This is a genomic window from Marinobacter zhanjiangensis (assembly GCF_014651935.1).
Classification (GTDB): Bacteria; Pseudomonadota; Gammaproteobacteria; order Pseudomonadales; family Oleiphilaceae; genus Marinobacter; species Marinobacter zhanjiangensis.
In genome coordinates, this window is sequence record NZ_BMXV01000002.1 from 461,373 (window position 1) to 519,043 (window position 57,671).

Sequence of the window (57,671 nt, forward strand, 5' to 3'; positions counted from 1 at the left end):
GGCGATTTCGATTCTGATCGGAGCGGTTGTGTACTTGTTGATGAGGCGCTCAAAGTAACCAGTCGAAAAAAAGCTTTACCACCGTGGAAACATGACGCCGGGACGGATAAATAGGTCTGTCCCGGTTTTCCGATAACTGATTCCTTTCACGCTGGCTTCGGTGTAAATACACTATAGCCAATCATCCTGCTATGGGTAAGACCGCTTTGACGACAGGACGGTTCCATTCGCGGCGCCTGTCCCTCTTTCAGATCATGTCTATAGCTTTTTATGGCTTTTTCTTAGGTCAGTGGCGAACCTCAACAACGAGGCGCGGCGGACTACTCAGCTCACGGACCCGATAGCGGTTCGGCGACTCGACACCGAGGACCCATGTCACGACAGCCTCGAAGTCGCACGTCAGCTCCAGCTCAGAGAGGACCAGCAGGCCCGTCATACGCTCACGATCGGTGACCGTTGGCTGGCCCTCCCGGGTGTGCGCATTCGCAGGGTAGATCCGTACCTCGAGCCAGCCATCGCCGGCCACCGGTGTTACCTTGCCAGACCCGCACTTCCGCACGGGTTGATCAATGTACTCGGTGTGATAGCCCGGCACCCGTTCATCGAACTCGAAGACGATCCGGTCGAAGCCGTCGTGGGTGCCAGTGCGCACGGCGAGGAGGGTTGCCGGGCGCGCATCTGGCTGCGGCCGGTCGAGGATTCCGGCAGTCCATTCAGACGTATAGGTGGCCTCCGGGCCAGCGTGGGTCTGTGCTGAGCCATCCCGTTCGCCCAAAACGCCGCTGCATCCGGCCAGGGCGATGAAGACGGTTGCAGCAACTGCTGTGGTGTACTGTCGGATCCTCACTGTCCTTCCTCCTCGTTCGACTTCGGGCGAATGCTGTCATCCGGGTTCGAGTTTTTAGGTCGATGTCCAGTTTGTTCTATAGCCCATTGATTGATATAGCTTTTGCGAGTGCCTGTCCACGTTTCGATCTATGTCCTGGATATCTGCCCCTCATTATATGGGGTAACATCGGTTGGCGAAGTACCAGCCCCCTCAACCTTTGCAGGAGAAAAAAGTGTCAGATAACAACATCGAACTTACTTCCACCATTAGTGAAGATAACAAACTGGAACTTGCCCTGCGCGAGATCGAGATCCCGCAGCCGGGCGAAAACCAGGTGGTCATCCGCGTCGAAGCCGCCCCTATCAACCCGTCTGACCTGGGAGTGATGTTCAGCGCGGCTGATATGACGACGGCCAGTCAATCCGGTAGCGCCGATCGCCCGGTCATCAGTGCCGATGTTCCGGCCAAATTCATGGGCGCCGTTAAAAAGCGTGTTGGCAAGCCCATACCCGTGGGCAATGAAGGCGCCGGTACCGTTGTCGCTGCAGGCTCATCCGCCGCAGCGCAAAGCCTGGTGGGCAAAACCGTTGCGTTCATTGGCGGCGGTAGCTACCGCAAATACCTCTGTGCCAATGTTCAAAGCTGTCTGGAACTGGAATCGGGTACGACGGCAGACGAAGCCGCTTCAAGCTTTGTGAATCCGCTAACGTCATTGGCCATGGTAGAAACCATGCGCGCCGAAGGTCACAAGGCTATCGTTCACGCTGCTGCCGCCTCTAACCTCGGGCAAATGCTCAACCGCATCTGCATCGCCGACGGCATCGACCTGGTCAACATCGTCCGCAAGCCGGAACAGGAAGCACTGCTGCGTGACCAGGGTGCCAAATACGTGGTCAACTCCAGTAGCGACAGCTTTATGGCAGACCTGACCCAGGCACTGATCGACACCGGCGCTACTATTGCTTTCGACCCAATCGGTGGCGGTCGCCTGGCCAGTGATATTCTCACCTGCATGGAAGCCGCCGTCTCTCGCGACATGACTGAATACAGCGTGTATGGATCTGACATCTACAAACAGGTTTATATCTATGGCGGTCTTGATCGCGGCCCCATCACACTGAACCGCAACTTTGGTTTTGCCTGGGGTGTGAACGGCTTTCTGTTGTTCAATGCGTTAGGAAAACTGGGTACAGAAACCAACATCGCCATGCGCAAACGCGTAGCCGCGGAAATCAAAACCACGTTCGCCAGTCACTACACTCATGAAGTGTCACTGGCCGGTGCGTTACAACTGGATGCAATCTCGGCTTACGGCAAAATGGCGACCGGACAGAAATTCCTGATCAAACCACAGAGCTAACGTTTAGCGCCTGGCCGCAAGGCGATCCTGGTACGCGGACGTCAGATTGACTCCAGCGCCTGGGTGAACGGTAAGCCTGCGGACCAATGTCTCTGAACTAGCCCCAGTTTTACGGACACCCGGATCAGCGGTTCAGGGACGTTGGTTTTACGTTTTCTTTTTCGAGAACGCCTGTCCCAGATACGCGATCACGCCGCCTCATCCGGCCAGGGCGAGGCAGGCGGTGATCACAACTGCAGTTGCATCCTGGGATGCTTGTCCACGCAAGTTTTCGACTGGCACCCTTGATCCCGGGGAGGCGTCCAATTATGTCCAGGGGGGTGCCGTTTCTGCGCTTTAAGCGCCCACCAACGCTTTTAAAGCTTCGATCATCCGCTCAGAAAACAATCCGCATACTACCCCAACTAGCAGCGCACCTTGCCAGTTAACACCTATTTTAATACTTCTACTAAGAGAGGTGTGTTCGAAAATGTTGAACATCAGCAAAGCCAAAATACCGGATGAAATACCGGGGCCGGTTGCTAGTTGGGTACCAAGTGCGCTAAAGAATTCGCTCAAACTAGCCGACGCATTTTGTTCCACGGAATATTTTAGCGAAACTCCTAATAATGCAGATAATACGGCTATTATTGAAAGAACATAGGGCCTTGGCGAAACGGACACCGTCGTTGAAACTGAATCAAAACGACTTTCAGTTTTTTCCTTTTCCCGAAATTGACCTTCTACTGTAAAGTTGAATTTTTTGGCGGAGAACATGCTACGTTCAAACTTCAAAACGTATGTTGTGGCATAAAATGAATCTGGCTCTATGTTCGCTATTGCGACTTCTCTTGAGTCTTTTCCTATAGTGCTTTCTATCTCTTTAACCTGCTCCAGCTTCGATAAAAAAAGCGTTTCCAGTGCGCCTTTTCCATTCTGTACCAAAAACCATTTATCTATCGCAATAGCCGCATCTTCTGACGAGCTAATAACGAATGCCATAGACGACCTTTCTTTTCTAACTCTTTCAACGCTCTTTTCGATAAAGCCAGTAAACAATTTAAAGTAGGCGCGCCAATAGAAAGGATTTATGTCTTGGATTATTCGATGAATATGATTTTTTTCTATATCTAGAATTCTATTTTGAACTTCTTCATTTTCAGCGAACAAATAATCTTTCAATATTTGCGTCAGGTCTTCACATAGTTTTGCGTGGCGCTCTTTGGCCGCGACAGTTGAGGAATCTTTAACTTCAACTAGCTCGACGCCATCAGGTATCTGCGGGTTTAGGTTTACCAAATCCAAAACAGCAGAGCCTAGATTCTCGATCCTAACTCTATAAGCAGCTTCATTTGACCTGGAATCAGAAAGCTGTTCCTCTAGGTCCATTTTAATCCTTGACATTTAATATAACCATTTTTAGAAGCTAACAAAGCTGTAGAAAATCCGGTTCCGGGCGATTCTCACCACCTGAATGCTAAACGTTTTAACCCGCCCTTCAACGGAACGGTTCTCCAGATTCTAATGTATGGGAAGCAGTTTTGGCTCCAGGAGGCTGCGAAGGCCCGTACTGCCTACTTCCAGACGGCCTATGCTCGGCACTTTTGTCTCCGGCATCATGCCGCCAACCTCCCGATATTATGCACCAGGCAGTATAGCTGCCACTGCCACGTACTTTTCTCTTGCCCCGCAGGCTGAAGGTTTTTTGCGGGTGACTGTCCATGTCTTTACCCGCGTGAAAAAATGGCCTAATTAATGGGATTGACACCACAGTCACTTGTTATGCGGGGCCAGTATTGTTCTGCCCCATAGACCCTAAAGTCATGTTTATAGCTTTAGACGCTTCCTCGAGCTTTCTTTGCCTTGCCCGCTCTTCAATTTTCTGGTCTAAAATCAGTTCGATGCCAAGCCTCACAACTGAGAAATGCTTCAAACATTCATCTTCGCTTAGTTCGTGAATGTAGTGGTCAACTAATCCCGGACAGTGTTTTAAGGTTTTCCTCAGCAGCAACAGGCGGAATGCCACCGTTGAATGCGTGAGGTCGCTGCCGGTTGTAGTAGTCCATCAAGTAGCTCCCAACATCTTTCTGGGCCTCGGGCAGGTTTCGGTAACCCAGCGCCGGTATCCACTCCGATTTCAGACTCCTGAACAGTCTCTCCATCGGTGCGTTATCCCAGCAGTTGCCACGCCGGCTCATGCTTTGTGTCATTCGATAGCGCCAGAGCCTCTGACGGAACTTACGGCTGGCATACTGGCTTCCCTGATCCGAATGGAACATGGCTTTCTCCGGTTGACCACGTTGCTCCCAGGCGTGATCCAGAGCTTTTACAACCAGATCCGCATCCGGACTGGATGACATCGCCCAACCAACAACGCGCCGGGCATATAGGTCCAGCACAACGGCCAGATAACTCCACCTCTGGCCACTCCAGATGTAGGTGATGTCACCACACCAGACTTTGTTAGGCTGTTCTACTGCAAACTCCCGGTCCAGATGGTTTGGGATATCCGGTCGTTCAACGGTGGCCTGCTTGTAAGCGTGAGGGCCTGGCTGCTTACAGATCAGCCCCAGCTCACTCATCAACCGTCGAACCTTGAAGCGGCCAATAACCACGCCGTCATCGTTGAGCATGCCTTTGATCGTCCTGCTCCCAGCAGAGCTGCGGCTCTTGGTAAACAGGCGGTTTACCTGGGCCTTCAGAGCCAGACGCTCAACGTCTATATGGTTCCGCCGTTGGCGGTTCTCATAATAGCTGGACCGGCTGATATCGAACGCATTGCAGACCATTTCAACAGGCATTCGCTCACTCAACTGGTCTATCAGCGCGTACGATTCATGTCGTCCGACATCAAGAGAGCGGTAGCCTTTTTTAGTATGTCTTTCTCCATTTCAAGCCGCTTGCAGCGGGCTTCCAACTCCTGAATCCGGCGCTGTTCCGGGGTTAGCGCCTTACCCTTTGGTGTAACGCCGTCACGCTCCTCGGTCAGCTGGTTAACCCAACGTCGGATAGCACTTTCACCGACCCCCAGGGACACACTCGCCTGCGGAATCGTGTAGCCCTGATCCAGCACCAGGCTGGCTGCTTCCTGTTTGAACTCAGGAGAAAAAGAACGTCGCTTTCTGGTCATCAGACACCTCGTTTATGGTGGTGATATTACCACCTACGTTGGTGTCCGGAATCATTGAACCACTACAGAAGGCCTTTACTCAATAAACTATACAGCCCTGCATGGGATACCAAAAACTGTGGCAGATGAGATTTTAGTGCTGTGATCTTTTCTGACATTCTCATCTGCTTATATAAATCCTCATCCCATCCCGATTCATGCTTGGCGACAATATGCGCATCTTCAACGAGTCGCTCGAATACTCGACGCAAATAAACGTAGGACCCGATACCGACATCATGTGCAGCCAAGCCTATTCCTTTCGCTAGGTCTGAATAGACTTCATATGGTAGTACAGCTCGATACTTTTTGATTTCAGGAAGATTTAGAGCTGCGATTGAAGGGTACTGACCGATTTTTTCCAAAAACTGTGTTACCGACGGGCTACCATCATCGTTGGTATGTGAGCCGCTTTGAACCTTGTATAAAAACTGCAGTTTGTGTGTGTGATTTCTGCCACAAGAGAATGCACTCAAGTAGATATCGGGCTGGATTAGAGGAGGTTCCGGTTTTTTTAAAGGGCTAGAAGTCGTGACAGCCGATATCGCTGAGTATCTTTCAACCTCTTTTTTATAGGTATCTTCCTTCAATTCTAGAGGCAGCCCATTTCGGTCATTTCGAAATGTCGAATCTTTGCCACAATCCAGACAAAAACAATCAATGGTGCCGACATAAAAAAGCAATTTTGCAATATGGAAAACCTGATCTCTTTCCCACTGAATCCTAGAATATAGAGGCAACTCCAAGTAAAAGTCTTCTGCGGTCATCGATTCTGCCATAGTAACTTCCAGTGTATGAATTTGATCGTATAACAGCAGCTAGATAGGCCATCTTTATGATAGCGAGAATCTGACCGCTTCGTTATTACGCTTCATGATTCCACCATCCTTTACCGGTCTTGGTAATGGTTTCAGAAAAATCAGCAACTTGTGCAATCGGAGAGCGGGGCTGCACACCATTATTGGGTAATAACGAAGCAGTCAAACAATGACACCCACAAACAAAAAGGCCCGGCCAATCACCGTTCGCCAGGCCTCCTCATCAGAAACTACCTGCTACCTCAACCACACTTAGAGTCGCCACAGGACAGGCACGTCGCACACCCATCCATAATAACAACAGCCTTGGTGCTGCATTTAGGACACAAAGTAGCATTAGCCGGATAATCCCCAACACTCTCATCGTTGGAAGGCGTCTTCTGAGCAGTCTCAAACTCAGCCCGCTTCTCCGCCAGAATCCGCTTGGTCACATCACTCAGCTCTTCACTCTCAATAAGACCAATAGCCTTCAGGTGTCTTTCGATCACGCCACCAATCTCAGCCACCAGGGACGGCATAAACACGCCCCCTTTCTTGAAGTAGCCACCGTTGGGGTCATACACCGAGCGCAGCTCTTCCACCAGGAAGGTTACGTCGCCGCCCTTGCGGAATACGGCGGAGATAACCCGGGTGAGGGCGATGACCCACTGGAAGTGCTCCATGGACTTGGAGTTGATGAACACTTCGTAGGGCTGCCGGCTTTCGTGGTCGGTGCCTTCGTTGAGCAGGATGTCGTTGATGGTGATGTACATCGCGTGCTCGGCCACCGGCGGCTTGATCTTGTAGGTGGTACCCAGCAGGAAGTCCGGCCGCTCGATGGTCTCGTTCATCTGGATGGGCTGAGGCTTTGCCTGTTCGGCGGCCTGAGCCTGGGCCTCCGGGTCCGCTTTCTTGACCCGGTAGCCGACGATCTGGTTGGTAATTTTCGCTGTCATGGTCATGTTTCCTGTCAGTTGCCGGATCAGTATTTGCCGTAGGTGCCTTCTTTGAGGGCGTCGAAGAGGTTGGCGGCGGTGTGGATTTCGCCGTCGTACTCGACTTTCTCATTGCCCTTGAAGGTAACCTTGCTGCCATCGTCCAGGGTGAATTCGTAGAGAGTGTTCTCCAGATCGGACTCTTTCACCAGTACGCCCTGGAAGGCTTCCGGGTTGAAGCGGAAGGTAGTGCAGCCCTTCAGGCCCTGCTCGTAGGCGTACATGTAGATGTTCTTGAAGTCCGGGTACGCGAAGTCTGTGGGCACGTTGGCGGTCTTGGAGATGGACGAGTCCACCCACTTCTGGGCCGCGGCCTGGATGTCCACGTGCTGGGTCGGGCTGACGTCGTCGGAGGTAGTGAAGTAAGACGGCAGCTTCTTGTCTTCGTCTTCGGAGAAGGGCATGGCACCGGCGTTAATCAGGTGCCGGTAGGCCAGCAGTTCGAAGCTGAAGACGTCGACTTTTTCCTTGGTCTTGCGACCCTCCCGGATGATGTTACGGGCGTAGTGGTGCGAGAAGCTCGGCTCGATGCCGTTGCTGGCGTTGTTGGCCAGTGAAAGGCTGATGGTGCCGGTGGGCGCGATGGAGGTGTGGTGGGTAAAGCGGCCACCTTTTTCCGCCAGCTTTTCCACCAGTTCCGGCTCTACCTCGGCAATGCGCTTCATGTAGTTGCTGTACCGGGCGTGGAGGATGCGGCCCTTCACCTTGTCACCCAGCTTGTAGCCATCCTCGGCCAGCTGCGGGCGCCAGGCCAGCATCTTCGGGGTGATCTCGAACTCCTCGTCCATGATCGGGGCGGCGCCTTTCTCTTCGGCCAGGGCCAGGGACTGGCGCCAGCCTTCCACCGCCATTTCGCGGACCACGTCTTCGGTGAACTGTACGGACTCGTCAGAGCCGTAGGGCATGCGCAGCATGGCCAGGGTGGAACCCAGGCCGAGGATGCCCATGCCGTGGCGGCGCTTGTTCATGATTTCGTGGCGCTGTTCTTTCAGGGGCAGGCCATTGATCTCCACCACGTTGTCCAGCATGCGGGTGAACACGGCCACCACCTCGCGGTACTTTTCATAGTTGAAGCTGGCCTTGTCGGTGAAGGGGTTCTCCACGAACTTGGTCAGGTTCACCGAGCCCAGCAGGCAGCTGCCATAAGGAGGCAGGGGCTGCTCGCCACAGGGGTTGGTGGCGCGGATTTCCTCGCAGAACCAGTTGTTGTTCATCTGGTTCACCTTGTCGATGAGGATGAAACCCGGCTCCGCGTAGTCGTAGGTAGACGTCATGATGGTGTCCCAGATGAACTGGGCCTTCAGGGTCCGGTAGATGCGGCAGGCGACCTTGCCTTCGTCGTTGGTGACATAGCCTTCCGTCTTGGGGAAGTCACGGTAGACGAACTGGCTGCTATCGTTCAGGTCCAGGCCTTCGTGCTCGGCTTCTTTCGCGGTAACCGGGAAGGACAGGTGCCAGTCGTCGCCGTTGCGCACGGCTTCGATGAAGTCTTCGGTGATCAGCAGCGACAGGTTGAACTGGCGCAGGCGGGCGTCTTCACGCTTGGCCTGGATGAATTCGATCACGTCCGGATGGTGCACGTCGAAGGTGGCCATCTGGGCACCACGGCGGCCACCGGCGGAGGACACGGTGAAGCACATGCGGTCGAAGATATCCATGAACGACAGCGGGCCGGAGGTGGTGGCGCCGGCGCCGGCCACGTAGGCACCGCGGGGGCGCAGGGTGGAGAACTCGTAGCCGATACCGCAGCCAGCCTTGAGGGTCAGGCCTGCTTCGTGGTTCTTCTCCAGGATGTCGTTCATGGAGTCGCTGATGGTGCCGGACACAGTGCAGTTGATGGTGGAGGTGGCCGGCTTGTGGGCCTCGGCGCCTGCGTTGGAGGTAATCCGGCCGGCCGGAATGGCGCCGTTCTGCAGGGCCCAGATGAACTCCTTCATGTACTGGCCGCGCTTGGCCTTGGGCTCCACCTCGGACAGGGCGCGGGCAACCCGCTGGTAGGTGTCATCGATGGTGGTGTCTACCGGCTCGCCAGTCTTGGTTTTCAGCTGGTATTTGCTGTTCCAGATGTCCAGTGAGGCATCCTGCATCGGAATATCTGTGGTTACTACCTGTAATTTTGCGCTCATCTCCACCCTCGATTTATCGGATTTTTTTGGTCCGAACGCCGTCAGACCGGCGCTCACTACGGGTTTGGCCGCCCTGTCGGGGATGTGGGCCAAACACTATATCTAGTTAGAATGAACGAGAGTATAGACACTATATAGTGTTGTGTGAAGAAAAGAGGGGCTATTGAAAGAGGGGGTATGTTGCAAAAAAATTATCAGCAAAACGGTTGCAACGCCGGTAAGCCAGACAGGACAAGGCTTTGTGACACCTCACCAGTTAAGTGACAGGTTGCGGAAATGTGAGCGAGGCCCGGTTCCGGGTCAGGCCTTGCCCACATCGGGGATTTTCCTCGCGGTGGTGTCAGCCCAGCAGCAGGCTGTCGTCTTCCACCTGCAGGCCGCGCTGTTGTTCGAACAGATCCAGCAGGTCCTTTACTTCCAGACCTTTGCGCTCCGGGCCGGCGATGTCGAACACCACCTGGCCCTGGTGCAGCATCACCGTACGGTCACCCACCTCCAGGGCCTGCTTCATGCTGTGGGTGACCATCAGGGCGGTGAGCTTCTGCTCGGTGATGATATCCTGGGTCAGCTCCAGCACGAAGCGGGCGGTTTTCGGGTCCAGCGCGGCAGTGTGCTCGTCCAGCAGCAGGATGGAGGAGGGCGTCAGGCTGGCCATCAGCAGGCTCACGGCCTGGCGCTGGCCGCCGGAGAGCAGCCCCATCTTGTCCGTCAGGCGGTTCTCCAGGCCCAGGTTGAGCTTGGCCAGGGCCGCGCGGAACCGGTCCAGATAGCTGCGTTTGACGGCGCTGGTCAGCCACCGGCGCTGGCCCCGTTTGATGGCCAGAGCCAGATTTTCCTCGATGGTCAGGCCTTCACAGGTGCCGGCCAGTGGATCCTGGAACACCCGGGCCACACGGTGCGCGCGCTTGTGGGTGGGCAGCCTGGTCACATCCTGGCCGTCCACCTCGATGCGGCCACTGTCGACGATGACTTCACCGGCCAGCGCGTTCAGGAAGGTGGACTTGCCGGCGCCGTTGCTGCCGATCACGGTCACGAATTCGCCCTGGTTGACGGTCAGGCTCATGCCCCGCAGGGCCGGGTTCTCCAGGGGTGTGCCCTGGCCGAAGGTAAGCTCGAGATTCTCTGCACTGATCATGTCGCGCTCCTTCAGGCCTTGTTGCGGGTCATTCGAGCTTGCAGCTTGGTGCGGAAGCCGGGCAGCACGATGGCCAGGGTCACCAGTACGGCGGTGATCAGGTTCAGGTCCTGGGCCTGCAGACCCAGCATGTCGGCGTTAAGGGCAAAGGCGATGGCCAGGCGGTAGACGATGGCTCCCACCACGCAGGCAATCAGTGCCCGCAGCACACTCGTGGGTGTGACCAGGGCTTCACCGCCGATCAGTGACGCCAGGCCGATCACAATCACCCCCACGCCCATGGTGACATCGGCAGCGCCCTGGCTCTGGGCAAAAAGGGCACCGGCCATGCCCACCAGGCCGTTGGACAGGGCCACACCCAGGATGATCATGCCGCCGGTGGCAATGCCCTGGGCCCGGGCCATGCGTGGGTTGGCGCCGGTGGCCCGCATGGACAGGCCAACCTCGGACTTCATGAAGCGCCACAGCAATACCAGAACCACCACGGCGACCACCAGGAACAGGGCCACGGGGGCCATGTAGTAGTTTTCCGGGGAGAACTGGTTTTCCCACCAGGTGACCACGGTTCCTTCATACAGCAGCGCCAGGTTGGGGCTGCCCATGATGCGCAGGTTCACGGAGTAGAGCGCAATCATGGTGAGGATGGAGGCCAGCAGGTTGAGAATATTCAGCTTGACGTTCAGTAGCGCGGTCACAGCACCGGCGGCCATGCCGGCGAATACGGCCATCAGGGTGGCCAGCCAGGGGTTCCAGCCGCCGAGGATCAGTACGGCGGCGACGGCGGCACCCAGGGGGAAGCTGCCGTCCACGGTCAGGTCCGGAAAGTCCAGCACCCGGAAGGAGATGTAGATACCGAAGGCCACCAGACCATAGATAAGGCCGGTCTCCAGGGCACCGAAAAAGGCGATTTGACTAAGCATGAGCAGGGTTCGCTGAGGCCTGGTGCAGGCCCGGCAGTGAAAGCCGGGCCCCGGGGATTTACTCGCTGCCGATAACTTTGGCGGCTTCGGAGATCAGGTCGTCGTCCAGGGTGATGCCCATTTTTTCGGCGGCACCCGGGTTCACGAACAGTTCCAGCTGGTCAACGGTTTCCACCGCAATATCGGCCGGGGCGGTGCCTTCCAGGATGCGCGCAACCATGCTACCGGTCTGGCGACCCAGGTCGTAGTAGTCAAAGCCCATGGCAGCGACGGCGCCGCGCTCGACGGTGGCGGTATCAGCGGCAAATACGGGGATTTTGGCGCGCTCGCCAACAGAGATCACGGCCTCGGCGGCACTGATCACGGTGTTGTCGGTGGTCAGGTAGATGGCATCGACCTTGCCGGACAGGGAGCGTGCGGCGCCGAGCACTTCGGAGGTCTTGGTGGCGGCGGCTTTCTCAAGGGTCAGCCCGCGCTTTTCCAGGGTCTCTTCCAGCATCTCGACCAGGGCCACGGCATTGGCTTCGCCGGGGTTGTATACGGTGCCGATGGTTTTGGCCTCCGGTACCACCCGCAGCAGCATGTCCATGTGGCGCTCCAGCGGCAGCATGTCGCTGACACCGGTTATGTTGCGGCCGGGGGCTTCGAGGCTTTCCACCAGTTTGGCGCCCACCGGGTCGGTAACGGCGGAGAACACTACCGGCAGGTTGCGGGTGGCGGCGGCCATGGTCTGGGCGGACGGGGTGGCAATGGCCACGATCACGTCGGGCTGTTCGCCGGCAAACTTGCGGGCGATCTGGGCGGCGATGGCGGAGTTGCCCTGGGCGCTTTCGTGCATCAGGGTCAGGTTGGTGCCTTCTTCATATCCCTGTGCGGCCAGTTCATCCTTGACGCCCTGATGGACGGCATCCAGCGCGGGATGCTCTACAATCTGGGTGATGGCAACGGTCTTGCCTTGCTCTGCCTGGGCCAGACCGAACCCGGTCAGCAGCAGGGCGGTTGCCAGAATTCGCAGAAAAATCTTGGCCATGAGCCATTTCTCCAGAACATATGTGGGGGATTATGAGGCACGGCGTTGCCGGGCCGGCTGAAAAAGAAGGCGGGAGTTTATCACAGGGCCATCGGTTTTGCGCAGCTTCGGGTACCCCGGTGTTATCCCCTGCATGGGCCCGGAGCGTGCAGAAACGGATGCCAACGGATTGTGGATATGTAAACGTTATCTGCAACACGCTTTGACGGCCATGGCCAAGATGCAATAGTCTTCTGTTAATCCGGTGACCAGTTTCGGAAATTTCAACGATAACAACAAACAGGCGCGGCCCATGATGGCGAGGGCGCCTCTCAGCCAGAGGTCTTAGGGAAGACGCATGAGTACACAACAAAAATTACCGCTAGACATGATTTATCACTGGGAGACGGCCCGCGCGGAGCAGGTCTACATGACCCAGCCCCTCAGCAACGGCGACGTTACCGAGTACACCTGGCGCAGGGCAGTGGGGGAAGCCCGTCGCATGGCCACCTACCTGAAATCCCTCGATCTGCCGGAGAAGAGCCGTATTGGCATCGTCTCCAAGAACTGCGCCCACTGGCTCATGTCTGACTGGGCCATCTGGATGGCGGGCCATGTGTCGGTACCGCTGTACCCGACCCTGAATGCGGATACCGTCAGTTATATCATCGAACACGCCGAGATCCCGGTACTGTTCGTGGGCAAACTGGACGACTGGGAGTCCATGAAGCCGGGGGTGCCGGATTCCGTGCACTGCATTACCTATCCTCTGAGCCCGTCCACCAACTTCAAGACCTGGGATGACATCGTGGCGGAGCACCCGCCCATGTCCGAAAATACCCGGCGCGATCCCGATGAACTGGCCACCATTGTTTACACCTCCGGCAGTACCGGCCGGCCCAAGGGCGTGATGCTCAGCTTTGCCAACCTGGCCTACGCTGCCACCGGTGCCGCCGACCGGCTGGAAGTCACCAGCGAGGACCGTTACCTGTCCTATCTGCCCCTGGCTCACGTTTTCGAGCGCTATGTGGGTGAGCTGACGTCCATGAACAAGGGCTTCCATCTGTATTTTGCCAACAACCTGGACACCTTTGTCGAGGACCTGCAGCGTTGCGAGCCCACCCTGTTCATCGCCGTGCCCCGTATCTGGACCAAGTTTCAGCATGGTGTGTTCGAGAAGATGCCCAGGGAGAAGCTGGAGAAGCTGCTGAAGATCCCGCTGCTCAACCGCATCATCAAGAAGAAGATTCTCACCAACCTGGGCCTGCAGCACGTGCGCTACGCCGGCTCCGGCTCGGCGCCCCTGTCGCACGATATCCTGGAATGGTATCGCAATCTGGGGCTGGAACTGCTGGAAGGTTATGGCATGTCCGAGAACATTGCCTACTCCCACACCACCCAGCCGGGCCGGGCACGTACCGGCTACGTGGGTGAGGCGCTGCCCGGGGTGGAGTGCAAGATCGGCGACCATGGCGAGGTGCTGGTGAAGAGCCCGGCCACGATGATGGGCTACTACAAGGATGAGGAGCGCACTAAAGAGGCCTTCACCGAGGACGGCTTCCTGCGTACCGGTGATGTGGGCGAGATTGACGAGCTGGGCCGGCTGCGGCTGACTGGCCGCCTGAAGGAAATCTTCAAGACCAGCAAGGGTAAGTACGTGGCACCGGCCCCCATCGAAAACAAGCTGATGCGGGATGACCATATCGAGGCGGTGTGCGTGTCTGGCGAAAACCAGGTGTCACCGTTCTGTCTGGTCATGCTGTCGGAGGCAGCCCAGGAGAAACGGGACGACCCGGAATTCCGCAAGGAGCTGGAAAAGAACTTTACGGAACTGCTCAAGGACGTCAACCAGACTCTGGACCCTCACGAGCACCTGCGTTTCATGGTGGTGGTGGACGAGCCCTGGACCATCGAGAATGACTTCCTGACCCCGACCATGAAGCTCAAGCGCAACGTGGTGGAGGATGCCTACCGCAAGAAGGTGGACGACTGGTATGCTCAGGAAAAGACCATAATCTGGGAGTAGCCCGGCTGCACCGGTCGCCGTGTCTCGCTGGCCGGCGATCGAATCAATTCCCGGAAACCGATCCCCCGGGGGGTCGGTTTTTGTGTTTCTGAGGGATACCTGTCATGAGTCGCCTGGACGATTTTCAGCAACGCATTCACGACGTCATTCCGTTGACCCATGCCATGGGCACGGAATTGCTGCACTACGATGGTCGGCAGTTGCTGGTGGGGGCACCACTGGCGCCCAACAGCAACCACCAGGGCACCGGCTTTGGTGGTGCGGTCTACTCGGTCGCGGTACTGGCCGCGTGGGTTCTGATCGAGCTGGCCGTGGAAGACGCGGCAGTGGACGGCACGGTGGTGATCCAGAGCGGCAGCATGGACTACGGCCAGCCGGTGGACAGCGATTTTTTCGCCATCTGCCAGTTGCCGGAGCCGGCCGAATGGGAGCGCTTCCTGACCATGCTCAAGCGGCGCGGGCGCGCCAGGGTTGCCCTCAAATCCGGGCTTTATTGTGGCACCCCCGGGCTGGAACCGGAGGGGCCGGCAGCCGCCTTCTTCGAGGGGCGGTTTGTGGTCAGGGCCCGGTAGGGCGGAGCGTTTTACTGCTGACTGTAGGCCCGGGCCGAGCCGATGGAACGGCTCATCAGGATGATCGGCACAATGCCTGCCAGCACAATGATCAGCGCGGGCAGGGCGCTGATGCCCAGCAGTTCGTCGGAGGCGTACTGGTACACATGGGTAGCCAGGGTGTCGAAGTTGAACGGCCGCAGGATCAGGGTAGCCGGCAGTTCCTTCATGCAATCGACGAATACCACCAGCGCTGCCGTCAGCATGGTGCCCCGCAGCATCGGCAGGTGAACCTGCAGCAGTGTGGCGGTGGTGCTTTTGCCCAGTGAGCGGGCGGCCATGTCCATGCTGGGGGTGATTTTCTGCAGCCCGCTTTCCAGACTGCCGGCGGATACCGCCAGGAACCTCACCGTGTAGGCGAACACCAGGGCGAAGGCCGTGCCGCTGAGCAGCAGGCCGGTACTGACTCCGAACCAGTCCCGCATCCAGGCATCGATCTGGTTGTCGAACGCTGCCATGGGCACGATCACGCCCACCGCCAGCACCGCGCCGGGCATGGCATAGCCCAGGCTCGACAGGCGCATCATCACCTGCATGGGTCTGGTGTCGTGAAGCCGGCGGCTGTAGGCCAGGGTCAGGCCGATGATCAGCGTGGCGAAGGCGGCGGCGGTAGACAGGAACAGACTGTTAAGGGTGATCTCCACAAACCCCGTGGACCAGCTCTGGTCAAAATAGATGACCGCATAGCGCGCCAGTACCAGGGCCGGCACCACAAAACCGAGCACGATGGGCGTGGCGCAGGTAAGCACGCAGATCCACTGGCGCGGGCGGCTCATGGTGAAGCGATGGATGGGCGCGCGGTTGTCGCGGGCGGCGTACTGTTGCTGGCGCCGGCGTGAATAACGCTCCAGGGTCACCAGAATCACCACGAAGGTGAGCATCACCATGGCGATCTGTGCCGCCCCGCCCAGGTTGCCCAGGTTCATCCAGGTGTCGAACAGGCCGGCGGTCAGCGTTTGCACGGCAAAGAAATCCACGGTGCCGAAATCGTTGAGGGTTTCCATCAGCACCAGTGACAGGCCCACGGCAATGGCAGGGCGGGCAATGGGCAGTACCACCCGGAAAAAAGTGCTCAGGGCGGAATGGCCGAGGCTGCGGCTGACCGAGAACAGCGACGGCGACTGCTCCAGGAACGCCGCCCGGGCCAGCAGGTAAACATAGGGATACAGCACCAGCCCCAGCATCAGGGTGGCGCCCCAGAGACTGCGGATCTCCGGGAACCAGTAGTCCTGGGCGTTCTGCCAGCCAAACCAGTCACGCATCGCGCCCTGCACCGGGCCGGCGTATTGCAGGATGTCGGTGTACACGTAGGCGATGACGTAGGCAGGCACGGCAAAGGGCAGCAGCAGCGCCCACTGAAACATCTTGCGCCCGGGAAATTCGCACATGGTGACGGCCCAGGCAGTGGACAGGCCGATCGCCAGGGTCAGGGCCGACACACCCACCATCAGGATCAGCGTGGTGCCTATATAGCGGGGCAGGGTGGTATTGATCAGGTGTGGCCAGATGTTTTCATCCGGAAACAGGGCCAGCCAGGCCACGGATAAAACCGGCAGCGCCACAATGGCGGTAATGGCGATGGCGGCGAACAGCCAGCGGCTGGAGGTACGGCGCGGCGTCAGGGGGGATGGAGTGGCCGGTTGCTCAATGACGTCCGCCTGGTTCATGGCAATCCTGTTCGGTGGCAAAGGGCGGGAGTGTAACCAGCGGTTGTACCCGCTTCAATACGCGACTGAATTCCAATGGCCGGAACGAACGATGCCGGAGCTCCGTCAGGAGGCTCCGGCACTGGATATTGGCCCTGTGGATCAGTTGTCGTAATCGACCCGGTCAACCATGCGAACGGCCTTGTCGGCATTGTCCGCGATTTCCTGCAGCGACAGGGTATCGGCGTTCAGCTCGCCCCACTCGGCCACGATACCGGTGGGTGAAACCTCCGGGTTGGCCGGGAATTCGGAGTTGGCCTCGGCGTAGATCTGCTGGGCTTCGTCACTGGACAGGAATTCCATCAGCTCAATGGCATTTTCCCGGTTCGGCGCACTGTTGGTCAGCGCGATGCCGCTGATGTTGACGTGTGTGCCCCGGCCTTCGTCATTGGGGAACACGATGCGAACCTGCTCGGCAATCGGGCGTTGCTCTTCGTCCTGCAGCATTACGCCGTAGTAGTAGCTGTTGCCGATGGCCACGTCGCACACACCCTCGGTGACAGCGCGGATCTGGTCACGGTCGCCGCCCTGGGGCTTGCGGGCCAGGTTGTTCTTCAGGCCCTGCAGCCATTCTTCCGCCTGCTCCTCGCCGTGGTGGGCGATCATGGAGGAGAACAGGGCAATGTTGTAGGGGTGCTTGCCGCTACGGGTGCAGATGCGACCTTCCCATTCCGGATCGGCCAGTTCCTCGTAGGTGGTGATCTCGCCCTCCTCGACGCGGTCCCGGGAGGTAAAGATCATCCGGCCCCGGGTGGTCAGAGCGAACCACTTGCCGTCCGGGTGGCGCAGGTTCTCCGGAATGTTCTCTTCCAGGGTCTCGTTGTCTACCGGTGCGGTCAGGTCCCGCTCGACCAGTTCAGAGATGCGGGAGATGTCTACGGTCATGACCACGTCGGCCGGGCTGTTACGGCCTTCCCGGTCCAGTCGCTCCGCCAGACCTTTTTTGGCGAAGACGACATTGGTCTCAATACCGGTTTCGTCGGTAAACGCGTCAAGCAGCGGCTTGAGCAGGAATTCCTGGCGGTAGGAATAGATGTTGACTTCGCCGCTGGCGGCAGCGGCGAACGGGGTGAGGGCAACGGTGCAGGCAGTGGCGAGTGCGGCCAGACGTAATTTCATGCTTACTGTCCTTATGTCAAAAGTGAGAAACGAATGTATTCTCGTTCGCAGACGGGAAAGTGTCAATGTCTGTGAAAAAGATTGTCCGATCGCCGGTTTTCAGACATGGGACCCTGTTTTTCAGGCTATTTTCCGGTTAGCTTGCAGACATTACAGAACAAACCGGGTCTGATGGCTGATCCATATCAAACGGGAAGCGCGATGCAGACGAACAGACGTGAACACATGCGTACCGCCCTGAATGCCAGGGTCAGGGTGGTGCATGATTCTCTCGGCGAGGGAGTTTTCTCCACCAGGGACATTTCCGATGGCGGTATTTTCGTGGTCGTGGAAGACGGCGGTTTTGCCCCGGACATCGGGGATGTGGTGACGGTTCAGGTGCAGGGATTGCCGGTACCGGCGCCGGAGCTGACCATGGTGGTCGTGCGCAAGAGTCCGGACGGGTTCGGTCTGCAGTTTGCGGATGAATGATCCTGATATAGCAGGGTTTTTGCGCGGCCTGACTAAATACTGGACAGTTTGTGATGTTTGTCACAGTATTACGATGTGTTGCAGAAGGACAATATACGTAACCAAATGTGGTATTCCGGTTACTCTTCTACATATATTTGTAATGGAATAACGACACGGAGGCGACGACAATGGATGTTGTCAAAGAACGTTCAGGGCAGAGGTGGAAAGTGGGAGTATCCCGGAACAAGGTTTACACGCAGGACCTCGAGGTGGGCATGTTCGTGTCTGACCTCGACAAGCCGTGGCACCTGACGCCCTTCCCCATCCAGGGTTTCCATATCCGCTCTCAGGAAGACATCCGGGCACTGATCTCTCATTGCCGCTGGGTCATGGTGGATGTGGCCGAGGGCCGCGACAGCCTGGAATATGATCAGACGGGGGCTCCCAGCTTCGCCCGCCGCACCAGCCGCAAGGCCAGCCCCGGGGAAGTGGTTCAGCTTCCGCCCATCCAGATCAAGCGTCCGGTCAATCACGATACCCGGCGCTCGCTGAAGCGGGAACTTCGTGCCAGTGGCTCGTTGCTGGTATCGGCAGAGGACGCGGTGCGCAAGGTGGCGGGCAGCCTGCGCAATGACATGGTGCCGGAGCTGCGCCCGGTCACCAAGGTGGCGCGGCAGATGACCGCCAGTGTAATCCGCAACCCGGATGCTCTGTTATGGCTGGCACGGGTTCGCCGTCATGACGACTATACCTATCAGCATTCCCTCAAGTCGGCGGTCTGGTCTCTGGTGCTGGGCCGGCACCTGGGTCTGGACGAACAACTGCTGACTACCCTGGCCACCGGGTGCCTGCTGGCCCATGTGGGCAAGGCGGAGCTGCCCCGGGAACTGCTGGCCAACGAATTACAGCTGGACCCCGGGCAGTATCGTGAGTTCCGTACCTATGTGGAACGGGGTGCGCGCCGGCTGGAAGAGGCCGGTGTGCCCCGGGGCGTGGTTGCGGTGGTGCGCGGACACCGTGAGCGACACAATGGCTCGGGCTTTCCGGCCGGTGTCCGGGGCGACCGTATTCCCTTGCTGGCCAAGATCGCCGGTCTGGTGGATTACTACGAGTCGTTGATTGCACCCCGGGCAAACTACCAGCCACTGTCGCCGGCCCAGGCGGTCAGCCAGCTGTTCGAGCTGCGCAATGTGGAATTTCAGGAAGACCTGGTGGAGCAATTCATCCAGTCTGTAGGCATCTATCCCATTGGTACCCTGGTGCAACTCAGCAACGGCCAGCGGGGTGTGGTGGTTTCCCATTCACCCAGGCGCCGGCTGATGCCGAAGGTCATGCTGATGACCGATACCCGTCAGCAACCCCTGAAAGCGGCGAAAATGGTCAACCTGGCCACCTGCAATGAAGGTCGTCGGCTGGACGAATCTCTGCGTGTGCAAGGTTGCCTGCCTAACGATACCGACGGCCTGGATCCGTCCCGGTATGACGTTACGGGTGCGGAATCCCGCTGGAACCTGCGCCGGCTCGTGGGTGCCTGAAACCGCTCGGTAAACCAGCTGATATCACCAGCTGTCAGCCTTATACCATCCGCTGCCTGTCGCCCTGGCCGGGCACACCCTTGATTTTTCCCCGTGTTGTCGCAAGATATAGCGCTTTCGCGCGCTACATTCCCCATTCGGACAACGCCATGACCAGCCAGACCAGCGAGCAAGATCCTCCCGTGTGGGCCCTGGAGATCGAGGGGCTCAGAAAACGTTACGGCAGCGGATTTGAAGCCCTCAAGGGTATCGATCTGCACGTGCGGGAAGGGGACTTTTTCGCTCTGCTGGGCCCCAACGGGGCCGGTAAATCCACCACCCTGGGGATTGTCTGCTCGCTGGTGAACAAGTCCTCCGGTAGCGTCCGGGTGTTCGGTCACGACATTGATACCGACCTGGCCGCGGCCAAGTTGAATCTCGGCGTGGTGCCCCAGGAGTTCAATTTCAGCCAGTTCGAGAAGGTGTTCGACATTGTCACCACCCAGGCTGGCTATTACGGTATTCCACTGCGCAAGGCAAAGGAGTCGGCGGAGTATTACCTGAAAAAGCTGGGGCTGTGGGACAAGCAGGACGTTCCGGCGCGCATGCTGTCCGGCGGCATGAAGCGTCGTCTGATGATTGCCCGGGCGCTGGTCCACAACCCCAGGCTGCTGATTCTGGATGAGCCTACGGCGGGGGTGGACATCGAACTGCGCCGTTCCATGTGGACCTTTCTGGAAGAGATGAACCGCAACGGCACCACCATTATTCTCACCACGCACTACCTGGAGGAAGCGGAAGCCCTGTGCCGGAATATCGCCATCATCGACCAGGGCCGGATTCTCCGCCATACCAGCAAGAAGGACCTGCTGTCCCAGTTGCACGTGGAAACCTTTGTGATGGACACCGACCAGACGCTGACCACGGCGCCGGAACTGGATGGCTTCGCCACCCGCCTGGATAGCGAGGGTGCGCTGGAAGTGGAGGTGGTGAAAAGCCAGGGCCTGAACGGCGTCTTCGCCCAGCTCGATAGCCTGGGTATCCGGGTGCTGAGCATGAGAACCAAATCCAACCGGCTGGAGGAGCTATTCCTGCACATGGTGGAAGAAAATGCCCGCCAGACGGAGGTGAGCCAATGAACCCGGCAGCCATCTTCACGGCGTTTCTGACCATTGTGATCCGCGAGGTACGCCGGTTCACCCGGATCTGGCCGCAGACCATGCTGCCTCCGGCAGTCACCATGACCCTGTATTTCGTCATTTTCGGTAACCTCATCGGCTCCCGCATCGGCTCCATGGGCGGTTTCGACTATATGGCTTTTATCGTGCCCGGGCTGATCATGATGTCGGTCATTACAAGCTCCTACGCCAACGTGGTGTCGTCTTTCTTTAGCATGAAGTTCCAGCACAGCATCGAGGAGCTGCTGGTGTCACCCACGCCAAACTGGACCATTCTGGCCGGTTATGTAGCGGGCGGCATGGTGCGTGGGCTTGGCGTCGGGCTGATCGTGACGCTGCTGTCGCTGGCCTTCACCCGCCTGCAGATCCACTATCTGCCGATGGTGATATTGACCGTTTTCCTGACCTCGGCACTGTTTGCCCTGGGCGGCTTTATCAACGCCATGCTGGCCACCAAGTTCGATGATATTTCCATCGTGCCGACCTTCATCCTGACACCGCTCACCTATCTGGGCGGGGTGTTCTATTCCATCGACATGCTGCCGGGGTTCTGGCAGGGCGTATCCATGATCAACCCGATCCTGTATATGGTAAACGCCTTCCGTTATGGCATCCTCGGGGTCTCGGATGTGAATCCCTATATCGCGCTGGGCATGATCCTGGTGTTTATCGTTATCCTGTCCGTGGTGTCCCTGCGCATGCTGCAACGGGGCAAGGGCATCCGCCACTGAGGAACTGTCATGGCACTCGATCACGCTCCGCTGGGCAAGTCCAGCGACTACCCCGAGCATTATGCGCCGGAGCTGCTGTTTCCGGTGCCGCGGGATGACAACCGTCGCCGGATTGCCCTGGAGGATGGCCGCTGGCCCTGGTTCGGGGAAGATCTGTGGCAGGCCTGGGAGTTGTCCTGGCTGCGCCCGTCCGGCGTGCCCGAGGTGGCGTGGGGCGAGTTCCGGCTGCCGGCGGCATCGCCCAGCCTGATCGAGTCCAAGTCCCTGAAGCTGTACCTGAACTCCTTTAACCAGGAAGTTTTCTCGTCCCACGATCAGGTGCAGGACACCATCCAGCGGGATCTGTCCAGCGCCTGCGGCGCCCACGTTGGGGTGATGCTGTTCAGCGTCGACCGGGGCATGATGGCCGCTGGTCGCCCGGAGGGTGCGATACTGATTGATGACGAGCCGGTGGAGGATGTGGGCTATGTTTATTGCCCGGAAGTGCTGGCGGCGGACGGCGACACGGTGAGCGAAAGCCTGTGCTCACACCTGCTGAAGAGCAATTGCCCGGTGACCGGTCAGCCGGACTGGGGAACCCTGCAGGTGGATTACACCGGGCCGGCCATTAACCGGGCTTCGCTGTTGCGCTACGTGGTGGGCTTCCGCCAGAAGCAGGATTTCCACGAGCATTGCGTGGAAACGGTATTCACCGACCTGATGAAGGCCTGTCAGCCCGACCATTTGACGGTGAGCGCCCGGTATACCCGCCGTGGCGGGCTGGATATCAATCCCTGGCGCAGTACCGACCCGGGCGAAGCTCCGAGACTGCGGCTGGTCCGGCAGTAATCGACCAGGACGGGGCTCGCGGCCTATACCCCGTGGCGCAGTTCTGCCGGGCATGGCCCTAGCGGTCAGCCTCCTCGTCCCTCAGCCGGTCGGCGGCCTCTTCCAGGGCTTCCAGAATGGACCGGCGGTCACGGTCGCAGATATTCCCGGAATCCAGGTACATGGCGAAGCCGGCGTGCTCATGCTCCACAAAGCTGCGGTTGGGGCCCAGGTCGCGGCGGAAATCGATTACCTCATAGATGGAGACCGGACGGCCAAAGCCCTTGACGGTGATCTCCCCCTTGTCCCGGCACATGATTCGCTCCTTGATCAGCGAGAAGGTCTCGTAGGAGACCAGGATCTGCCCGGGCTCGGCAAGCTGCTCCAGGCGGCTGGCCAGGTTTACTTCCTTGCCGATGATGGTGTAATCCATGCGGTTTTCCGCGCCGAAGTTGCCCACCGTGACGAAGCCGGAGCTGATGCCCATGCGGATTTCCAGAGGGGTGCGGATGCCCTGACTGCGCCAGCGCTGGCGCATGATCTTCATGTGGTTACGCATGTCCACCGCCATGGAGACACAGGCCAGGGCGTCTTCCTTCTGGCCCCTTGAGGAGGGATCACCGAAGAAGATCATGATGGAATCGCCCACAAACTTGTCGATGGTGCCGCCGTACTTCAGGGCCACTTCCGACATCTCGTTGAAATAGTGGTTGAGTAGCTCGGTCAGCGCCTCCGGTTCCATTTCCTCCGACAGGTCGGTAAAACCCTTGATGTCGGAGAAGAAAACACTCAGCTTCTTGCGTCGTGTTTCCAGCCGCACGTCCCGCTCACCGGTAAAGATGGACTGCCAGACCTGGGGTGACAGGTACTTGGAAAGCTTGTCAGACAGGGCGATGGACTGCTCCCGCTGCTTCTGGATCTGGGTCTTGGCGGACAGCAGGATGCGGGCCTGCTGGTGGGTGTAATAGGCGGTCACGCAGATATAGATACCCACCCCCACCAGCGATACTACACTGGTCAGCAGCGGCGTACTGAAGTCGGTGGTCAGCCCCAGCAGGCCCACCATCAGTCCCGCCGCGGCCCCCAGCAACAGCGTGCCGTAGAACCACAGATACAGCCCGCCAACAATCAGGCAACTGAACATCAGCTGCAGCCCCATGGCCAGTGAGGGCACCGGTGTCAGGCCGGTCAGGCCAATGACGGAACCAATAACAATACATTCCACCAGCAGCATGTATTGACGGATTCGGGGCTCCCGGCCGGCGCCGATAGAGCGGCTGACAAACATCACGGTATGGGGCCAGACAGCGCCGGCGGCCAGCAGCCACAACAGGTTCTGGTCGAAGATGCCATCGATGACGCCGGCAATGAGTATGCCGCAGACAGCCGCGCTGCCAAGCACACGGCCGTTGAAATCGGGCAGGGGAGGAATGGCCTGTGGCGTGTCCTGTAGCGATGTATCCGTAGTGGACTTGTGGTCGGAATCCGACGTGCTCGCGTAGCCTGACATGCTCCTTCCTTATGGGAGGATGAGGGAGATGATTCAGTGTTGTCATTTTCGGTGGCGGCGGTTAGGGTTCCTGCGATAAACCGCGCTGAATCCAGCGTTCGAGATTACCAGCAAAGCTACGGGCGGACAACGCGCTGCTGCGCCCCTGACACGGAGATGGCGTTTGACCATGAACACAGTAACCAGGGCAATTCTTGACCGCAGTTCCGAACCGCGGCTGCGGGCGCCAGCTCCCCCGAAAGCGGTGCTGGACCTTGCCCTTGCCTGTGCAGCGAGGGCACCGGACCATGCTCTGCTGCGGCCCTGGCGATACCTGGTGGTTGAAGGCGATGGCCTGCAGCATCTGGGGGATCTGTTCGCGGCAAGCGCATCGGCAGACGCCACCGAAGCCCAGCGGGACAAGCTGCGCAAGTCACCGTTGCGGGCACCGATGGTGCTGGTGGCCGTGGCCTCGCCGGTCAGTCACCCGAAGGTGCCGGCCCATGAACAGGCGTATTCCTGTGCCGCCGCGACCGCCTACCTGGAGCTGGCGCTGCAGGCCGAGGGATTCGGGGCCATGTGGCGTACCGGTGCTGTGGCCGAGAGCACGGTTGTACGCGAAGGCCTGGGGCTGTCCGCGAACGAGTCCATCGTCGGCTTTATCTACACGGGCACGGTGGACACTCGCAAACCGGCGGTACCGCGGCCGGAAGTGGCCGAATTCACCTCGAACTGGCCCGGCTGATCCGGCGCTTCCGGAACGACGGCAAGCCAAGGGAAAAGGCTTGCCGCACAGACCTTTCTCTCCTGCTGCAATGTCTGTCTCTGTTTCTGACAGATCAACCTATCTATCTGAAAACCCGCCAATAAAATAATTATTACAAGCCTGGCATCCTGATTGCTTTGTTACTTGCAAACGTTCCCTGACCGGCAAAAGCGGCAGGGAGATGCAGTTACTGGAGGCAACATGGCGATCAGCTTCGACAACGCACTGGGTATTCACGAACAGGCACTGGTTGCCCGCAGTCAACGGGCGGAAGTGCTGGCAAATAACCTGGCCAACGCGGATACCCCCGGCTTCAAGGCCCGGGATGTGGATTTCCAGGCCATGCTCGACAAGGCCACTGAAGCCTCGCAAGGGATGTCCATGGAGCGCACACACCAGTCGCACATGGATGTGTCGGCGGGTGCCGGGTCTTCCAACGAGCTGTTATATCGCCTTCCACACCAGCCGTCCATTGACGGTAATACCGTGGATGCCCAGCAGGAACAGACCCGGTTCATGCGTAATGCCATGGATTTCCAGGCCAGTTTCCAGTTTCTGAACAGCAAGTTTTCCGGCCTGAGCAAGGCCATCACGGGCCAGTGAGCCGGCCCCTGGTCTAGAGGAGAATAGATATGTCCCTGGGAAGCATTTTTGATATCGCCGGCTCTGGCATGACGGCACAGCAGCTACGGCTGAATACCACCGCATCGAACATTGCCAATGCGGAAACCGCCAGTTCCAGTACCGACCAGACCTACCGGGCACGAAAGCCAGTATTTTCGGCCATGCAGCAGCAGATGCTGAACCCGGACCAGGCCAGTGGCCATTTCGCCTTTGGCGAGGGTAATGGCGCGGGCGTCAGCGTGGACGGGGTTGTGGAGAGTCAGGAAGAGCTGCAGATGCGCTACGAGCCTCACCATCCCGCCGCCAATGAAGAGGGTTATGTTTACTACCCCAATGTGAACGTGGTGGAAGAAATGGCGGACATGATGTCGTCTTCACGCAGCTTCCAGATGAATGTGGACGTGATGAACGCTGCCAAATCCATGATGCAGCGGGTGCTGACGCTGGGACAGCAGTAAGCGGCCAGTGATTCTTGTTCGGGGATTTGACCAATGAGCATAGTAAATACCACCAACGCAACCACGGACGTGCTGGCGGAGTTCCGCGCGAAGCAGGACTCCAAGGCGACCGGCAGCGACGATCTGGGAAAGAACGAGTTCATGGAGCTGATGATTGCCCAGCTCAAGAACCAGAATCCGCTGGAGCCCAAGGGCAACGGCGAGTTCATTGCCGACCTGGCCCAGTTCAGCTCGCTGGAAGAGATGCAGAGCCTGAATTCTTCGGTGGACAGTGTGGTGGGCGAGTTCCGCTCCACCCAGGCCCTGCAGGCATCGGCCATGGTGGGCAAGAGCGTTTTGGCACCGGCCAACTTCGGCATTCTCGACCAGAGCGGCCAGATGCAGGGTGCGGTTAATGTGCCCTCCAGCACCGGCGGGCTGCGGATCAATATCGAGAACGCCTCCGGGGAGATGGTCCGGCAACTGGATCTGGGGCAGGCTGCCGCAGGCCAGCAGGAATTCACCTGGGACGGCAAGGACGGTAACGGCAACGCCTTGCCGCCCGGGAAATATTACGTCGCCGCCCAGGGCAGTTATCCGGATGGCAACGAACAGCTGCAGACCATGATGAGCGCCAATGTGGACAGTGTGTCCCTGGGGCAGGGCGGCAGTATCACCCTGAACCTGGCCGGCATGGGCTCACTGCCCCTGTCTGAAGTTCAGCAAATCAACTGAGTGAGGTAAACCATGGCATTTAATATCGGACTCAGCGGCCTGCGCGCCTCACAAGTGGATCTCGATGTCACCGGCAACAACATCTCCAACGCCAGTACTGTGGGCTTCAAGGGCAGTCAGGCCCAGTTCGGCGACCTGTATTCCAGCGGCTTCCTGAGCTCAGGCGATATGTCGGTGGGTAGCGGCGTCAAGGTACAGGACGTCAAGCAGAGCTTCGGACAGGGCAGCATCAGCGGCACCCAGAATGGCCTGGACATGGCCATCGACGGGGACGGCTTCTTCGTGCTGAACAACAACGGCCAGGTGCAGTATTCCCGGGCCGGACAGTTCAGTATCGATAAGGAGGGGTTTGTTACCAACAACCAGTCCATGCGGGTACAGGGTTACCAGGCGGACGACGATGGCAACCTGAGCGGGGTCCGGGGGGATCTGCAGATTGATTCCGATAACCTGGCGCCCCAGCGTACCACCCGTTTCGATTCGGAACTGAACCTGGATTCCCGGGAGTCGGTGTTGGAGGTGGTCAAGCAGACCTTTGCCAACCCTTTTACCGATCCCAGCGATCCTCCGGCAGGTCTTGGTGCCGACGAGACCCTGAGCTTCAGCTACCCGGACGGTCGTAAGGTTGATGCGGAGTTCCTGGCCGGTGACCGTGCCCGTAAAATTGCTGAACAACTGAACGAGTTGAGTGATGTCAGCGCCTCCGCTCGCACCCAGCTTGACATTCCCAGCGGCTCAGGGGCAATCAACCCGGACAAAAACTATCAGATCATGGGGGAAACTTTTTCAATCCCGGGAGCTGCTGACGGAATAAACACTGACGCCGAGGCCCGGGACTGGCTCCAGGATGCCATTAACGATTCGCCGCTGAATACCTTGAATGCGACATCCCAGGGCGACTCCGGCATGCGCCTGATCGATAGCCGTGGCAATGAATTACTGATGGCCGAAGTGGATGATGCCGGAGTCGAAGTCACTGGCGGCTTCAAGGAATATGGCGAAGAATCCATCACTCAGATCAGCCTGGGTCAGGGTATCGACGTCGCTTCCGATGCTGCGGGTACTTCCCCGATACTGGGCGCCGATACTCCGGTCACTACCCGGACCAATACCTTCAGCCCGGATGACCAGCGGACTTACAACCACGCTACGTCTTCCACGATTTATGACAGTCTTGGCAACCCCCATACCATGACCCAGTACTTCGTGAAGGAGCCGGTTACCGGTGGCGACAGTGTCTGGGCCATGTACGTCCAGATCGACGACGAGGACGTGGGTGATCCGCCCTTTACGACCGGTGAGCCTACCCGAGCCCGTTATGAAATGGAGTTCAACAGTGATGGCTCTATCGCGTCGGTGGATGGCGATCCTGACGGGCAGATTCTGATTTCCAACTGGACGCCGAAGGATGACTCTGGTCAGCCCAATGGTGCTGATGGTCCGTTGCCGATCGCAGATGGCGGCCAACTACCTATTTCCGATCCGCCTGTGTCCTCGAACTTCATGCTTGATGTTAACGAAACCACACAGTATGGCTCATCTTTCGGGGTGGTCGACCAGCAGCAGAACGGCTACACCACCGGTCGGCTCTCGGGTCTGGACGTTTCCGGGGAGGGGGTGATCTTCGCCCGCTACTCCAACGGCCAGTCCCAGAACCTGGGGCAGGTGGCTTTGGCAAGCTTTGCCAACACCGATGGACTGTCTCCGGTAGGCGACACCAACTGGGTGGAAACCTTCGAGTCCGGTCAGCCGATCTATGGTCAACCGGGCACCGGCACACTGGGGGGCATTGCCTCCAGCTCGGTGGAGGAATCCAACGTGGACCTGTCCCAGGAGCTGGTCAACCTGATCATCGCCCAGCGCAACTACCAGGCAAACGCCAAGACCATTGAGACCTCGGATGCGGTGACGCAGACTATTATCAATCTGCGTTAAACGCGTTTTATGGCTGGCTTTCGATTGCCTCAGGCTACCTTCGAGGCTTGAGGAGCCGGAGTGTGGGGGACCTCTTTCGTAACAGCGCCAGGGATGGCGCGGAGCAAGGCGGGTTGCCATGGATGGTCCCTGAATTGCGGTGGAGAAAGAGGTCCCCCATGTTCAGGCTCCCGCCCGCCAAGTTTTCGATCCCCACAATAACCCAAAAGTAATTGTTCTGGCACGACTCCTGCAAGAACCATGGAAACGACGTAAAAACGTCAGATTTCCGGCAGGAGTTTTCCCCATGGACAAGTCCCTCTACATCGGCATGTCAGGCGCCAAGCAAAACATGATGGCGCAGCAGTCGCATGCCAACAACCTTGCCAACGTCAACACCACCGGCTTCAAGAAAGATTTCGCCCAGGCCCGCAGCATGCCCGTGTTCGGTGAACACCACCCGACCCGCGCCTACGCCATGACCGAAAGACCCGGCACCGACTTCAGCCCCGGGGCACTGCAGCAGACCGGTCGCAAACTGGATGTGGCAGTAGACGGCGAGGGCTGGCTGGCCGTCCAGAACGACCAGGGTGAAGAAGTATTCAGCCGTTCCGGCAGCATGCAGGTAGATGTCAACGGCATCCTGCGCCTCAGTTCCGGCGAACCGGTGCTGGGCAACGGAGGACCGGTCGCCCTGCCACCCTACGAGAACCTGCAGGTGGGTGCCGATGGCACCATCTCCATTCAGCCCGTGGGCGGTCCGCCGGACCAGCTGGTGGAAATTGACCGCCTCAAACTGGTTACCCCGGATCCCGATGACCTGATGAAAGGCGAAGACGGCTTTATCCGCCGCAAGCCCGACGCCGCCATCGACGGCCAGGAAGAACCCGATGCCAACGCCCGCGTAGCCTCCGGCTTCCTGGAAAGTTCTAACGTCAACGCCGTCGAGGAAATGATCGCCAACCTGGAACTGTCCCGCCAGTTCGAAATGCAGGTGAAGGTCATGCAGAGCGCCGACGAGAATTCCGAGGCAACGGCACGGCTGTTGCAGAACCTCTGATAACAACACGATTACCGGCCTGAGCACCCCCGGGCGGCAAACCTTCGCCGCCGGGTGACAGCCCAAGAGGAGTCCAGACATGCATCCAGCACTTTGGGTCAGTAAAACCGGCCTCAGCGCCCAGGACACGAAGATGACCACCATCTCCAACAACCTGGCGAACGTGAATACTACCGGTTTCAAACGCGACAGAGCCGTCTTCCAGGACCTGCTGTACCAGATCGACCGTCAGCCCGGTGGCATGAACACCCAGAATGCCGAGCTTCCTTCCGGTCTTCAGTTGGGTACCGGTGTGCGGGTCGTAGGCACCACCAAACAGTTCACCCAGGGCAACCTGCAGGTGACCGAGCAGCCGCTGGACCTGGCGGTCAACGGGCGGGGTTTCTTCCAGATTCAGATGCCCGATGGCGAGGTCTCCTACACCCGTGACGGCCAGTTCCAGATCAACTCAGATGGTGACATGGTGACACCGGATGGCTACCTGGTGGAGCCGAACATCAACATTCCCGAGAACGCCACCACTGTGACCATCGGTAAAGATGGCACCGTTTCGGCGATGGTCGGCAACCAGGCCGATCCGGTCAATCTGGGGCAGATTCCCCTGGTTGACTTCATTAACCCGCAGGGCCTGCAGGCCATGGGTAACAACCTGTTCCGGGAAACCGCCGCCAGTGGTGATCCCCAGGAAGGCGAAGCCGGCATCGGCGGGCTGGGCGCCATCGAGCAGGGCATGACCGAGGCCTCCAACGTTGAGGTGGTGGAAGAACTGGTCAACATGATCACCACCCAGCGGGCCTACGAAATGAACTCCAAGGTGGTATCTGCAGCCGATCAGATGCTGCAGTTCATCACCAACAATATCGGTTAACGGTTAACGGGTCGCAGATCATGACAGTCCTCATCACCAAACCCGCATTCAGCACATTCAGGGGGGGGCCCGGGATCTCCCTGGTCATGGTGCTGGCCCTGTTGCAGGGCTGTCAGTCCATGACCCGTGAACGCCCGGAGCCCAATGACCCGGCGTACGCCCCGGTGCGCGCCGAGGCCATGGAACAGCAGGGAAGCCATACCGGTGCCATCTACCAGAACTCCCGTAACTACAGTCTCTATGGTGACAGCACCGCGCTCAACGTCGGGGACATTCTTACCGTTACCCTGCAGGAGTCCACCAGCGCCAGCAAGAACGCCGAAAGCAGCATCACCAAGGACAATGAAATCGGTATGGGTACGCCGTCGTTCTTCGGAAGGAATTTCGAGCGCCTCGGCGGCAGTGTCAACAGTGAGCGGGATTTTGAAGGTCAGGCCGAGGCGGACCAGAGCAACAGCCTGGCCGGCAACATCACCGTGACTGTCACCGAGGTGCTGCCCAACGGTGTTCTGCGAATCCGTGGTGAGAAGTGGCTGTCGCTGACCAATGGTGATGAGTATCTCCGTGTCAGCGGGCTGGTTCGTCCCGAAGACATTTCCCCGGATAACACCGTGTCATCCCAGCGTATTGCGGATGCCCGGCTGGCCTACGGCGGTACCGGTGACTTTGACCAGGCCAATCAGCCCGGCTGGCTGACCCGATTCTTCAACAGTGAGTGGTGGCCCCTGTGAGTGCATTCCGAATTCTCGCTATCAGTCTGATGCTGGCCGTGGTCTCCGCTCCCGTGCTGGCGGATCGCCTGAAAGATCTGACCCGGGTAAAAGGTGTACGGGACAACCAGCTGGTGGGTTATGGCCTGGTGGTGGGGCTGGATGGCACCGGCGATTCCGGCCCGGCCACCAACCAGACCTACCGCAACATGATGAACCGGTTTGGCATCACTATTCCGGACGGGGTCAATCCCAACACAGACAATGTGGCCGCCGTCAGCGTGCACGCCACCCTGCCGCCTTTCGCCAAGAACGGCCAGAAGCTGGATATCACCGTATCGTCACTGGGCAACGCCGACAGCCTGCGCGGTGGTACCTTGCTGATGACACCTCTCAAGGGCGCGGACGACCAGGTGTACGCCATGGCCCAGGGCAGTCTGGTCGTGGGTGGCTTCGGCGCCCAGGGTCAGGACGGTTCCCGCATTACCGTCAACGTACCCAGCGTAGGCCGCATTCCCAACGGCGCCACCATTGAGCGTGAGGTGACCAGCCCCTTTACCGAGGGCGACACCATTACCCTCAACCTGCTGCGCTCCGACTTCACCACTGCCCGCCGGGTGGTGGAGACCATTAACGATTATCTCGGTGAGGGCATGGCCTACGCCCACGATGGTACGGCCATCTCCGTGAAAGCACCGCGGGATCCGTCCCAGCGGGTCAGCTTCCTGTCGCTTCTGGAGAACCTGGAAGTGGACCCGGCGGAAGGAGCCGCCAAGGTGGTGATCAATAGCCGCACCGGCACCATCGTGGTGGGGCAGAATGTGCAGGTCAGCCCCGCCGCCGTCACCCACGGCAACCTGACGGTCACCATCCAGGAAAACCCGGAAGTGGATCAGCCCAATCCGTTCGCCGGTGGCGAGACCGTGGTCACGCCGAACACCCAGATTGCCGTCACCGAAGAGCCGGCACGGATGTTCCAGTTCGGCCCGGCCACCACCCTGAACGAGATCGTTCAGGCCGTGAACCAGGTTGGCGCGGCCCCGGGTGATGTCATGGCCGTGCTGGAAGCCCTCAAACAGGCCGGTGCCCTCCGGGCCGAACTGATTGTCATATAGGTGACGCCATGCAGACCTCCGGAACCGAGCAGGCACAGTACTACACCGAGTTCGCCGGGCTTAACGCTCTCAAGACCCAGGCGACGACTGATCGCAAGGCAGCCCTTGAGGAAGTGGCGCGCCAGTTCGAGGGGCTGTTCCTGTCACAGATGCTCAAGAGCATGCGGTCCGCCAACGAGGTGCTGTCCGAAGGCAATTACCTGAACAGTCAGGAATCCGGGTTCTACCAGGACATGTTCGACAGCCAGCTCAGCCTGTCCATGACCCGGGGCGAGGGGCTGGGGCTGAGTCAGGCTCTGGTCAGTCAGCTCAGTCGCCAGATTCCGGGCATGGATGAAGAGGGGAATGCCCTCGCGGGCGCCAATCGTACGCTGGCGGACTATGATCGCAGCATACCGGCGCTGTCGCCCGGTCTGCCGGAGAAGGTGGATGAGGTAAAGGCGCTGGCGGAGCCGGACCGTGCGGCCCCGGAGCGGGCACAGACAAACCGGCCGGCATCCACGCCGGCTGCGCAGGCGCCGATGCCGGAGCGTTTTGACAGCCCGGAAGACTTTGTCCGCACCCTGTTGCCCATGGCCCGGGATGCCGCCGAGGAGTCAGGTATAGACCCGCGCCTGATGGTGGCCCAGGCGGCGCTGGAAACCGGTTGGGGCAAGCATATGATTCGCGGTAACAACGGCGATCACAGCTACAACCTGTTCGGTATCAAGGCCGACAGCCGCTGGCAGGGCGAATCGGTAAATATCGCCACCACGGAATTCCGTGAAGGGGTGAAAATGCAGGAACGCGCCGATTTCCGCCGTTACCCGGACTACCAGGAGAGTTTCCGGGACTATGTAAGCTTCCTGCAGGACAACCCCCGTTACCGGGATGTGTGGGAAGTGGCGGATCAGCCGGAAGCCTTTGCCGAGCGGCTGCAACAGGCCGGTTACGCCACCGACCCGGCCTACGGGCGCAAGATTCGCAGCATCATGGAGGGGGAGCCGTTCGAGGCTGCCCTGGACCGTTTCCAGACCCTGTCCCGGGTTTCTGAGGAGTAATCGCCATGGCAGGTCTGATCAACATTGGCCTGAGCGGGGTGCTGGGTCACCAGAATGCCCTCAACACCACCGGCAACAACATATCCAACGCCAACACCCCCGGCTACAGCCGGCAGGAAGTGCAGTTCGAATCCAGCAACAGCCAGTTTACCAGTAACGGCTATGTTGGAACCGGCGTCGACATTGCCAACATCCGGCGTTTGGCGGACCAGTTTCTGGTGGATCAGGTGCGTTCGGACACGTCCCTGTACAACGAACAGGAAACCCTGCGCAGCGAAATGTCCCGGCTGGATAACCTGCTGGGGGGCGAAGATACCGGCCTTTCGAAATCCCTCAACAACTTCTTCGCGTCATTGCAGAACGCCGCCGAAGATCCCGGTTCGCTACCACAGCGTCAACTGGTGCTGAGCGAGGCACAAAGCGTGGTGAACCGCTTCCAGGCCCTGCAGCAGGAGTTCATCCAGCAGCGGGAACTGGTCAAGACACAAATGGGCGAGAACGTGGCGGATGCCAACACCTTGCTCAAGAGCGTGGCCGAGCTCAACCTGGCCATCTCTGAATCGCCCGGTCTGGCCCAGGGCAATCCGCCCAACGATCTGCTGGACCAGCGGGACGAGGCCATCCGTAAGCTGTCGGAAATCGTCAGTGTGCGGGTCTCTTCCTCCGGCGGCGGCCAGGTGAACGTGGCACTGACCAATGGCCAGGGTCTGGTGGTGGGTTCCGATGCTTCCCAGCTGGGCATCCGCCGTAATGCCGATGATCCGTCGCGACAGGAGTTCACCCTGAGTGATGGCAATCGTACCCAGGTGATCGATGAGCAGATTACCGGCGGCAAGCTCGGTGGGCTGAAACGTTTCGAAAGCGAGGGTCTGATGCCCGCCTTCGACCAGCTGGGGCGTATCGCCATTGCCCTGCAGGATACGGTTAACCACCAGCACCAGATCGGCATGGATCTGGAGGGCGACCTGGGCGGACTGTTCTTCAGCGAGATCAATTCCCGTGAAAAGCAGCTGGCCCGGGTGGTTGCCAGTGGCAACAACACGCAGCCAGCGAATGGCGTGGTTGCGGTGGATCTTACCGACACCTCCCGTCTGTCGGCCGGCTCCTTCACCCTGCAGATTACCGGCGAAGACGGCCGTGGCTACGAGCTGATCGACCAGAAGACCAACAAGGTGGTCAACCAGGGGCAACTGCCCAATACCCTGCCTGCCGAGATCAACATGCCGGGCTTCAATGTGCGGGTGGAATCCGGAAACTTCAGCAAGGGTGACCGGTTTCTGATCCAGCCCACGCGGCTGGAGGCCTCCAATATTTCCCTGCAGGTGGAGCGGGAGGAGGATCTGGCATTCGCCAGCCCGGTCCGCGCCGAAGCCGACAGTGGCAACAGCGGTGACGCCACCATCAACCAGGGGGTGATGTTTGATGTGCGTAACCCGCGTACCAATGCGCCGCTCTCAGACTTTACCGTCAAGGGGGAGCTGAACCCGCCGCTGGAGGTGTACTTCACGGCAGACGACGCGTACGAGATCCGGGACCCGGCCGGCGCAGTGCTTCGGACCGGCACCTACCAGGCCGGCACCAGCAACAAACTGTTCACCGAGGATCCTTCCGACCCGGACTACCGGGGTTTCCAGTTTGAAATCAGCGGTAACCCCAAAGAGGGCGACAGTTTCAACATCAACTACAACTCAAACGGGGTTTCCGATAACCGTAACGCTGAATTCCTGGCCGGACTTGCCACAAAGAACACCATGAATGAAGGCTCCCAGAGTTTTACCGAGGGCTATGCCGGGCTGGTGGAACAGGTGGGCGTGAAAACCCGTCAGGCACAGCTTGACAGTGATTCCGGCAAGACCCTGCTTGAGCAGTCCACGGAACAGCGGGAGTCCGTATCCGGGGTCAACCTGGATGAGGAAGCCGGCCGCCTGATCCAGTACCAGGCCGCTTACAATGCCTCCGCCAAGGTGATGGGTGTGGCCCAGGAGCTCTTTAACACGCTGCTCGGCACGTTCCGATAGCGGGTCAGTTGAGGTGATTTGACATGATCAGAATATCTTCACAACAGATCTTTTCCGGTGGCGTCAATCGGTTGCAGGATCTGAACGTCAACCTGAACCAGACCCAGGAACAGATTTCCACCGGCAAGCGGGTCAACAACCCCTCCGACGACCCGGTGGCAGCCGCCCGTATTCTCAAGCTGGATCAGGAAGTAGGGCGCATCGAAACCTACCAGCGCAACGTAGGACTGGCGGAGAACCGGCTGCAGCGAGAAGAGAGCTCCCTGAGCAGCATGGTCGATATTGTCCAGCGGGTCCGGGAACTGACGGTGCAGGCCGGCAGCGGCTCCCTGTCGGCACAGGACCGGCAATCCATTTCCGCCGAACTCAAGCAGCGCCTGGAACAGCTGGCGTCCCAGGCCAATACCCAGGATAGCTCCGGCTCTTACATCTTCAGCGGTTTCCAGGGGGATTCCCCGGCTTTCGCCAAGAGTGCTGATGGCAAATGGGTCTATCAGGGCGACGAAGGGCAGCGAAACCTGGAAATCGACGACGGCGTCAACGTGGCCATCAGCGACCATGGCAAGGAGCTGTTCGTCAATGTGCCCAGTTCGGGGCCGACGTTCTTCACCGAATCCGATCCGGACAATTCCGACTCTGCACGGATCAGTACCGGGGCGGTACTGGATCCTCAGCTGGTGTCTGATGCGTCCCCCACCGATCTGGCAGTCACAATAGAGGATCTTGGCGGTGGCGCCTTGGGCTATCGGGTTACCGAGCGTGAGAGCGGTACTCCGGTTGTTCCGCCGGCTGCAGCGGATCCAGCGATCCCCTATGTCAGTGGTGAAAGCATCCGTGTGGATGGGATGCAGTTCGAGATCACCGGGGCCGAGGCGGGCGACCAGTTCAACATCAATACCAGCGACAAGCAGTCGGTATTCAGTTCCATCGAGAAGCTTATCTATGGTTTGGACAATCTACCGAAGCAGCCTGATGCAGGAGCTATCACCGACTTTAACGCCAACGCGGGTGACTCCCTGAAAATAAACGACGCCACACTGAGTTTTCCGACGGGCGGCGGGATACAGGCGTTGGCCGACAAGATCAACGGCAGTGATGATGAATCCCTGGCTGGTATCGAGGCCCGGATTGAGGGAACTGAGTTGAAGCTGATGTCTTCTGGCAAAGAAGTCAGCATCGACGCCACTGGTTTTAACGGGACTCTGCAGACATCCGGCGCACGGTTCGATGATATCGGCATTACCACCGGTACAGTGGATGCCGGTGCGACCGACACAGCCCGGTTTATCAGCTCCCAGGCCACCTACGATCAGTTGATCGCCGACTCCCTGGGTAATCTGGACAACGCCCAGGAGACCATCCTGCGCACCCAGACCGAGATCGGCGGCCGCCTGAACCAGCTGGAGTCCACCGGGGAGTTCCTGGATAATTCCCAGCTATATGCCAAGGACATCCGCTCACAACTGCAGGACGTGGACTACGCCGAGGCCATCAGCAACCTGTCGTTCCAGAGCTTTGTGCTGCAGGCGGCCCAGCAGTCGTTTGCGCAAACCTCGCAACTGTCGCTGTTCGATCGTATTTAGGACACGGCGGTTGCTTTCAGGAAGCTTGTCATTATAATCCGTGGCTCTTTCCGCTCTCGGTAAGAGCCTGAATTGGCGGCGTGGTGAAATTGGTAGACACGACGGATTCAAAATCCGTTGGGGTAAAACCCGTGGCGGTTCGAGTCCGCCCGCCGCTACCATCTTCTTTCTGATTTCTGGCGCGTTTTCCCCGTTCGCGTCGCCTGGCCGGCCATCGCCATTGGACCATTCCGGGCCAGCCTGTATAATCCGCGCGATTCTGATGGTTCCTGAAACCCCTGTACCCGAGCATTTCCCGGATGAACGTCTCCGATTTTCACTTTGACCTGCCCGACGAGCTGATCGCCCGATATCCCATGGCCGAACGCAGTGCGTCGCGCATGCTGTCGCTGGACGGTGCTTCCGGCTCCGTCGCCCATCGCCAGTTCCGGGATCTTCCCGACCTGCTGGACGCGGACGACCTGCTGGTATTTAACGATACCCGGGTTATCCCGGCGCGCCTGTTCGGTACCAAGCAAACCGGCGGCAAGCTGGAGGTGCTGGTGGAGCGGGTTGTATCCGAAGATACCGTGCTGGCCCATGTGCGGGCGTCCAAGGCCCTGAAACCGGGGCAGCGTGTGGTGCTGGAAGACGGCTCGGAACTGGTCATGCTGGACCGGGACGATGCCCTGTTCCGCCTCCAGACAGCCGCCGGCGAACCGGTGCTGGATTTGCTGGAAAGGGCAGGTCACATGCCGCTGCCCCCCTACGTGGATCGCCCCGACGAGGGCGCGGACCGGGAACGATACCAGACCATTTATGCCCGCGAGGCAGGCGCCGTGGCGGCACCGACCGCAGGCCTTCACTTTGACCAGTCAGTTTTTGATCGCCTCGCCGAGAAGGGTATTGAAACTGCATTCGTTACCCTGCATGTGGGGGCCGGCACCTTCCAGCCGGTGAGGGTCGACAAAATCGAAGATCACGTCATGCACAGCGAGGTGGCCACGGTGCCGCAGGCGACGGTAGACGCCATTCGCCGTACCCGGGCAAGGGGTGGTCGTGTGGTGGCGGTGGGCACGACCTCGGTGCGGTCGCTGGAGTCTGCCAGCCGTGGCGGCGTGGTCAGGCTCATGCAGGGCGAGACGGATATCTTCATCACCCCGGGGTACCGTTTCCAGACCGTGGACGCCATGATCACCAATTTCCACCTGCCGGAATCCACCCTCATCATGCTGGTGAGTGGCTTCGCCGGTTACCAGAACATCATGGCTGCCTACCGGGAAGCGGTTGCGGAACGCTATCGCTTCTTCAGTTATGGTGATGCCATGTTTATTACCGGTCAGGAGCCCAGCCTGGGTGCGCTGACCGACCCAGGAGTCAGTGATGTCTGATCGTAGTTTCATGTCCTTTGAAAAGCTGGCTGAAGACGGCAAGGCCCGCCGCGGTCGTCTGACCTTTCCCCGGGGCGTGGTTGAAACCCCGGCCTTCATGCCGGTGGGCACCTACGGTACGGTGAAGGGCATGCTGCCCAGGGACATCGAGGCCACCGGGGCCCAGATAATACTGGGCAACACCTTTCACCTGATGCACCGGCCAGGCACCGAGGTGATCAAGGCCCACGGTGACCTGCATGATTTCACCCAGTGGCAGGGGCCGATCCTCACTGACTCCGGCGGTTTTCAGGTGTTCAGCCTCGGCGAGATGCGAAAAATTACCGAGCAAGGCGTGAGTTTCCGCTCGCCGGTGGATGGCTCGCCGGTAGAACTTAATCCCGAAATCGCGATGCGGGTACAGCGTGACCTGGGTTCCGATATCGTGATGATCTTCGACGAGTGCACGCCGTACCCGGCCACCGAGCGGCAGGCCCGCGAGTCCATGGAAATGTCCCTGCGCTGGGCGGCCCGCAGCAAGGTGGCCCATGGTGACAATCCCTCGGCACTTTTCGGTATCATCCAGGGCGGCATGCATAACGAGCTGCGCCAGCGTTCCCTGGATGGCCTGGCCGATATCGGTTTTGACGGCTATGCCATTGGCGGCCTGTCGGTGGGCGAGCCGAAAGAGGACATGCTGGCGGTGCTGGACTACCTGCCGGTGCGGATGCCGGCGGACAGCCCCCGTTATCTGATGGGCGTGGGGCGTCCGGAGGATATCGTCGAGGCGGTTCGCCGTGGCGTCGACATGTTCGACTGCGTGATGCCCACCAGGAATGCCCGCAACGGCTACCTGTTCACATCCACCGGCATCGTCAAGATCCGTAACGCCGTAAACCGCCACGACACGTCACCGCCGGATGCGGAGTGTGACTGCTACACCTGTTCACACTTTTCGAGGAGCTATCTGCATCATCTTGATAAATGTGGTGAAATGCTTGGCTCGCAACTGAACACCATTCACAACCTCCATTACTACCAGAAGCTGATGGCTGGATTGCGTGGGGCTATTGAAGCAGGTACATTGTCCGACTTTGTGGAATCCTTCTATCGCAAGAGGGACCAGACCGTGCCGCCGTTGGCGGTGGACTAGTCCGTCATGCGCCCGTATTTCCCGAACAACCGTTAACTGGAGACATCCTATGAAAGCAGTAAAAGCCATGTTGGCCACTCTTCTGGCCGCCGCCACCCCGGGCGTAGCCTTCGCACAGGAAGGAGGACCGGGCATGGGCGTAATGGGCCAGGTCATTTTCTTCGGTGGTTTCATCCTGATTTTCTATCTGTTGATCTGGCGCCCGCAGTCCAAGCGCGCCAAAGAGCACAAGGCACTGATGTCCGGCCTGAACAAAGGCGACGAAGTGGTGACCTCCGGCGGCATGGCCGGCCGCATCACTCGTGTTACAGACGACTTTATCGTGGTTGAAGTGGCTGACAACGTGGAAGTGAAGGTCCAGAAGGTTGCTGTTGCCACGGCCCTGCCCAAAGGCACTCTGAAAGACATCTGAACGCACTGACCAGGGAGGCCGTCCCGGTGACGGCCCGAACGCGGTCAAGAAAGGGCTCCTATGCTGAACAAGTATCCGCTTTGGAAAAATCTGCTGATCCTGGTCGTACTGGCGATCGGCTTCGTCTACGCCTTGCCGAATGTGTTCCCCGATGACTACGCGGTCCAGATCACCGGTGCCCGCAGTGGTACCGAGATCGGTCAGGCCACCGTGGAACGGGCCACTAGCGCCCTCGAGGAAGCCGGCATCGCTGTCAAGGGGGTGGACCGGGAAGAGCGTAGTGCGCTGATTCGTGTTAACAGCTCGGAGGATCAGCTGGAAGCGCGTCCTGTGGTTCAGCAGGCCCTTGGGGATGAGTATCTGGTTGCCCTGAACATGGCAGAATCCACCCCGGAATGGCTCAAGTCCGTGGGCGCTGGCCCCATGAAGCTTGGCCTGGATCTGCGCGGTGGTGTCCACTTCCTGCTGGAGGTGGATATGGAGACGGCCGTCACCCAGCGCCTGGAGGCCACCGCCAGCCAGATCAAGGGTGAGCTGCGGGAGGAGCGCATCCGCTACCGCGGCGGTGACGTGTCCGACGATAACCGAATTCTGATGTCGTTTCGCGCCGAGCAGGACCGTGACGAAGCCTTTGATCTGGTCCGGGACAGCTACAACGAATTCCTGCTGGACGAGCGCACCGAAGGTGACGATTTTCTGCTGGAGTTGAGCCTGTCCGACGAGGAGGTCCAGCAGATAGAGGACTACGCCATCGAGCAGAACCTGACCACCATCCGCAACCGGGTCAATGAGCTGGGTGTGGCGGAACCGCTGGTGCAGCGTCAGGGTTCGGACCGGATCATCGTGGAGCTTCCCGGTGTTCAGGACACGGCCCAGGCCAAGCGGGTGCTGGGTGCTACCGCCAACCTGGAGTTCCGCCTGGCGGCCCGTCAGGATGCGCCGGAGTCGGCCACGGAAACCTATCCCTTCCGGGATGAGCCGGATCGCACAGCCCGCCTGGAGCGGGACGTTATCGTTACCGGTGAGAATGTGGCCAATGCCAGCCAGAGCTTTGACGAAAACGGCATGCCCCAGGTCAATATCACCCTGGACGGCGTTGGTGGCGACCTGATGACCCGTGCCACCCGCAATGCCGTTCAGCGCAGCATGGCGGTGCTGTTCATCGAGTTCCGTACGGAAACCGAGCAGGAGACCGTGGACGGTGAGGTGGTCACCCGTGAGGAGCGGGTGGTAGAGCGCAGTATTATTTCCCTGGCGACCATCCAGTCCACGCTGGGTTCCAGCTTCCGTATTACCGGGCTGGATTCCATCCACGAAGCTTCCGAGCTGGCCCTGTTGCTGCGGGCCGGCGCACTGGCCGCGCCCATGTATTTCGTGCAGGAGCGCACCATCGGGCCAAGCCTCGGGCAACAGAACATTGATGCCGGCTTCATGTCGGTGGTGGTCGGTTTCATCCTGGTGCTGCTGTTCATGGCCGTCTTCTACCGGGCGTTCGGCCTGATGGCGAATGTGGCCCTGACCCTGAACCTGATGCTGTTGCTGGCCTGCATGTCGATCATTTCCGCCACCCTGACGTTGCCGGGTATCGCCGGTATCGTATTGACCGTGGGCATGGCGGTGGACGCAAACGTACTGATCTTCGAACGCATCCGTGAAGAATTGCGGGAGGGTGTGTCGCCACAGCTGGCGATCAACGCTGGTTATTCCCGGGCATTCGTGTCGATTGTGGACGCCAATATCACCACCTTCCTGGTGGCGATCATTCTGTTTGCCATGGGTTCCGGCCCGGTGAAAGGCTTCGCGGTGACGCTCAGCATCGGCATTGTGACGTCACTGTTTACCGCTCTGGTGGTCAGCCGCGCCATGGTTAATGCAATTTACGGAGGCCGGAAGGTCGAAAAACTCTCGATCGGAGGCAAGCTGGCCCATGACTGATACCCCTGGAAAAGCAATTGATTTCATGGGGCTGCGCAAGGTATTTGCAGTAGTCTCTGTGGTTCTGGTTCTGGTATCCGCGGTGCTTATCGGTGTTCGTGGCCTCAACTTCGGTCTCGATTTTACCGGCGGCACCTCGGTAGAGCTTGAATATACCGAGGCCCCGGAACTGGACGACGTGCGCTCGATACTGTCCGACGCGGGCTATACTAACTACGTGGTCCAGAACTTCGGGTCTGACACCCTGGTGCTGATCCGCATGCAGGAGGCCGGCGACGACCAGTTGGGGCTTCGCATTCTGGCGGATATCGAGCAGCGTACCGACAGTGACGTCACGCTGGTAAGCTCCGAATTCGTGGGCTCCCAGGTGGGCGACGAGCTGAAGGAGGACAGTGGTCTTGGCATGTTACTGGCGCTGGCCGTGGTGCTCATTTACGTGGGCATGCGCTTCCAGTTCAAGTTCGGTATCGCCTCGGTCATTCCGCTGGCCCACGATGTGATCATTGTGCTGGGCCTGTTCGCACTGTTCCAGTGGACTTTCGATCTGACCGTGCTGGCAGCGTTGCTGGCGGTGATCGGTTACTCCCTGAACGACACCATTGTGATCATGGACCGTATCCGCGAGAACTTCCGCAAGCTGCGCGTCGATGATCCCGAGGAAACCATTAATCAGTCGATCCAGGAAACCATCAACCGGACCATCAACACGTCCTTGACCACTTTGCTGGTATTGATGGCCCTGTACTTCCTGGGGGGCGAGGCTATCAACAACTTTGCCATCACTCTGGCGATCGGTGTGGTGGTCGGTACCTACTCGTCCATTTACGTGGCGGCAAACATGCTGATCACCCTGGGCGTTACCCGGGCTGACATGGTGATACCGCCCAAGGAAGGTGTGGCCGGTGAGCAGGCGGAGGAGGAAGAAGAGCCTCCCGAGTGGCTCAACCGTATGTGACTGCCGGCCACATGGCGCAAAAAAAGCCGGGTATGGAAAGTCCAGCCCGGCTTTTTTGTGTCTGCCCGAACGTTGCCAGACAGTCTTACGATTACTGGCGATCAGCGTGGCAGGCGGGCCTGGAAGGGATGCAGCGTGCGCAGCACTTCCCGCATCAGCTTCGGGTTGGCGATGGCCAGCTGACGGGACTCCGCGCTTGCCGGGTTGCCGGAAAAATCGCTGCTCAGTACGCCGGCCTCATTGGCCAGGGCGAGGCCGATATCCCGGTCTTCCGGTGTCGGGCGGAACAGCACCATGGCATCCAGGTGCCCGGCAGCCAGACGCGCGAGATCCAGCACGCTGCAGCCGGTGCTGCGAACCTGACTTGACTGGCTGGCCAGTTGAGCCGACAGCTCACCCCAGACCAGCGGGTCTTCCGCGCCCCGTGCCTGATCGAGGAGATTGGAGGCTACCACGGCTTCGCTCAGGTGCTTGATCTCGCTGGCGCGCATGCGTCGGCTGTTGAGCACTGCCCCGCGGCCACGGCTGGCGGAGTATTCCTCGCCGGTGACCGGGTTGATCAGCAGCAGGTTTTCAGTGCGGCCATCCTTTTTCTGGACCAGTGCTACCACGAACTCGGGAATGCCCCGCATCAGGTTATCGCCACCCAGCACGGGGAAGATGTGCCAGCTCAGGCTATGACCATCCGGGCTGCCATCGTCAGCGGGGGCGATGTAGTGATCCTTGTAGGCCTTCTGCAGTTGCTCGGCGAAGTTCTCGTAGATCTTGCCGGTTACACGATCCAGCTGGCGTTGCCGCTCACCGGGCTCGTTGCCGGCGATATCCTGGCGTTCAAAGTGGGCTTTCAGATAATCGGCACCCTGGCGCGCGACGCGCAGGGCCATTTTTATGGCTGGTTGCATCGGACTCTTCAGTATCTGGAGTGATCAAAGGCGCGATCATAGCAAATCGTGGGGGTGCCTTAAACGTTTTTCCGCTCCGTAAAGACCGGCATGGCGGGCACTCCGGGTGCGGCCGGCCGGAAGCGTGGGTATAAACCGGCACCCAAATGCGGGTCCAGTCTGGTAATATATTGGGCCTTTTCGTTCACTCTGTTGCCGGATCCAGACCGCTATGCACAAACCCGCACTCCCCAGTACCTTTGATTTGCCGGCCCGGGATTATGTCCGGGTAGTGATGGTGGAACCGTCCCACTCCGGGAATATCGGTGCGGTGGCCCGCGGGATGAAGAATATGGGGCTCGGCAACCTGTGGCTGGTCAATCCCCGGTCCTTTCCCGACGAGACCTCCTACGCCCGTTCGGCCGGCGCCTCGGATGTTCTTGACCGCGCCCGCGTGGTGTCCGGTCTCGACGAGGCGATCGAGGATTGCGTACTGGTCATGGGCACCAGTGCCCGCGGGCGCAAGGTACCCTGGCCGGTGATGTCGCCCACCGACGCCGCGCGGCAGGTGGGTGACTATCATGGCAAGGGTGAAGTGGCGCTGGTATTCGGCCGCGAGAATAACGGCCTGAGCAACGAAGAGTTGCAACGCTGCCATGTTCACATACACATTCCTACCAACCCGGACTACAGTTCTCTCAACGTGGCCATGGCGGTTCAGGTAATGTGCTACGAGATCCGCATGGAATACCTGCGGGGTCTTGAAAACAGCGCCGACAATCCGCAACTCAAGTCTATCAACTCGCCCGAGGATCCGGGCTGGGATGTGCCGCCGGCAACCGTGGCGGAACTGGAAGGGTTTTTCAGTCACCTGGAAGACACTCTCGCCGGCATCGATTTCCATCGCCGGGATAATCCCCGCCAGCTGATGACCCGGCTGCGCCGCCTTTACCAGCGGGCCCGTCCGGACCAGATGGAAATCAACATCCTGCGAGGGATTCTCACCGCCGTCCAGAAATCGGCTTCCGAACAGAGTGCGGGCGCCGGCTCAAGAAAACAGGACCAGACAGATGTTTGAGCGAATCAGAGAAGACATCGGCAGTGTGTTCCATCGCGATCCGGCTGCCAGGAACACATTTGAGGTTCTGACCAACTACCCGGGGCTGCATGCGTTGCTGCTGCACCGGCTGGCCCACCGGATCTGGAAGGCAGGCTTCAAGTGGCTGGCGCGAAGTATTTCCACATTCTCCCGCTGGCTGACCGGCATCGAGATCCACCCGGGGGCCACCATTGGCCGGCGTTTCTTTATTGATCACGGTATGGGGGTGGTGATCGGGGAGACCACCATTATCGGTGACGACGTTACGCTCTATCAGGGGGTCACCCTCGGTGGAACCAGCTGGAACAAGGGCAAGCGCCACCCCACCATCGGCGATGGCGTGGTGGTCGGTGCCGGCGCCAAGATCCTCGGCCCCTTTGATGTGGGCGCAGGGGCCAAGGTCGGCTCCAACTCGGTGATCACCAAGGCGGTGCCGGCGGGCGCGACGGTCGTGGGTATTCCGGGGCGGGTGGTAGTCAAGCACAAGGAGAGCGACGGCCGCCGCAAGGAGATGGAGGAGCGCATGGGTTTCGATGCCTATGGTGTTACCGAGGAAATGCCGGACCCGGTTGCCCGTGCTATGCGTAGTTTGCTGGATCACATGCACGCGGTGGACGAGCGGATCGAGAAAATGTGCACGGCCATTCGCAAGGTTAACCAGGATTACGTAGACAACGGCGAGCTGCCACCGCTGGATACAGAAGAGTTCGATTGTGTGCGGGATGATTCCGACGAAACGGCGGAAAGCCGCTGAAATCACGATCAGAACGGAATACTTGACCAAAAAAGTGGGTCAATTCATACTCAGTGGTTGAATTTCTCAGCCGGGGCTATCGTTATGCGACTGACAACAAAGGGCCGCTATGCCGTAACCGCCATGCTGGACCTGGCTCTGCATGGTGATGAAGGGCCGGTCAGCCTGGCGGATATCTCCAGGCGTCAGGGTATTTCGCTGTCGTATCTCGAGCAGTTGTTTTCCCGTCTGCGGCGTGAAAAGCTGGTGATCAGTGTACGTGGCCCCGGCGGCGGGTATCGGCTGGGCCGGGCTGACGATCAGGTATTCATTGCCGATGTCGTGGATGCCGTCAACGAATCCCTGGATACGACGCGCTGTAATCACAAGGGCGATTGCCAGAACGGTGAGATGTGCCTGACCCATCACCTCTGGTCTGACCTGAGCGACCAGATCCATCAGTTCCTTAGCGGAATCAGCCTTGCCGACCTCATGAACAAGCGTGAGATTCAGATCGTTGCCAGCCGCCAGGATGGCAGGCCGGAGTCTGATAACCGGACCGATACCATTAACACCGAGCGCCTGGGCAGCCGGGCGCCCGCCTGACGTTTGCAGGAACATGAAAACACCGATCTATCTCGATTACGCCGCGACGACGCCTGTAGACCCGGCCGTTGCCGAAACCATGACGGGCTATCTTACCCTTGATGGTGTGTTCGGCAACCCGGCCAGCCGTTCCCATGGCTTTGGCTGGCAGGCGGAAGCGGCCGTGGAGGGCGCCCGTCGCCAGGTTGCCCAGCTGATTGGTGCCGACCCGCGGGAGATCGTCTGGACGTCCGGCGCTACCGAGTCGGACAACCTGGCCATCAAGGGCGCCGTATCGGCCAACCGCAGGGAAGGGCAGCGGCCCCACATCATTACCTCGGTGATCGAGCACAAGGCGGTACTGGATTCCTGTACCTGGCTGGAAAGCCAGGGTTGTGATGTCACCCGCCTGACACCGGACAGCACCGGCAGCATCTCGGTGGACCAGGTAGAAAAAGCGCTGCGTCCCGAAACCCTGCTGGTCAGTCTGATGCTGGTGAACAATGAGCTGGGTACGGTGAACGATCTTGCCCCCGTGGGCGAGCTGCTGCGACCGAGGGGTATACTGTTTCATGTTGACGCGGCCCAGGCTGCCGGCAAGATGCCGGTTGACGCAGGGGCGCTCAAGGCAGACCTGATAGCGCTGTCCGCGCACAAGGTGTACGGGCCCAAGGGCATGGGGGCCCTGTTCGTGCGCCGCTCACCGGATGTTCGCATAGACGCCCAGATCCATGGTGGCGGGCATGAGCGCGGTATGCGCTCGGGCACCCTGCCCACTCACCAGATAGCTGGCATGGGCAAGGCTTTCGAGCTGGCCGGCGCCGTGCTGGACGAGGAAATGGCTGTCATGGAATCGCTGCGTAGCCGATTCCTTGAGGGAATCGAGCCCCTGGAGGGGGTCCGGCTACATGGTCACCCGGACCGGCGGGTGCCCGGCATCCTCAATCTGGGATTCGAGGGTGTCGAAGCCGAGTCGATGATGCTGGGGCTGCGGGAGCTTGCGGTGTCCTCCGGTTCCGCCTGCGCGTCGGCTACCATGGAGCCATCTTACGTACTGACCGCCATTGGCCTCAGTGATGCACAGGCCCATACCGGGTTACGTTTTTCGCTGGGGCGGTTTACCACCGCAGAAGAAGTTGACCATGCGGTGGATCAGATCAATACCGTGGTCAGCCGTCTGCGGGAACGCCGTCGCGCCCCGGCCTGAAGTCCTCATCCGCCTGTCAACGGAAGGGGCCCGCTGTCGGTAGGCAGCCGGCCCCTTACTGCGTATAATCTCAGTCCGGAATTCTGACCTGAAACCCAACTGGAGCAAATGATTATGTCCAATGAGCGTACGCTCTCCATCGTGAAGCCGGATGCCGTCGCCAAGAACGTTATCGGTGAGATCTACACCCGTTTCGAAAAAGCCGGCCTGAAAATCGTCGCCGCCAAGATGATGCACCTGTCCCAGGAGCAGGCGGAAGGCTTCTACGCTGAGCACAAGGAGCGCCCGTTCTTTCCGGACCTGGTTGCCTTCATGACCTCCGGCCCGGTTGTGGTTCAGGTGCTCGAAGGCGAGGGTGCCATCACCAAAAACCGTGATCTCATGGGGGCTACCAACCCCAAAGAAGCCGAAGCCGGCACCATTCGTGCGGATTTCGCCGAGTCCATCGACGCCAACGCCGTCCATGGCTCTGATTCCGCGGCTTCCGCTGAGCGCGAGATTGCCTATTTTTTCAACGACAGTGAAATCTGCCCCCGCGGCTGAAGCTGTCCGGGGCGGCTTCGGCCGCCCCGCCTGTTATCTGATCGAGAATGACCATGACAACTGCTGTAGAAAAGACCAACCTGCTGGGAATGCCCAAGGCCAAGCTTGAGGCGTTCTTCGAGTCCATGGGGGAGAAACGCTTCCGTGCGACCCAGGTTCTGCAGTGGATGCACCAGCGTGGCGCGGACGATTTCGATCAGATGACCAACATGAGCAAGGCCCTGCGGGAGAAGCTCAAGCTGGTGGCAGAGGTTCGCGGCCCGGAAGTGGTCTACGATGAAACCTCGAAAGACGGCACTCGCAAGTGGGTCATGCGCATGGATTCCGGCAATAGTGTGGAAACCGTGCTGATACCGGACGGCGAGCGGGGCACTTTGTGTGTCTCCTCCCAGATTGGTTGCAGTCTTGACTGCACCTTCTGTTCCACCGGCAAGCGCGGCTTCAACCGCAACCTGACCGCCGCCGAAATCATCGGGCAGGTATGGGTGGCGCGCAAGGCGTTCATGCCGTTCGAACCGAATGGCGACCGGCCGATTACCAACGTAGTCATGATGGGCATGGGCGAACCCCTGCTCAACTTCGACAACGTGGTGGATGCCATGAACCTGATGATGGAAGACCTGGCCTATGGCATTTCCAAGCGCCGGGTCACGGTGAGCACATCCGGCGTAATTCCGGCACTGGATCGGCTGGGGGAGGTGAGTGATGTGTCCCTCGCGATTTCCCTGCACGCTCCCAATGATGAGCTGCGCAATCAACTGGTGCCGCTCAACCGGAAATATCCGATTGCCGATCTGCTGGCGGCGACCCGTCGTTACCTGAGCGGTCTGCCCGACAAGCGCAAGGCCACTATCGAGTACACGGTTATCGAGAACATGAACGACCAGCCCGAGCATGCCCATGAGCTGGCCGTTGTCTTGCGCGGGTTACCTTGCAAGATCAACCTGATTCCTTTCAACCCGTTTCCGGAGAGCGATTTCCGGCGGCCGAGCATGAATGCGACCCGGCGTTTCCAGAAAATTCTCAATGAAGCGGGGTACATCACAACCATCCGGACCACAAGAGGCGATGATATCGACGCTGCATGTGGCCAGCTTGTTGGTCGCGTGGACGACCGGACAAAACGCAGCCAGCGTTACATACCAGTTCAGCAGATGACTCCCTAACACTTGCCAAGGCTTCAGGAAAACTTCATGCGCCCAGTATTGTCAGAACAATTGTCAGGCCGTTTCCGGATTACCCTGTCTGTGTGCATGTTACTGGCGTCCGTCCTGTTCGCCGGCTGCGTCACGGTGACCGACAGCCGCTTTGCACAGGAAGAAGACGAAGACAAGGCGGTCGACAATTACGTGAAACTGGCTACCGCCTATCTCTCCCAGGGCAATTACGACCGCTCCCGCATGCACCTGGAACGGGCGCTGGAGCTTCAGCCCAACGATGCCGGCGCACTGGCTACCCAGGGCATACTCTATCAGCGCGAAGGTGAGCCTGAACTGGCGGAGGAAGCTTACCGCAAGGCCTTGAGCAGTGATTCCGGTTACACCCGGGGCCGGGTCTTTTACGGGGCGTTCCTGTATGGCAGGGACCGCTATGAGGAGGCCCGGGAGCAGTTTCGCCTGGCCAGCCGCGACACCGGTTATGATGACCGCGCTTCGGTATTCTACAACCTCGGCCGGGCCAGCGAGAAAATGGAAGACATGGACGCTGCGGTAAAGGCCTACCGCCGGGCCCTGGACCTGGGCCGGGGCGATCCCCGCTGGCTGCTGGCGCTGTCCCGTTCCCTGCTGGCCACTGGCGACTACGGTGCGGCGGCGCGCTACTACGACCGGCTGCGGAGCATGATGGAGCGTAACCCTGAGCTTGAGCACTCGCCGGAAAGCCTGCTGGTGGGCATTCAGATTGCGCGGCATTTTCGCAACTACGACCAGGAATCAAGCCTGGCACTGCTGCTACGTAACCGCTATCCGGATTCAGAAGAGTACAGACAATATAAGGTAATATTGGCCGATGACAACGGATAAAGCGAGCCAGGACGCCGGCCAGCCAAAAGCAGGTGAACGACTGCGGCAAGCCCGTGAAGTTGCCGGCCTGTCGGTGGCTGAGGTGGCGGCCAAGCAACATCTGAGACCTGCGATTATCAGCGCCATTGAAAGTTGCGACTATCGCAGTATCGACAGCGAACTCTTTCTCAAGGGTTATGTCCGCGCTTACGCCACACAGGTGGGCATTGACCCTGACAGTATCGTGCGTCAGCTGGACAAGGAGCTGGAGCCGCTGCGGCAGGAACAGGAGGCCCGTGCCGAGGAAAACCCTCTGGTGACCATAGAGCGCCGTAAGCGCCGTAAGCTCCGGATAGCCAGAATTGTGATGGTGCTGGCGGCTCTCGCCGTGTTGGTCTATGCCGGTTCGCTCTATCTTGCAAACCAGGAGACGCAACTTGACGAGACCGGGCCCGGAGAAACCGTAACCGGCGAGTCGGAACAGGCTGACGCCCCGGTTTCAGGGGATTCTTCCGGTGACGCCGCAACGGGTACGGACGATTCGCCCGCCGCAGACACTCCGGTAACGGATGCAGAACCCCTGACAGAAGCGCCGGTGACCACAGAAAGCGAGGCCCCGGAGCCCTCTGTCCCGGACCAGGCCGTGGAAGCCACCGGTGAACCCGAAGCCATTGCTGAACCGGACGTCGCCCCGTCGGTCGGGGAAGCCGGGCCCTCGCCTGAACTTTCCCCGCAACCCGTCACCGAGCCGGCACCGGTGGTGGCAGAAAATGGCGCAGGCGTTTCCGGTGACAATGAGGTGTCGTCCGGGCAGGAATCCGGGGCACCGGTGGATAACGAAGGGCGCCTGGTAGTGGAATTTTCCGGCGACTGCTGGATTCAGGTGCAGGACAGTAGCGGACGTACGCTGGCAGCCGAGCTGCGCCGCGCAGGCGAAACGCTCGAGGTGACCGGTGAAGGACCCTTACGGGTGGTTATCGGTGCCGTCAGTGCGGTGTCGGCCCTCAGTTACAGCGGGGAGACGGTAGACCTGAGTGAACGCCGGACCTCCAATAACCGGCTGGAACTGACACTGTCGGATTAACTGTCATACGGGTGCCCGGCAACCCGGGTATCCTGTTATGGTTCAGGTACTCCTCCACTCTTTCATATCGGTTTGATGGTTTATGAAGCTCGAATCTCCCATTAAAAGACGCAAGTCGCGGCAGATCATGGTGGGCAATGTGCCGGTGGGTGGTGATGCGCCCATTGCCGTGCAGAGCATGACCAACACAGAAACCTGCGACGTTAATGCGACCGTGGCCCAGATTGAGGCCCTGCAACTGGCCGGTGCCGATATTGTGCGGGTGTCGGTACCCTCCATGGATGCCGCCGAGGCATTCGGGAAAATCCGTCAGCGGGTGTCGCTTCCGCTGGTTGCCGATATCCACTTTGACCACAAGATTGCCCTGCGGGTGGCGGAACTGGGCGTTGACTGCCTGCGCATCAACCCTGGCAATATTGGTCGTGAGGACCGGGTCAGTGCGGTGATCCAGGCGGCCCGTGATCGTGGCATCCCCATGCGTATCGGCGTCAATGCCGGCTCCCTGGGCAAGGACCTGCAGCGCAAGTACGGCGAGCCGACGGCGGATGCCCTGGTGGAGTCGGCGATGCGCCACGTTGATATCCTCGACCGCTACGACTTCCAGGACTTCAAGGTGAGCCTGAAGGCCTCCGAAGTGTTCATGACGGTTGACGCCTACCGCAAGATTGCCGGTCAGATCGAACAGCCCCTGCACCTGGGCATTACCGAGGCAGGCGGGTTCCGTTCCGGCACGGTAAAGTCGTCGGTGGGCCTGGGGATGCTGCTGATGGACGGTATCGGCGATACCATCCGGGTGTCCCTGGCGGCAGATCCGGTGCAGGAGATCAAGGTCGGTTTCGACATCCTCAAGAGCCTGCGCCTGCGCAGCCATGGCATCAACTTCGTGGCATGCCCGAGCTGTTCGCGCCAGAACTTCGATGTCATCCAGACCATGAACGACCTGGAAGCCCGGCTGGAAGATATCAATGTGCCCCTGGATGTCGCCATCATTGGTTGCATCGTCAACGGTCCCGGCGAGGCCAAGGTGGCGGATCTGGGCCTGACCGGCGGTTCTCCGAAAAACCTTTTCTACGCGGCTGGCAAACCCGACCAGAAACTGGACAATGCCACTCTCACCGATGACCTCGAGCGGCTGATCCGGGAAGAAGCGGCGCGTCGCAAGGAGCGGGAAGAATCGATTATTGCGAAATCCGGCCAGTAACCAGCGCTGGCCGGCGCTACCAACACGAGAAAGGTTCTACTTTGGCTAAGATTCAGGCAATCCGCGGGATGAACGATATCCTGCCCGAACAGACCCCGGTATGGCAGTTCCTCGAATCAGCAGTAAGGGAAGTCCTGGGAGCCTACGGCTACCAGGAAATCCGTATGCCGGTGGTGGAGCATACCGAGTTGTTCCGGCGCTCCATCGGGGAAGTGACCGACATCGTCGAAAAGGAAATGTACACCTTCGATGATCGTAACGGAGACAGCCTGACCCTGAGGCCGGAAGGTACCGCCGGCTGCGTGCGAGCGGCGGAGGAGCATGGACTGCTGTTCAACCAGAGCCGGCGCCTCTGGTACACGGGCCCCATGTTCCGCCATGAACGTCCCCAGAAGGGCCGCTATCGCCAGTTCCATCAGATTGGCGTGGAATGCTTCGGCATGGATGGCCCGGATATCGATGCCGAGCTGCTCATTCTCACCGCCCGCCTGTGGCAGTCCCTGGGGCTGGAAGAGCACACCCGTCTGGAAATCAATAGCATCGGCACATCGGAAGCCCGGGCGGAGTTCCGTCAGGCCCTGGTGGACTATCTTGGCGATTACCGCTCGGACCTGGATCCGGACAGCCAGCGGCGGTTGCTGACCAACCCGCTGCGCATTCTCGATTCCAAGAACACCGAGACCCAGAAGATTCTGGAAAAGGCGCCGGTGCTGGATGATTTCCTGGACGACGAATCCCGCGAGCACTTTGAGCAGCTTACCACCATGCTGGAAGCCGCCGGTGTGCCCTATACCGTCAACCATCGTCTGGTACGGGGCCTGGATTACTACGGCAAGACCGTGTTCGAGTGGGTGACCGACAGCCTTGGCGCCCAGGGCACCATCTGCGCCGGTGGCCGTTATGACGGCCTGGTGGAGCAGCTTGGTGGCCGACCAACGGCGGCGGTAGGCTTCGCCATGGGTATGGAGCGGCTGATACTGCTGCTGGAAACCCTCGGGCTGGTACCGGCCGAGGTCAATGACGACGCCGACATCTACGTAACGGCCATGGGCGAAAAGGCGACCATCGAGGCCTTCACGGTCAGTGAGCTGCTGCGTTCGGCGTTGCCGGGGCGCACGGTGGTTACCCATTGCGGTGGTGGCAGCTTCAAGAGCCAGATGAAAAAGGCCGATCGCAGCGGCGCCCGGGTGGCGGTTATCATTGGTGAAAACGAGGTCAGTGAGGGCATTGTCGGCCTCAAGTACCTGCGCGAAGACGGTGAACAGGAGCAGGTGGCCCGGGATCAGGCCGGCAGCCACCTGGCGAGCCGTCTGGGTCTGGCCTGAGCGGGCAACGGGCGCGGGACGAATTGCAACTCATAACGGATACGTACAACTCATAAGTAAAACAGGAAAGCACACTCACGGGAGTCAACATGGCCGAAATGCGGACCGAAGAAGAACAGATTGAAGCCATCAAGCAGTGGTGGAAGAAGAACGGCAGCTCGCTGCTGATCGGCATCGGCCTGGCTCTGGCCCTGGTGTTTGGCTGGCAGGCCTGGCAGAACCATCAGGCCAACAAGCAGGCAGAGGCCGCCGCCGACTTTGCCGAACTGATGCAACAGGCACAGCAGGCATCCGGAGAGGAAGACCGTGAGTCGGTGACCTATCTGGCAAACCAGGTCCGCGAGCAACATGGTGATACCACCTACGCGGTCTATGCCATGCTGATTCTGGCCAACCAGCAGATGATGGCTGATGGTGATCCCGCCGCCGCCGCGGAAACCCTGCAATGGGCACTGGACCAGTCCGGCTCCAGCGATGCCCTGTCACTGGTGGTCCGTACTCGTCTGGCGCGGGCCCAGTATGGCGCCGGGGAGCTGGATGATGCCCTGGCCACGGTACGCGGTGCTGATGATACCGGTGCGTTCGAAGGTCTCCTGGCGGAACTTGAAGGCGATATTCTGGTCGCCAGTGGTGATACGGCTGGCGCCGAAGAGGCCTACCTCCGGGCCCGTGATTCCGGGCGCATGGAAGGAAGCATCGGCCTGCTGCAGCGCAAACTGGACAATCTGGCCATCGGGAGTGATGCCTGATGAGGGGGGCGACGTTGACGTCTGTGTTGAAACCGCTGGTGGTTCTGGCCCTGACAGGGTCCTTTCTGGCGGGGTGCAGTTCCACGGAAAACTTCGAGGAGCCGGACCCGGTGCCCGAAGTGGTATCGACGGTGACCCTGGAATCGGAATGGTCGCTGAATGTCGGCGACGGCTATGATGGCCAGTACCTGCATCTGGAGCCCACCATTATCGGCGGCAGCCTGTATGCGGTGTCCGCGGATGGTGAGTTGCTGGCGGTAGGCCCGGCGACCGGTGACGTGCGCTGGCGCCGGGACCTGGATGAGCAGATCATGGCCGGTGTGGGGGGCGACAGCCGCCACCTTTACCTGGTGACCGTTGATGCCGAGTTGCTGGCCCTCAACCGCGACAATGGTGACGAAGTCTGGCGCCTGCGCATGCCCAATGAGGTGCTGGCCGCACCCCAGTCCAATGGCAATCTGGTGCTGTCGCAGACCATTGATGGCAAGGTGGTGGCCGCTGATGCCGCCAGTGGCGAACGTCTGTGGCAATATGATGCGCCCGCGCCATCCCTGTCGGTGCGTGACACCGGCGCACCCGTGGTCGGTAGTGAGATGGCGCTGGCGACCTTCGCCAATGGCCGGGTGGTGGCCCTGTCCACCGACAATGGCCAGCCGGTGTGGCAATATACCGTGGGCGAGCCTGCCGGCCGCACTGAACTGGAACGACTGGTGGATGTCACCGCGCAGCCGGTGATTGTCGAGGGTGCGGCCCTGGTGGCCGGGTACCAGGGTAAGCTGGCACTGGTGGATATCCGCAACGGACAAGAGATCTGGAGCCGCGCCACGTCAACCTTCCACAGCCCGGCCCTGGCACCCGGCAAGGTGTTTATTGCCCGTGACAATGGCGATGTGGTGGGCCTTGATGCCAGCAATCTCGAGGAAGTCTGGGTACAGGATGCGCTGTCCTGGCGTCGGCTGTCAGCGCCGGCCACCATTGGCGATCAGCTGGTGGTCGGAGACTTTGAGGGCTACCTTCATATCCTGTCCCAGGAGAATGGCCAGCTCCAGGGTCAGCTGGAGTTTGATGACGAAGGCATCCGCGCGCCCATGCTGAGCTGGGAAAACCGGCTGATAGTCTATGGCAATGGCGGACGCCTTGCCGTGTTTACCCTCGAGAATCGGGAATAACCCGATTCTCACGTTCATTTCAGGCAGATATTGATGACACCGGTAATCGCTCTGGTGGGCCGTCCCAATGTGGGCAAGTCCACCCTGTTCAATCAGATGACCCGATCCCGCGATGCCCTGGTGGCGGATTTTCCGGGCCTGACCCGTGACCGCAAGTACGGGGACGGCAACTACGAGGGTCGCCGGTTTATCGTCATTGATACCGGGGGACTCACCGGGGATGAGGTCGGCCTGGATGCGGAGATGGCGCGCCAGTCCACGCAGGCCGTAGACGAAGCGGATATTGTGCTGTTCCTGGTGGACGGGCGTGCCGGTCTCACCGCCGGTGATGAAATGGTCGCCGAGCACCTGCGTCGTACCGGCAAGCCGGCTCATCTGGTGGTCAACAAGACCGATGGCCAGGACCCGGATGTGGCGGCTGCCGACTTCTATTCCCTGGGCTTCGAGTCTGTGTACCAGATTGCTGCCGCCCACAACCGTGGCATCCGCTCCATGCTGGAGCTGTTACTGGAAGAGGTGGAAGAGGAGAACGAGGACAGCGCCGACAAATACCCCGGTATCCGTATCGGAGTGGTAGGCCGCCCCAATGTGGGCAAGTCCACCCTGGTCAATCGCATGCTCGGCGAAGAGCGGGTGGTGGTCTATGACATGCCCGGAACCACCCGCGACAGCGTGTACATTCCCTACGAACGCCAGGGTCACGAATATACCCTGATCGACACCGCCGGGGTGCGCCGCCGCAAGAACGTACATGAAGTGGTGGAGAAGTTTTCCATCATCAAGACCCTGAAGGCTATCGAGGATGCCCATGTGGTGATCCTGGTGATCGATGCCCGTGATGGCCTGGTGGACCAGGACCTGCACCTGATCGGTTTTGTGCTGGATGCCGGGCGGTCACTGGTGATTGCCGTCAACAAATGGGACGGTATGGATCCGGAGGAGCGCAGCAAGGTCAAGGAGCAGGTGCGTCGCCGCCTGGACTTCCTGGATTATGCCGACAAGCATTACATCTCTGCCCTGCATGGTTCCGGGGTAGGGGTGCTCTATGACTCCATCCAGGATTGCTACGAATCGGCCATGGCCAAGTGGCCCACCAACCGGCTGACCGCCATTCTGCAGGACGCAGTGGCTCAGCATCAGCCACCCATGGTGCACGGGCGACGAATCAAACTGCGCTTTGCCCACCAGGGTGGCTCCAACCCGCCGGTGATCGTGGTCCATGGCAATCAGACCGGTGCCTTGCCCGGGGCCTACAAGCGCTATCTGGAAAATACCTTCCGCAAGGTGCTCAAGGTGAATGGTTCGCCCATCCGCTTTGAGTTCCTGTCCGGTGAGAACCCTTACGCCAACAAGGTCGACCGACTGACACCGCGGCAGAAAGTAAAGAAGGACAACGACCTCAAACAGGGTCGCCAGATCAAGAAGCCGCGGATGAAGAGCAAGAAGAAAAAGGGCTGACCGGTTAATCGAGCCGGTTAACTTCACGAAAAAAGGCAAGGTCCTGTCGGGCACCTTGCCTTTTTTTGTTGCGGCACAGCCACTGAACTACTGATCGTCCCTTGCCGCCGCCTCCGCCTGTGCGGCCTGCACACCGGTAAGGGCGATGGTGAACACGATGTCGTCTACCAGCGCCCCCCGGGACAGGTCGTTGACGGGTTTTCTCAGTCCTTGCAGCATGGGGCCGATGCTGACCACATTGGCGCTGCGTTGCACGGCCTTGTAGGTGGTGTTGCCGGTATTCAGATCCGGGAAGATGAATACCGTGGCCTTGCCGGCAACGGGGCTGTCCGGCGCCTTGCTCTTGCCGACATCGGCATTGGCGGCGGCGTCGTACTGCAGCGGGCCGTCGATGACCAGATCCGGGCGCCGCTCGCGGGCGATGCGGGTGGCCTCCCGCACCTTGTCCACATCGGCACCGCTGCCGGAACTGCCGGTGCTGTAGCTAATCATGGCGACCACCGGATCGACCCCGAAGGCCCTGGCGGAATCGGCACTCTGGATGGCAATGTCGGCCAGTTGTTCGGCGTTAGGGTCGGGGTTGATGGCGCAGTCACCATAAACCAGCACCTGCTCCGACAGGAGCATGAAGAAAACCGACGACACCACTTTGGCATTGTCTGCCGTCTTTATCAGCTGCAGGGCAGGGCGGACCGTATTGGCGGTGGTGTGGACCGCCCCCGACACCAGGCCGTCGGCCTCGTCCAGGGCCACCATCATGGTGCCCAGAACCACGTTGTCTTCCAGCATGGCTTCCGCCATATCCGGCGCCAGGCCCTTGTGCTTGCGTAACTGCACCATGGGCTCAACGTAGTTTTTACGGACGTCAGCAGGGTTTATGATCTCCAGGTCGTCAGGAAGGGGCAGGCCCTGGGATTCCGCCACGGCCTCGATGTCGTCCCTTTCCCCGAGCAGAATACAGCGGGCCAGCTCACGCTGGGTACAGATAATGGCGGCTTCGACCGTGCGCG

At 59.5% G+C, this 57,671-nt stretch carries 52 protein-coding genes and 1 tRNA gene (1 of these 53 only partly in view); 39 read left to right on the forward strand and 14 right to left on the reverse strand.

Annotated features, from left to right (window positions below):
• Window positions 1–286 precede the first annotated feature (286 nt).
• The gene (locus IE079_RS05565) at window positions 287–847 is read right to left on the reverse strand and encodes an AMIN-like domain-containing (lipo)protein (protein ID WP_227712336.1); all 561 of its coding nucleotides are present in this window, start codon (window positions 845–847) and stop codon (window positions 287–289) included.
• A 214-nt stretch (window positions 848–1,061) separates the two neighbouring features.
• Here IE079_RS05565 and IE079_RS05570 point away from each other — a divergent pair, with 214 nt between their 5' ends.
• Window positions 1,062–2,189, forward strand: a complete 1,128-nt coding sequence (locus IE079_RS05570) for a zinc-binding dehydrogenase (RefSeq protein WP_189574051.1) — start codon at window positions 1,062–1,064, stop codon at window positions 2,187–2,189.
• Between the two features lie 336 nt (window positions 2,190–2,525).
• Here the strand turns inward: IE079_RS05570 and IE079_RS05575 are convergent, their stop codons facing one another.
• The 8 genes from IE079_RS05575 to IE079_RS05610 all read right to left on the reverse strand — a co-directional run bounded on the left by IE079_RS05575 (window position 2,526) and on the right by IE079_RS05610 (window position 12,340).
• Window positions 2,526–3,557, reverse strand: a complete 1,032-nt coding sequence (locus IE079_RS05575) for a hypothetical protein (RefSeq protein ID WP_189574054.1) — start codon at window positions 3,555–3,557, stop codon at window positions 2,526–2,528.
• A 578-nt stretch (window positions 3,558–4,135) separates the two neighbouring features.
• A protein-coding gene (locus IE079_RS05580; RefSeq protein WP_189574056.1) for an IS3 family transposase occupies window positions 4,136–5,298 on the reverse strand; the annotation gives its coding sequence in 2 pieces (ribosomal slippage) (window positions 4,136–5,043 and window positions 5,043–5,298; 1,164 coding nt in all).
• A gap of 62 nt (window positions 5,299–5,360) precedes the next feature.
• On the reverse strand, window positions 5,361–6,116 hold the full coding sequence (locus IE079_RS05585) for a hypothetical protein (RefSeq protein WP_189574059.1): 756 nt from the start codon (window positions 6,114–6,116) through the stop codon (window positions 5,361–5,363).
• A gap of 281 nt (window positions 6,117–6,397) precedes the next feature.
• Window positions 6,398–7,090: a TSCPD domain-containing protein gene (locus IE079_RS05590; RefSeq protein ID WP_189574062.1), complete on the reverse strand. Its 693-nt coding sequence runs from the start codon at window positions 7,088–7,090 to the stop codon at window positions 6,398–6,400.
• A 26-nt stretch (window positions 7,091–7,116) separates the two neighbouring features.
• Entirely contained in the window at window positions 7,117–9,255 is a 2,139-nt protein-coding gene (locus IE079_RS05595; protein WP_189574065.1) for an adenosylcobalamin-dependent ribonucleoside-diphosphate reductase, read from the reverse strand.
• A 340-nt stretch (window positions 9,256–9,595) separates the two neighbouring features.
• Window positions 9,596–10,390 carry an ABC transporter ATP-binding protein gene (locus IE079_RS05600; protein ID WP_189574068.1) on the reverse strand — a complete coding sequence of 265 codons (795 nt, stop codon included), beginning with the start codon at window positions 10,388–10,390 and terminating at the stop codon, window positions 9,596–9,598.
• A gap of 11 nt (window positions 10,391–10,401) precedes the next feature.
• Entirely contained in the window at window positions 10,402–11,310 is a 909-nt protein-coding gene (locus tag IE079_RS05605; protein WP_189574071.1) for an ABC transporter permease, read from the reverse strand.
• A gap of 58 nt (window positions 11,311–11,368) precedes the next feature.
• The gene (locus tag IE079_RS05610) at window positions 11,369–12,340 is read right to left on the reverse strand and encodes an ABC transporter substrate-binding protein (RefSeq protein WP_189574074.1); all 972 of its coding nucleotides are present in this window, start codon (window positions 12,338–12,340) and stop codon (window positions 11,369–11,371) included.
• Window positions 12,341–12,677: 337 nt separating this feature from the next.
• Between IE079_RS05610 and IE079_RS05615 the strand changes: the two genes are divergently transcribed.
• Both IE079_RS05615 and IE079_RS05620 read left to right on the forward strand, forming a co-directional pair.
• Window positions 12,678–14,345 (forward strand): AMP-binding protein, encoded by a 1,668-nt coding sequence (locus IE079_RS05615; RefSeq protein ID WP_189574077.1) that lies wholly within the window; start codon window positions 12,678–12,680, stop codon window positions 14,343–14,345.
• Between the two features lie 104 nt (window positions 14,346–14,449).
• Entirely contained in the window at window positions 14,450–14,917 is a 468-nt protein-coding gene (locus tag IE079_RS05620; RefSeq protein ID WP_189574080.1) for a thioesterase domain-containing protein, read from the forward strand.
• An 11-nt stretch (window positions 14,918–14,928) separates the two neighbouring features.
• On the opposite strand, the gene IE079_RS05625 is transcribed toward IE079_RS05620, so the two are convergent.
• Both IE079_RS05625 and IE079_RS05630 read right to left on the reverse strand, forming a co-directional pair.
• The gene (locus IE079_RS05625) at window positions 14,929–16,623 is read right to left on the reverse strand and encodes an ABC transporter permease (protein ID WP_189574083.1); all 1,695 of its coding nucleotides are present in this window, start codon (window positions 16,621–16,623) and stop codon (window positions 14,929–14,931) included.
• A 141-nt stretch (window positions 16,624–16,764) separates the two neighbouring features.
• On the reverse strand, window positions 16,765–17,781 hold the full coding sequence (locus tag IE079_RS05630; protein WP_189574086.1) for a Fe(3+) ABC transporter substrate-binding protein: 1,017 nt from the start codon (window positions 17,779–17,781) through the stop codon (window positions 16,765–16,767).
• A gap of 201 nt (window positions 17,782–17,982) precedes the next feature.
• On the opposite strand from IE079_RS05630, the gene IE079_RS05635 reads away from it, so the two are divergent.
• The 5 genes from IE079_RS05635 to queF all read left to right on the forward strand — a co-directional run bounded on the left by IE079_RS05635 (window position 17,983) and on the right by queF (window position 22,485).
• Entirely contained in the window at window positions 17,983–18,252 is a 270-nt protein-coding gene (locus tag IE079_RS05635) for a PilZ domain-containing protein (RefSeq protein ID WP_189574089.1), read from the forward strand.
• 170 nt (window positions 18,253–18,422) lie between these two features.
• Window positions 18,423–19,769, forward strand: coding sequence for an HD-GYP domain-containing protein (locus tag IE079_RS05640; RefSeq protein ID WP_227712337.1), 1,347 nt, complete (start codon window positions 18,423–18,425; stop codon window positions 19,767–19,769).
• A 149-nt stretch (window positions 19,770–19,918) separates the two neighbouring features.
• On the forward strand, window positions 19,919–20,887 hold the full coding sequence (locus IE079_RS05645) for an ABC transporter ATP-binding protein (protein ID WP_189574092.1): 969 nt from the start codon (window positions 19,919–19,921) through the stop codon (window positions 20,885–20,887).
• On the forward strand, window positions 20,884–21,657 hold the full coding sequence (locus tag IE079_RS05650; RefSeq protein ID WP_189574095.1) for an ABC transporter permease: 774 nt from the start codon (window positions 20,884–20,886) through the stop codon (window positions 21,655–21,657). Before IE079_RS05645 ends, IE079_RS05650 begins: the two co-directional genes overlap by 4 nt.
• A gap of 9 nt (window positions 21,658–21,666) precedes the next feature.
• Entirely contained in the window at window positions 21,667–22,485 is an 819-nt protein-coding gene (gene queF / locus IE079_RS05655; RefSeq protein ID WP_189574098.1) for an NADPH-dependent 7-cyano-7-deazaguanine reductase QueF, read from the forward strand.
• A 58-nt stretch (window positions 22,486–22,543) separates the two neighbouring features.
• Here the strand turns inward: queF and IE079_RS05660 are convergent, their stop codons facing one another.
• The gene (locus IE079_RS05660) at window positions 22,544–23,974 is read right to left on the reverse strand and encodes an adenylate/guanylate cyclase domain-containing protein (protein ID WP_189574100.1); all 1,431 of its coding nucleotides are present in this window, start codon (window positions 23,972–23,974) and stop codon (window positions 22,544–22,546) included.
• A gap of 169 nt (window positions 23,975–24,143) precedes the next feature.
• Here IE079_RS05660 and IE079_RS05665 point away from each other — a divergent pair, with 169 nt between their 5' ends.
• The 18 genes from IE079_RS05665 to secF all read left to right on the forward strand — a co-directional run bounded on the left by IE079_RS05665 (window position 24,144) and on the right by secF (window position 42,627).
• On the forward strand, window positions 24,144–24,698 hold the full coding sequence (locus IE079_RS05665) for a nitroreductase family protein (protein WP_189574103.1): 555 nt from the start codon (window positions 24,144–24,146) through the stop codon (window positions 24,696–24,698).
• 222 nt (window positions 24,699–24,920) lie between these two features.
• The gene (gene flgB, locus IE079_RS05670; protein ID WP_189574106.1) at window positions 24,921–25,322 is read left to right on the forward strand and encodes a flagellar basal body rod protein FlgB; all 402 of its coding nucleotides are present in this window, start codon (window positions 24,921–24,923) and stop codon (window positions 25,320–25,322) included.
• Window positions 25,323–25,351: 29 nt separating this feature from the next.
• Window positions 25,352–25,801 (forward strand): flagellar basal body rod protein FlgC, encoded by a 450-nt coding sequence (flgC, locus tag IE079_RS05675; protein WP_189574109.1) that lies wholly within the window; start codon window positions 25,352–25,354, stop codon window positions 25,799–25,801.
• A gap of 33 nt (window positions 25,802–25,834) precedes the next feature.
• Window positions 25,835–26,515, forward strand: coding sequence for a flagellar hook assembly protein FlgD (locus IE079_RS05680; RefSeq protein WP_189574112.1), 681 nt, complete (start codon window positions 25,835–25,837; stop codon window positions 26,513–26,515).
• Window positions 26,516–26,527: 12 nt separating this feature from the next.
• Window positions 26,528–28,450 carry a flagellar hook protein FlgE gene (locus IE079_RS05685; RefSeq protein WP_189574114.1) on the forward strand — a complete coding sequence of 641 codons (1,923 nt, stop codon included), beginning with the start codon at window positions 26,528–26,530 and terminating at the stop codon, window positions 28,448–28,450.
• 286 nt (window positions 28,451–28,736) lie between these two features.
• Entirely contained in the window at window positions 28,737–29,489 is a 753-nt protein-coding gene (flgF, locus tag IE079_RS05690) for a flagellar basal-body rod protein FlgF (protein WP_189574117.1), read from the forward strand.
• Window positions 29,490–29,568: 79 nt separating this feature from the next.
• On the forward strand, window positions 29,569–30,357 hold the full coding sequence (flgG, locus tag IE079_RS05695) for a flagellar basal-body rod protein FlgG (RefSeq protein ID WP_189574120.1): 789 nt from the start codon (window positions 29,569–29,571) through the stop codon (window positions 30,355–30,357).
• 86 nt (window positions 30,358–30,443) lie between these two features.
• Window positions 30,444–31,088, forward strand: a complete 645-nt coding sequence (gene flgH, locus IE079_RS05700) for a flagellar basal body L-ring protein FlgH (protein ID WP_373296183.1) — start codon at window positions 30,444–30,446, stop codon at window positions 31,086–31,088.
• A gap of 29 nt (window positions 31,089–31,117) precedes the next feature.
• Window positions 31,118–32,182 (forward strand): flagellar basal body P-ring protein FlgI, encoded by a 1,065-nt coding sequence (locus tag IE079_RS05705; protein ID WP_265013631.1) that lies wholly within the window; start codon window positions 31,118–31,120, stop codon window positions 32,180–32,182.
• An 8-nt stretch (window positions 32,183–32,190) separates the two neighbouring features.
• Window positions 32,191–33,222 carry a flagellar assembly peptidoglycan hydrolase FlgJ gene (gene flgJ / locus IE079_RS05710; protein ID WP_189574126.1) on the forward strand — a complete coding sequence of 344 codons (1,032 nt, stop codon included), beginning with the start codon at window positions 32,191–32,193 and terminating at the stop codon, window positions 33,220–33,222.
• A 5-nt stretch (window positions 33,223–33,227) separates the two neighbouring features.
• Complete coding sequence (gene flgK, locus IE079_RS05715; protein ID WP_189574128.1) at window positions 33,228–35,240, forward strand: flagellar hook-associated protein FlgK; 2,013 nt, start codon at window positions 33,228–33,230, stop codon at window positions 35,238–35,240.
• Window positions 35,241–35,263: 23 nt separating this feature from the next.
• On the forward strand, window positions 35,264–36,823 hold the full coding sequence (flgL, locus tag IE079_RS05720; RefSeq protein WP_189574130.1) for a flagellar hook-associated protein FlgL: 1,560 nt from the start codon (window positions 35,264–35,266) through the stop codon (window positions 36,821–36,823).
• Window positions 36,824–36,897: 74 nt separating this feature from the next.
• Window positions 36,898–36,984: transfer RNA gene (locus tag IE079_RS05725), tRNA-Leu, on the forward strand.
• A 138-nt stretch (window positions 36,985–37,122) separates the two neighbouring features.
• Window positions 37,123–38,193 (forward strand): tRNA preQ1(34) S-adenosylmethionine ribosyltransferase-isomerase QueA, encoded by a 1,071-nt coding sequence (gene queA, locus IE079_RS05730; RefSeq protein WP_189574132.1) that lies wholly within the window; start codon window positions 37,123–37,125, stop codon window positions 38,191–38,193.
• Between the two features lie 10 nt (window positions 38,194–38,203).
• Window positions 38,204–39,325, forward strand: a complete 1,122-nt coding sequence (gene tgt / locus IE079_RS05735) for a tRNA guanosine(34) transglycosylase Tgt (protein WP_189574689.1) — start codon at window positions 38,204–38,206, stop codon at window positions 39,323–39,325.
• Window positions 39,326–39,374: 49 nt separating this feature from the next.
• Window positions 39,375–39,737 (forward strand): preprotein translocase subunit YajC, encoded by a 363-nt coding sequence (gene yajC / locus IE079_RS05740; protein ID WP_189574135.1) that lies wholly within the window; start codon window positions 39,375–39,377, stop codon window positions 39,735–39,737.
• A gap of 60 nt (window positions 39,738–39,797) precedes the next feature.
• Window positions 39,798–41,672, forward strand: a complete 1,875-nt coding sequence (gene secD, locus IE079_RS05745) for a protein translocase subunit SecD (RefSeq protein WP_189574141.1) — start codon at window positions 39,798–39,800, stop codon at window positions 41,670–41,672.
• Window positions 41,665–42,627 carry a protein translocase subunit SecF gene (gene secF / locus IE079_RS05750; RefSeq protein WP_189574144.1) on the forward strand — a complete coding sequence of 321 codons (963 nt, stop codon included), beginning with the start codon at window positions 41,665–41,667 and terminating at the stop codon, window positions 42,625–42,627. The genes secD and secF overlap by 8 nt, the downstream gene beginning before the upstream one ends.
• Window positions 42,628–42,728: 101 nt before the next feature.
• Here secF and IE079_RS05755 read toward each other — a convergent pair whose 3' ends face one another.
• Complete coding sequence (locus IE079_RS05755) at window positions 42,729–43,529, reverse strand: inositol monophosphatase family protein (protein WP_189574147.1); 801 nt, start codon at window positions 43,527–43,529, stop codon at window positions 42,729–42,731.
• Between the two features lie 211 nt (window positions 43,530–43,740).
• On the opposite strand from IE079_RS05755, the gene trmJ reads away from it, so the two are divergent.
• The 13 genes from trmJ to der all read left to right on the forward strand — a co-directional run bounded on the left by trmJ (window position 43,741) and on the right by der (window position 56,661).
• The gene (trmJ, locus tag IE079_RS05760; protein ID WP_189574150.1) at window positions 43,741–44,586 is read left to right on the forward strand and encodes a tRNA (cytosine(32)/uridine(32)-2'-O)-methyltransferase TrmJ; all 846 of its coding nucleotides are present in this window, start codon (window positions 43,741–43,743) and stop codon (window positions 44,584–44,586) included.
• Complete coding sequence (gene cysE / locus IE079_RS05765; protein WP_189574153.1) at window positions 44,579–45,361, forward strand: serine O-acetyltransferase; 783 nt, start codon at window positions 44,579–44,581, stop codon at window positions 45,359–45,361. Before trmJ ends, cysE begins: the two co-directional genes overlap by 8 nt.
• A gap of 84 nt (window positions 45,362–45,445) precedes the next feature.
• Complete coding sequence (iscR, locus tag IE079_RS05770; RefSeq protein ID WP_189574156.1) at window positions 45,446–45,946, forward strand: Fe-S cluster assembly transcriptional regulator IscR; 501 nt, start codon at window positions 45,446–45,448, stop codon at window positions 45,944–45,946.
• A gap of 13 nt (window positions 45,947–45,959) precedes the next feature.
• Window positions 45,960–47,132 (forward strand): IscS subfamily cysteine desulfurase, encoded by a 1,173-nt coding sequence (locus IE079_RS05775; protein ID WP_189574159.1) that lies wholly within the window; start codon window positions 45,960–45,962, stop codon window positions 47,130–47,132.
• A gap of 114 nt (window positions 47,133–47,246) precedes the next feature.
• Complete coding sequence (gene ndk / locus IE079_RS05780; RefSeq protein ID WP_189574162.1) at window positions 47,247–47,675, forward strand: nucleoside-diphosphate kinase; 429 nt, start codon at window positions 47,247–47,249, stop codon at window positions 47,673–47,675.
• A 53-nt stretch (window positions 47,676–47,728) separates the two neighbouring features.
• The gene (rlmN, locus tag IE079_RS05785; RefSeq protein ID WP_189574165.1) at window positions 47,729–48,841 is read left to right on the forward strand and encodes a dual-specificity RNA methyltransferase RlmN; all 1,113 of its coding nucleotides are present in this window, start codon (window positions 47,729–47,731) and stop codon (window positions 48,839–48,841) included.
• A gap of 27 nt (window positions 48,842–48,868) precedes the next feature.
• Window positions 48,869–49,696 (forward strand): type IV pilus biogenesis/stability protein PilW, encoded by an 828-nt coding sequence (gene pilW, locus IE079_RS05790; protein ID WP_189574168.1) that lies wholly within the window; start codon window positions 48,869–48,871, stop codon window positions 49,694–49,696.
• On the forward strand, window positions 49,683–50,759 hold the full coding sequence (locus IE079_RS05795; protein ID WP_189574171.1) for a RodZ domain-containing protein: 1,077 nt from the start codon (window positions 49,683–49,685) through the stop codon (window positions 50,757–50,759). Before pilW ends, IE079_RS05795 begins: the two co-directional genes overlap by 14 nt.
• A gap of 82 nt (window positions 50,760–50,841) precedes the next feature.
• Window positions 50,842–51,960, forward strand: a complete 1,119-nt coding sequence (gene ispG / locus IE079_RS05800; protein WP_189574174.1) for a flavodoxin-dependent (E)-4-hydroxy-3-methylbut-2-enyl-diphosphate synthase — start codon at window positions 50,842–50,844, stop codon at window positions 51,958–51,960.
• A 41-nt stretch (window positions 51,961–52,001) separates the two neighbouring features.
• Entirely contained in the window at window positions 52,002–53,285 is a 1,284-nt protein-coding gene (gene hisS, locus IE079_RS05805; protein WP_189574176.1) for a histidine--tRNA ligase, read from the forward strand.
• 89 nt (window positions 53,286–53,374) lie between these two features.
• Entirely contained in the window at window positions 53,375–54,034 is a 660-nt protein-coding gene (locus IE079_RS05810; RefSeq protein WP_189574178.1) for a YfgM family protein, read from the forward strand.
• 23 nt (window positions 54,035–54,057) lie between these two features.
• Window positions 54,058–55,203: an outer membrane protein assembly factor BamB gene (gene bamB, locus IE079_RS05815; RefSeq protein WP_227712358.1), complete on the forward strand. Its 1,146-nt coding sequence runs from the start codon at window positions 54,058–54,060 to the stop codon at window positions 55,201–55,203.
• 33 nt (window positions 55,204–55,236) lie between these two features.
• A complete protein-coding gene (der, locus tag IE079_RS05820; RefSeq protein WP_189574182.1) occupies window positions 55,237–56,661 on the forward strand; it encodes a ribosome biogenesis GTPase Der in 1,425 nt (474 codons plus the stop codon).
• An 87-nt stretch (window positions 56,662–56,748) separates the two neighbouring features.
• On the opposite strand, the gene pta is transcribed toward der, so the two are convergent.
• Window positions 56,749–57,671 carry the final stretch of a phosphate acetyltransferase gene (gene pta / locus IE079_RS05825; RefSeq protein ID WP_189574184.1) on the reverse strand. It continues 1,231 nt past the right edge of the window, so only the last 923 of its 2,154 coding nucleotides appear in the window; its start codon lies off the right edge, out of view; it ends in the stop codon at window positions 56,749–56,751.

Excerpts from the sequence above, each read along its gene's own strand:
- IE079_RS05650 (WP_189574095.1), top strand. The coding sequence starts at position 20,884 with ATGAACCCGGCAGCCATCTTCACGGCGTTTCTGACCATTGTGATCCGC.
- pilW (WP_189574168.1), top strand. The coding sequence starts at position 48,869 with ATGCGCCCAGTATTGTCAGAACAATTGTCAGGCCGTTTCCGGATTACC.
- tgt (WP_189574689.1), top strand. The coding sequence starts at position 38,204 with ATGTCCTTTGAAAAGCTGGCTGAAGACGGCAAGGCCCGCCGCGGTCGT.
- secF (WP_189574144.1), top strand. The coding sequence starts at position 41,665 with ATGACTGATACCCCTGGAAAAGCAATTGATTTCATGGGGCTGCGCAAG.
- flgC (WP_189574109.1), top strand. The coding sequence starts at position 25,352 with ATGTCCCTGGGAAGCATTTTTGATATCGCCGGCTCTGGCATGACGGCA.
- cysE (WP_189574153.1), top strand. The coding sequence starts at position 44,579 with ATGTTTGAGCGAATCAGAGAAGACATCGGCAGTGTGTTCCATCGCGAT.
- flgG (WP_189574120.1), top strand. The coding sequence starts at position 29,569 with ATGCATCCAGCACTTTGGGTCAGTAAAACCGGCCTCAGCGCCCAGGAC.
- IE079_RS05615 (WP_189574077.1), top strand. The coding sequence starts at position 12,678 with ATGAGTACACAACAAAAATTACCGCTAGACATGATTTATCACTGGGAG.
- IE079_RS05705 (WP_265013631.1), top strand. The coding sequence starts at position 31,118 with ATGCTGGCCGTGGTCTCCGCTCCCGTGCTGGCGGATCGCCTGAAAGAT.
- IE079_RS05645 (WP_189574092.1), top strand. The coding sequence starts at position 19,919 with ATGACCAGCCAGACCAGCGAGCAAGATCCTCCCGTGTGGGCCCTGGAG.
- IE079_RS05755 (WP_189574147.1), bottom strand. The coding sequence starts at position 43,529 with ATGCAACCAGCCATAAAAATGGCCCTGCGCGTCGCGCGCCAGGGTGCC.
- IE079_RS05810 (WP_189574178.1), top strand. The coding sequence starts at position 53,375 with ATGGCCGAAATGCGGACCGAAGAAGAACAGATTGAAGCCATCAAGCAG.
- ispG (WP_189574174.1), top strand. The coding sequence starts at position 50,842 with ATGAAGCTCGAATCTCCCATTAAAAGACGCAAGTCGCGGCAGATCATG.
- IE079_RS05610 (WP_189574074.1), bottom strand. The coding sequence starts at position 12,340 with ATGGCCAAGATTTTTCTGCGAATTCTGGCAACCGCCCTGCTGCTGACC.
- flgH (WP_373296183.1), top strand. The coding sequence starts at position 30,444 with ATGGTGCTGGCCCTGTTGCAGGGCTGTCAGTCCATGACCCGTGAACGC.
- IE079_RS05595 (WP_189574065.1), bottom strand. The coding sequence starts at position 9,255 with ATGAGCGCAAAATTACAGGTAGTAACCACAGATATTCCGATGCAGGAT.
- iscR (WP_189574156.1), top strand. The coding sequence starts at position 45,446 with ATGCGACTGACAACAAAGGGCCGCTATGCCGTAACCGCCATGCTGGAC.
- IE079_RS05585 (WP_189574059.1), bottom strand. The coding sequence starts at position 6,116 with ATGGCAGAATCGATGACCGCAGAAGACTTTTACTTGGAGTTGCCTCTA.
- rlmN (WP_189574165.1), top strand. The coding sequence starts at position 47,729 with ATGACAACTGCTGTAGAAAAGACCAACCTGCTGGGAATGCCCAAGGCC.
- IE079_RS05635 (WP_189574089.1), top strand. The coding sequence starts at position 17,983 with ATGCAGACGAACAGACGTGAACACATGCGTACCGCCCTGAATGCCAGG.
- IE079_RS05665 (WP_189574103.1), top strand. The coding sequence starts at position 24,144 with ATGAACACAGTAACCAGGGCAATTCTTGACCGCAGTTCCGAACCGCGG.
- IE079_RS05685 (WP_189574114.1), top strand. The coding sequence starts at position 26,528 with ATGGCATTTAATATCGGACTCAGCGGCCTGCGCGCCTCACAAGTGGAT.
- IE079_RS05625 (WP_189574083.1), bottom strand. The coding sequence starts at position 16,623 with ATGAACCAGGCGGACGTCATTGAGCAACCGGCCACTCCATCCCCCCTG.
- flgJ (WP_189574126.1), top strand. The coding sequence starts at position 32,191 with ATGCAGACCTCCGGAACCGAGCAGGCACAGTACTACACCGAGTTCGCC.
- IE079_RS05590 (WP_189574062.1), bottom strand. The coding sequence starts at position 7,090 with ATGACAGCGAAAATTACCAACCAGATCGTCGGCTACCGGGTCAAGAAA.
- IE079_RS05775 (WP_189574159.1), top strand. The coding sequence starts at position 45,960 with ATGAAAACACCGATCTATCTCGATTACGCCGCGACGACGCCTGTAGAC.
- ndk (WP_189574162.1), top strand. The coding sequence starts at position 47,247 with ATGTCCAATGAGCGTACGCTCTCCATCGTGAAGCCGGATGCCGTCGCC.
- IE079_RS05575 (WP_189574054.1), bottom strand. The coding sequence starts at position 3,557 with ATGGACCTAGAGGAACAGCTTTCTGATTCCAGGTCAAATGAAGCTGCT.
- secD (WP_189574141.1), top strand. The coding sequence starts at position 39,798 with ATGCTGAACAAGTATCCGCTTTGGAAAAATCTGCTGATCCTGGTCGTA.
- IE079_RS05640 (WP_227712337.1), top strand. The coding sequence starts at position 18,423 with ATGGATGTTGTCAAAGAACGTTCAGGGCAGAGGTGGAAAGTGGGAGTA.
- IE079_RS05605 (WP_189574071.1), bottom strand. The coding sequence starts at position 11,310 with ATGCTTAGTCAAATCGCCTTTTTCGGTGCCCTGGAGACCGGCCTTATC.
- der (WP_189574182.1), top strand. The coding sequence starts at position 55,237 with ATGACACCGGTAATCGCTCTGGTGGGCCGTCCCAATGTGGGCAAGTCC.
- queF (WP_189574098.1), top strand. The coding sequence starts at position 21,667 with ATGGCACTCGATCACGCTCCGCTGGGCAAGTCCAGCGACTACCCCGAG.
- flgB (WP_189574106.1), top strand. The coding sequence starts at position 24,921 with ATGGCGATCAGCTTCGACAACGCACTGGGTATTCACGAACAGGCACTG.
- flgF (WP_189574117.1), top strand. The coding sequence starts at position 28,737 with ATGGACAAGTCCCTCTACATCGGCATGTCAGGCGCCAAGCAAAACATG.
- IE079_RS05660 (WP_189574100.1), bottom strand. The coding sequence starts at position 23,974 with ATGTCAGGCTACGCGAGCACGTCGGATTCCGACCACAAGTCCACTACG.
- flgK (WP_189574128.1), top strand. The coding sequence starts at position 33,228 with ATGGCAGGTCTGATCAACATTGGCCTGAGCGGGGTGCTGGGTCACCAG.
- IE079_RS05620 (WP_189574080.1), top strand. The coding sequence starts at position 14,450 with ATGAGTCGCCTGGACGATTTTCAGCAACGCATTCACGACGTCATTCCG.
- queA (WP_189574132.1), top strand. The coding sequence starts at position 37,123 with ATGAACGTCTCCGATTTTCACTTTGACCTGCCCGACGAGCTGATCGCC.
- IE079_RS05795 (WP_189574171.1), top strand. The coding sequence starts at position 49,683 with ATGACAACGGATAAAGCGAGCCAGGACGCCGGCCAGCCAAAAGCAGGT.
- trmJ (WP_189574150.1), top strand. The coding sequence starts at position 43,741 with ATGCACAAACCCGCACTCCCCAGTACCTTTGATTTGCCGGCCCGGGAT.
- IE079_RS05630 (WP_189574086.1), bottom strand. The coding sequence starts at position 17,781 with ATGAAATTACGTCTGGCCGCACTCGCCACTGCCTGCACCGTTGCCCTC.
- IE079_RS05600 (WP_189574068.1), bottom strand. The coding sequence starts at position 10,390 with ATGATCAGTGCAGAGAATCTCGAGCTTACCTTCGGCCAGGGCACACCC.
- yajC (WP_189574135.1), top strand. The coding sequence starts at position 39,375 with ATGAAAGCAGTAAAAGCCATGTTGGCCACTCTTCTGGCCGCCGCCACC.
- flgL (WP_189574130.1), top strand. The coding sequence starts at position 35,264 with ATGATCAGAATATCTTCACAACAGATCTTTTCCGGTGGCGTCAATCGG.
- IE079_RS05680 (WP_189574112.1), top strand. The coding sequence starts at position 25,835 with ATGAGCATAGTAAATACCACCAACGCAACCACGGACGTGCTGGCGGAG.